The sequence below is a fragment of the Micromonospora sp. LOL_015 genome, from assembly GCF_048060275.1.
Classification (GTDB): Bacteria; Actinomycetota; Actinomycetes; order Mycobacteriales; family Micromonosporaceae; genus Micromonospora_E.
This window is the reverse complement of record NZ_JBHMIO010000020.1, coordinates 1-57671: the sequence shown is the minus strand read 5'-3', so window position 1 is coordinate 57671 and position 57671 is coordinate 1. Positions and strand designations below refer to the sequence as shown.

Annotated in this window: 47 protein-coding genes and 2 pseudogenes (1 of these 49 running past the window's edge); 21 read left to right on the top strand and 28 right to left on the bottom strand. The window is 72.0% G+C overall.

The features are described from left to right. The 5 genes in view from nudC to ACFHWU_RS17350 are tightly spaced (at most 60 nt apart) and all read right to left on the bottom strand, a layout consistent with a single transcriptional unit that may run on beyond the window. Positions 1 to 522 carry the 5' portion of an NAD(+) diphosphatase gene (gene nudC / locus ACFHWU_RS17370; protein WP_416591048.1) on the bottom strand. The gene continues 495 nt to the left of window position 1, outside the view, so the window shows 522 of its 1017 coding nt (coding positions 1-522); the start codon lies at positions 520 to 522; the stop codon falls past the left edge of the window. Further along, entirely contained in the window at positions 509 to 1891 is a 1383-nt protein-coding gene (locus ACFHWU_RS17365; RefSeq protein WP_416591047.1) for a M16 family metallopeptidase, read from the bottom strand. Before ACFHWU_RS17365 ends, nudC begins: the two co-directional genes overlap by 14 nt. Then, positions 1888 to 3195: a M16 family metallopeptidase gene (locus ACFHWU_RS17360; protein ID WP_416552230.1), complete on the bottom strand. Its 1308-nt coding sequence runs from the start codon at positions 3193 to 3195 to the stop codon at positions 1888 to 1890. The genes ACFHWU_RS17365 and ACFHWU_RS17360 overlap by 4 nt, the downstream gene beginning before the upstream one ends. Before the next feature lie 46 nt (positions 3196 to 3241). Next, positions 3242 to 4189, bottom strand: a complete 948-nt coding sequence (locus ACFHWU_RS17355; RefSeq protein WP_416552229.1) for a hypothetical protein — start codon at positions 4187 to 4189, stop codon at positions 3242 to 3244. Between the two features lie 60 nt (positions 4190 to 4249). Beyond that, positions 4250 to 4447, bottom strand: coding sequence for a hypothetical protein (locus tag ACFHWU_RS17350; protein ID WP_416552228.1), 198 nt, complete (start codon positions 4445 to 4447; stop codon positions 4250 to 4252). A gap of 365 nt (positions 4448 to 4812) precedes the next feature. Between ACFHWU_RS17350 and ACFHWU_RS17345 the strand changes: the two genes are divergently transcribed. Together ACFHWU_RS17345 and ACFHWU_RS17340 are read left to right on the top strand one after the other, a co-directional pair. Further along, positions 4813 to 6735, top strand: coding sequence for a glycoside hydrolase family 15 protein (locus ACFHWU_RS17345; protein WP_416591046.1), 1923 nt, complete (start codon positions 4813 to 4815; stop codon positions 6733 to 6735). Continuing rightward, entirely contained in the window at positions 6732 to 8132 is a 1401-nt protein-coding gene (locus ACFHWU_RS17340) for a glucose-6-phosphate dehydrogenase (RefSeq protein ID WP_416552226.1), read from the top strand. Before ACFHWU_RS17345 ends, ACFHWU_RS17340 begins: the two co-directional genes overlap by 4 nt. Before the next feature lie 77 nt (positions 8133 to 8209). On the opposite strand, the gene ACFHWU_RS17335 is transcribed toward ACFHWU_RS17340, so the two are convergent. The 6 genes from ACFHWU_RS17335 to ACFHWU_RS17310 form a co-directional block, all read right to left on the bottom strand. Next, a complete protein-coding gene (locus tag ACFHWU_RS17335) occupies positions 8210 to 9547 on the bottom strand; it encodes a DEAD/DEAH box helicase (RefSeq protein ID WP_416591045.1) in 1338 nt (445 codons plus the stop codon). A 162-nt stretch (positions 9548 to 9709) separates the two neighbouring features. Then, positions 9710 to 9913, bottom strand: a complete 204-nt coding sequence (locus ACFHWU_RS17330) for a cold-shock protein (RefSeq protein WP_123605346.1) — start codon at positions 9911 to 9913, stop codon at positions 9710 to 9712. Positions 9914 to 10155: 242 nt separating this feature from the next. Then, positions 10156 to 13506, bottom strand: coding sequence for a UvrD-helicase domain-containing protein (locus tag ACFHWU_RS17325; RefSeq protein ID WP_416591044.1), 3351 nt, complete (start codon positions 13504 to 13506; stop codon positions 10156 to 10158). Beyond that, a complete protein-coding gene (locus ACFHWU_RS17320; protein ID WP_416591043.1) occupies positions 13503 to 16973 on the bottom strand; it encodes an ATP-dependent helicase in 3471 nt (1156 codons plus the stop codon). Before ACFHWU_RS17320 ends, ACFHWU_RS17325 begins: the two co-directional genes overlap by 4 nt. A gap of 82 nt (positions 16974 to 17055) precedes the next feature. Continuing rightward, positions 17056 to 17601, bottom strand: coding sequence for a TIGR00730 family Rossman fold protein (locus ACFHWU_RS17315; RefSeq protein WP_416552222.1), 546 nt, complete (start codon positions 17599 to 17601; stop codon positions 17056 to 17058). Between the two features lie 5 nt (positions 17602 to 17606). Further along, positions 17607 to 18527, bottom strand: a complete 921-nt coding sequence (locus tag ACFHWU_RS17310) for a TIGR00730 family Rossman fold protein (RefSeq protein WP_416567637.1) — start codon at positions 18525 to 18527, stop codon at positions 17607 to 17609. Positions 18528 to 18760: 233 nt separating this feature from the next. On the opposite strand from ACFHWU_RS17310, the gene ACFHWU_RS17305 reads away from it, so the two are divergent. Further along, a complete protein-coding gene (locus tag ACFHWU_RS17305) occupies positions 18761 to 18913 on the top strand; it encodes a hypothetical protein (protein ID WP_416591042.1) in 153 nt (50 codons plus the stop codon). Positions 18914 to 18920: 7 nt separating this feature from the next. Here the strand turns inward: ACFHWU_RS17305 and dapE are convergent, their stop codons facing one another. Beyond that, the gene (dapE, locus tag ACFHWU_RS17300) at positions 18921 to 19994 is read right to left on the bottom strand and encodes a succinyl-diaminopimelate desuccinylase (protein WP_416591041.1); all 1074 of its coding nucleotides are present in this window, start codon (positions 19992 to 19994) and stop codon (positions 18921 to 18923) included. Positions 19995 to 20102: 108 nt separating this feature from the next. Here dapE and dapD point away from each other — a divergent pair, with 108 nt between their 5' ends. Beyond that, positions 20103 to 21059 carry a 2,3,4,5-tetrahydropyridine-2,6-dicarboxylate N-succinyltransferase gene (gene dapD, locus ACFHWU_RS17295; protein ID WP_416591040.1) on the top strand — a complete coding sequence of 319 codons (957 nt, stop codon included), beginning with the start codon at positions 20103 to 20105 and terminating at the stop codon, positions 21057 to 21059. A 62-nt stretch (positions 21060 to 21121) separates the two neighbouring features. On the opposite strand, the gene ACFHWU_RS17290 is transcribed toward dapD, so the two are convergent. The 5 genes from ACFHWU_RS17290 to fdxA all read right to left on the bottom strand — a co-directional run bounded on the left by ACFHWU_RS17290 (position 21122) and on the right by fdxA (position 30142). Then, the gene (locus tag ACFHWU_RS17290) at positions 21122 to 24532 is read right to left on the bottom strand and encodes a S8 family serine peptidase (protein ID WP_416591039.1); all 3411 of its coding nucleotides are present in this window, start codon (positions 24530 to 24532) and stop codon (positions 21122 to 21124) included. Between the two features lie 154 nt (positions 24533 to 24686). Next, complete coding sequence (locus tag ACFHWU_RS17285; protein ID WP_416591038.1) at positions 24687 to 27809, bottom strand: putative bifunctional diguanylate cyclase/phosphodiesterase; 3123 nt, start codon at positions 27807 to 27809, stop codon at positions 24687 to 24689. 192 nt (positions 27810 to 28001) lie between these two features. Continuing rightward, positions 28002 to 28664, bottom strand: a complete 663-nt coding sequence (locus ACFHWU_RS17280) for an SIMPL domain-containing protein (RefSeq protein ID WP_416552215.1) — start codon at positions 28662 to 28664, stop codon at positions 28002 to 28004. Between the two features lie 9 nt (positions 28665 to 28673). Beyond that, positions 28674 to 29798 (bottom strand): succinyldiaminopimelate transaminase, encoded by a 1125-nt coding sequence (dapC, locus tag ACFHWU_RS17275; protein ID WP_416591037.1) that lies wholly within the window; start codon positions 29796 to 29798, stop codon positions 28674 to 28676. 17 nt (positions 29799 to 29815) lie between these two features. After that, positions 29816 to 30142, bottom strand: coding sequence for a ferredoxin (fdxA, locus tag ACFHWU_RS17270; protein ID WP_233606480.1), 327 nt, complete (start codon positions 30140 to 30142; stop codon positions 29816 to 29818). 80 nt (positions 30143 to 30222) lie between these two features. On the opposite strand from fdxA, the gene ACFHWU_RS17265 reads away from it, so the two are divergent. Continuing rightward, positions 30223 to 31269 (top strand): GNAT family N-acetyltransferase, encoded by a 1047-nt coding sequence (locus ACFHWU_RS17265; RefSeq protein WP_416552213.1) that lies wholly within the window; start codon positions 30223 to 30225, stop codon positions 31267 to 31269. Here the strand turns inward: ACFHWU_RS17265 and ACFHWU_RS17260 are convergent. The 3 genes from ACFHWU_RS17260 to mshB all read right to left on the bottom strand — a co-directional run bounded on the left by ACFHWU_RS17260 (position 31238) and on the right by mshB (position 33184). Further along, positions 31238 to 31702, bottom strand: a complete 465-nt coding sequence (locus ACFHWU_RS17260; protein ID WP_416552370.1) for a hypothetical protein — start codon at positions 31700 to 31702, stop codon at positions 31238 to 31240. The two genes, ACFHWU_RS17265 and ACFHWU_RS17260, sit on opposite strands and share 32 nt — an antisense overlap. 115 nt (positions 31703 to 31817) lie before the next feature. Continuing rightward, positions 31818 to 32294: a hypothetical protein gene (locus ACFHWU_RS17255; RefSeq protein ID WP_416552212.1), complete on the bottom strand. Its 477-nt coding sequence runs from the start codon at positions 32292 to 32294 to the stop codon at positions 31818 to 31820. After that, positions 32291 to 33184 carry an N-acetyl-1-D-myo-inositol-2-amino-2-deoxy-alpha-D-glucopyranoside deacetylase gene (gene mshB, locus ACFHWU_RS17250; protein ID WP_416591036.1) on the bottom strand — a complete coding sequence of 298 codons (894 nt, stop codon included), beginning with the start codon at positions 33182 to 33184 and terminating at the stop codon, positions 32291 to 32293. The genes ACFHWU_RS17255 and mshB overlap by 4 nt, the downstream gene beginning before the upstream one ends. Before the next feature lie 78 nt (positions 33185 to 33262). Between mshB and ACFHWU_RS17245 the strand changes: the two genes are divergently transcribed. The 8 genes and pseudogenes from ACFHWU_RS17245 to ACFHWU_RS17210 all read left to right on the top strand — a co-directional run bounded on the left by ACFHWU_RS17245 (position 33263) and on the right by ACFHWU_RS17210 (position 43492). Next, entirely contained in the window at positions 33263 to 35467 is a 2205-nt protein-coding gene (locus tag ACFHWU_RS17245; RefSeq protein ID WP_416591035.1) for a prolyl oligopeptidase family serine peptidase, read from the top strand. Positions 35468 to 35491: 24 nt separating this feature from the next. Beyond that, positions 35492 to 36928, top strand: coding sequence for a TldD/PmbA family protein (locus ACFHWU_RS17240; protein ID WP_416552209.1), 1437 nt, complete (start codon positions 35492 to 35494; stop codon positions 36926 to 36928). A gap of 14 nt (positions 36929 to 36942) precedes the next feature. After that, the gene (locus tag ACFHWU_RS17235; protein ID WP_416591069.1) at positions 36943 to 38334 is read left to right on the top strand and encodes a TldD/PmbA family protein; all 1392 of its coding nucleotides are present in this window, start codon (positions 36943 to 36945) and stop codon (positions 38332 to 38334) included. 424 nt (positions 38335 to 38758) lie between these two features. Next, positions 38759 to 39565, top strand: a complete 807-nt coding sequence (locus ACFHWU_RS17230) for a hypothetical protein (protein ID WP_416552208.1) — start codon at positions 38759 to 38761, stop codon at positions 39563 to 39565. 13 nt (positions 39566 to 39578) lie between these two features. Beyond that, positions 39579 to 41516 (top strand): fumarate reductase/succinate dehydrogenase flavoprotein subunit, encoded by a 1938-nt coding sequence (locus ACFHWU_RS17225; protein WP_416591034.1) that lies wholly within the window; start codon positions 39579 to 39581, stop codon positions 41514 to 41516. After that, a pseudogene (locus tag ACFHWU_RS17220) lies at positions 41516 to 42268 on the top strand (succinate dehydrogenase/fumarate reductase iron-sulfur subunit); the annotation flags it as partial. The gene ACFHWU_RS17225 and the pseudogene ACFHWU_RS17220, both read left to right, overlap by 1 nt. 93 nt (positions 42269 to 42361) lie before the next feature. After that, positions 42362 to 42568 (top strand): annotated as a pseudogene (locus tag ACFHWU_RS17215) (succinate dehydrogenase/fumarate reductase iron-sulfur subunit); the annotation flags it as partial. 405 nt (positions 42569 to 42973) lie between these two features. Further along, positions 42974 to 43492: a GH12 family glycosyl hydrolase domain-containing protein gene (locus ACFHWU_RS17210; RefSeq protein ID WP_416591033.1), complete on the top strand. Its 519-nt coding sequence runs from the start codon at positions 42974 to 42976 to the stop codon at positions 43490 to 43492. On the opposite strand, the gene ACFHWU_RS17205 is transcribed toward ACFHWU_RS17210, so the two are convergent. Then, on the bottom strand, positions 43444 to 43890 hold the full coding sequence (locus tag ACFHWU_RS17205; protein WP_416552205.1) for a (deoxy)nucleoside triphosphate pyrophosphohydrolase: 447 nt from the start codon (positions 43888 to 43890) through the stop codon (positions 43444 to 43446). The genes ACFHWU_RS17210 and ACFHWU_RS17205 overlap by 49 nt on opposite strands. Before the next feature lie 155 nt (positions 43891 to 44045). On the opposite strand from ACFHWU_RS17205, the gene ACFHWU_RS17200 reads away from it, so the two are divergent. From ACFHWU_RS17200 to ACFHWU_RS17190, 3 genes are all read left to right on the top strand, one after another. After that, positions 44046 to 44357, top strand: coding sequence for a 4a-hydroxytetrahydrobiopterin dehydratase (locus ACFHWU_RS17200; RefSeq protein WP_416591032.1), 312 nt, complete (start codon positions 44046 to 44048; stop codon positions 44355 to 44357). Between the two features lie 87 nt (positions 44358 to 44444). Next, positions 44445 to 44807, top strand: coding sequence for a PH domain-containing protein (locus ACFHWU_RS17195; RefSeq protein ID WP_123605368.1), 363 nt, complete (start codon positions 44445 to 44447; stop codon positions 44805 to 44807). Positions 44808 to 45085: 278 nt separating this feature from the next. Continuing rightward, positions 45086 to 45670, top strand: coding sequence for a Uma2 family endonuclease (locus tag ACFHWU_RS17190; protein ID WP_416552203.1), 585 nt, complete (start codon positions 45086 to 45088; stop codon positions 45668 to 45670). Between the two features lie 54 nt (positions 45671 to 45724). Here ACFHWU_RS17190 and ACFHWU_RS17185 read toward each other — a convergent pair whose 3' ends face one another. From ACFHWU_RS17185 to ACFHWU_RS17165, 5 genes are all read right to left on the bottom strand, one after another. Continuing rightward, complete coding sequence (locus ACFHWU_RS17185) at positions 45725 to 46120, bottom strand: hypothetical protein (RefSeq protein ID WP_416552202.1); 396 nt, start codon at positions 46118 to 46120, stop codon at positions 45725 to 45727. Further along, complete coding sequence (locus tag ACFHWU_RS17180) at positions 46117 to 46356, bottom strand: hypothetical protein (protein ID WP_123605371.1); 240 nt, start codon at positions 46354 to 46356, stop codon at positions 46117 to 46119. Before ACFHWU_RS17180 ends, ACFHWU_RS17185 begins: the two co-directional genes overlap by 4 nt. 111 nt (positions 46357 to 46467) lie before the next feature. Next, positions 46468 to 47553, bottom strand: coding sequence for a redox-regulated ATPase YchF (gene ychF, locus ACFHWU_RS17175; RefSeq protein WP_416552201.1), 1086 nt, complete (start codon positions 47551 to 47553; stop codon positions 46468 to 46470). A gap of 33 nt (positions 47554 to 47586) precedes the next feature. Next, positions 47587 to 48093 carry a hypothetical protein gene (locus tag ACFHWU_RS17170; RefSeq protein ID WP_416591031.1) on the bottom strand — a complete coding sequence of 169 codons (507 nt, stop codon included), beginning with the start codon at positions 48091 to 48093 and terminating at the stop codon, positions 47587 to 47589. An 83-nt stretch (positions 48094 to 48176) separates the two neighbouring features. Beyond that, the gene (locus ACFHWU_RS17165; RefSeq protein WP_416591030.1) at positions 48177 to 48647 is read right to left on the bottom strand and encodes a hypothetical protein; all 471 of its coding nucleotides are present in this window, start codon (positions 48645 to 48647) and stop codon (positions 48177 to 48179) included. A 317-nt stretch (positions 48648 to 48964) separates the two neighbouring features. Here ACFHWU_RS17165 and ACFHWU_RS17160 point away from each other — a divergent pair, with 317 nt between their 5' ends. The 5 genes from ACFHWU_RS17160 to ACFHWU_RS17140 are packed head-to-tail and all read left to right on the top strand — an operon-like array spanning position 48965 to position 56011. Beyond that, complete coding sequence (locus ACFHWU_RS17160; protein ID WP_416591029.1) at positions 48965 to 50179, top strand: MFS transporter; 1215 nt, start codon at positions 48965 to 48967, stop codon at positions 50177 to 50179. A gap of 55 nt (positions 50180 to 50234) precedes the next feature. Further along, positions 50235 to 51695 carry an AlkA N-terminal domain-containing protein gene (locus tag ACFHWU_RS17155; RefSeq protein WP_416552197.1) on the top strand — a complete coding sequence of 487 codons (1461 nt, stop codon included), beginning with the start codon at positions 50235 to 50237 and terminating at the stop codon, positions 51693 to 51695. A 27-nt stretch (positions 51696 to 51722) separates the two neighbouring features. Next, entirely contained in the window at positions 51723 to 52223 is a 501-nt protein-coding gene (locus ACFHWU_RS17150) for a methylated-DNA--[protein]-cysteine S-methyltransferase (protein WP_416591028.1), read from the top strand. A gap of 30 nt (positions 52224 to 52253) precedes the next feature. Then, a complete protein-coding gene (locus ACFHWU_RS17145; RefSeq protein ID WP_416591027.1) occupies positions 52254 to 54038 on the top strand; it encodes an ABC transporter ATP-binding protein in 1785 nt (594 codons plus the stop codon). Beyond that, positions 54035 to 56011 (top strand): ABC transporter ATP-binding protein, encoded by a 1977-nt coding sequence (locus ACFHWU_RS17140; RefSeq protein ID WP_416591026.1) that lies wholly within the window; start codon positions 54035 to 54037, stop codon positions 56009 to 56011. The genes ACFHWU_RS17145 and ACFHWU_RS17140 overlap by 4 nt, the downstream gene beginning before the upstream one ends. Here ACFHWU_RS17140 and ACFHWU_RS17135 read toward each other — a convergent pair. Together ACFHWU_RS17135 and ACFHWU_RS17130 are read right to left on the bottom strand one after the other, a co-directional pair. Beyond that, positions 56004 to 56831, bottom strand: coding sequence for a class I SAM-dependent methyltransferase (locus tag ACFHWU_RS17135; protein ID WP_416591025.1), 828 nt, complete (start codon positions 56829 to 56831; stop codon positions 56004 to 56006). The two genes, ACFHWU_RS17140 and ACFHWU_RS17135, sit on opposite strands and share 8 nt — an antisense overlap. A 143-nt stretch (positions 56832 to 56974) precedes the next feature. Further along, the coding region (locus ACFHWU_RS17130; RefSeq protein ID WP_416591024.1) for an IPT/TIG domain-containing protein at positions 56975 to 57671 on the bottom strand (697 nt) is incomplete at its 5' end.

Here is a 57671-nt window from a genome sequence, read left to right as displayed (position 1 = left end):
ACCGGTGTCGTCCACCCGGGACCAGCCACCGTCGGTCGCCCGGGTCGGCAGACCGGACGCCGCCGAGTAGCGGTGCCGGGCGTGCCAGCCAACCATCGCCGCGGCGGTGGTGAACAGCCCGGCGTCCCGGTCCGACAGCAGATGGCCGACCTCCCGGACGGTCACCGACCGCAGCTCCGGCTCAGCCACGGACGACGGTGGTACGGCGTCGACCGCGAAGACCGGGGTGCCGCCATCGACCGTACCGATGAAAATGCGATCGGTGACTTCGACGGCGGGTGCCTGGTCCGGGCACACCAGCACCAGGGCGGTCCCGTCGGCACCGTCGCGCACCAGCGCCCGGCCACCCGCCGCGCCGTCCACCACCAGCACCAGCGAACGTGGCCAGGCCCGCGTCAACCACTGCGGATCCCGGCGGTACGGCGCCGCCCGGTCCATCGCGGCGCGGGCCAGCGGCGGTTCTGTACCGGCGGTCGGCTGCGTACCGGCGGTCGGTCCGACGGAGGTGTCACCCGGCGGCATCGGGCACTGCCGCACCCGGCCCGACTACGCCGGTGACCGACGCGTCGGGCGTTTCGACCTCGGTCAACGCGGCGACCGGACCGGCGATCCGCGCGACGTCGCCGAGCACCACCCCCGTCGTCAGCGCCGGTGCCAGGTAGCGGGTCGCGGCGGCCGCCACCTCGTCGCGGGTCGCCGAGACAAGCCGCGCGGTGTGCTCGGCGAGAAACTCCAATGGCAGGCCGAACCCGGCGTAGGTGCTGGCCAGCCCGGCCAACCCGGCCTGTGTCGACATGCCCAGTTGCACGCTGCCGACCGCGTACTGCCGGGCCTGTTCGAGCTCGTCGACGTGGGGCGGCAGCACCGCGAGTCGGCCCAGCTCGTGCAGGGTCTCCAGCAACGCGGGCGCGGTCACCTCGGTCGCCACGTCGGCGGCGAGCAGCAGCACCGATCCGGCCACCGAGTGTTCGACCATCGAGTACGGGCCGTAGCTGTAGCCCTTGTCCTCGCGGATGTTCTCCACCCAGCGGGACGAGAAGTAGCCGCCGAACACCATGTTGGCCAGCTGCAGGGCGGCGTGGTCCGGGTGCCGCCGGTCCACCGCCGGCAACGCGATCCGCATCGACGACTGCACCGCCCCGGGCCGGTCGACCAGCAGCAACGGGGCCGGACGCGGCGCGGGTGCCGCCGGCAGCGTCAACTGCCGGCCACCGGCCGGCCAGCCACCGAGCACCTGCTCGGCGGTGTCCAACACCCGGGCCGGTGACACATCGCCGACCAGCACCAGGTGCGCCCCGGTCGGCCGGACCCGGTCGGCGTGCAGAGCGCGCAGCCCGGCCGGCCGGACGGAGCGGACCTGGTCCACCCCGGGCACCGATTCGGCGTACGGGTGTCGGCCGTACATCCGCCGGGACAGCGCGGCGCGGGCCAGGTGCGCCGGCTGGCTCAGCGCCACCTGGATCCGGTCGGCCAGCCGGGCGCGCTCGATTGCCACCTCGCCGGCCGGGTACGTCGCCCCGGTCAGCACCTCACCGAGCAGTTCTAGCATCCGCCGCAGCCCGGTGACCAGCCCGGCACCGGCGACCAGCAGCCGGTCGGCGTCCACCCCGGCGGACAGACCGCCACCGACCGCCTGCAGCTCGGCGGCCAACTCCACGCCGGACCGGTCAACGGTGCCGGAGAACAGGGTCTGCGACAGCACCGTCGCCCTGGCCAGCGGGGCCCGCGCGAACGGCACCCAGAGCCGGACCTCAACCAGCGGCACCGACGGCCGGCGGACGGCGATCACCCGCAGCCCGTTGTCCAAGGTCCGCTCGGCCACCTTGGGCAACGGCGGTCGACGGGTCGGTCCGAGCGGCGGCAACGGCCTCCGGGTGGGGACGGCGGTCACTGAGCTCCTCCGGGGACGACCTCGATCGTGGCGCGGCGGTACGGACGTAGGGTGGCGGCGGCGGCACGGACCTGTGTCTCGGTGACCGTGCCGAGCATCCGCGGTAACTCGTTGAGCAGCTCGGGGGTGCCCCGCTGCTGCTCCAGCACCGCCATCCGCAGCCCTCGGCCGAGCACCGCGTCGGTGTCGCGCAGCAGGTGGGTGGCCATCCGGGCCTGCACCCGGGCCAATTCGCCCCGGGCGAAGCCGTCGACGGCGAGCCGGTCGAGCTCCTCGTCGACCGCGCCGAGCACCTTGTCGACGTCGCCGCCGGGCGGCAGGTGCGCCTGCAGGACCAACGCCGACGGGTCCCGTACGTCGAACGGCTCCCCCTCGAACGACAGGTAGCCGCCGAGGCTGGTGACCGTACGGTCGCCACGCACCAGCCGCTCCACCAGCCGGGCCGCGTCACCGTCGGTGAGCACCTCGGCGAGCACCACGTACGGCAGGTAGCCGGCCAGGTCGTCGACCGGGTCCGGCACCCGCCAGGCGGCGGCCACCGCCGGCAGCGGAGCCAGCGGATCGGGGTACGTGGTGCGCCGCTCGGTGGTCAGGTCCGGCTCGGCGAAGCTGGGACGGGCCGGCGCCGGCCGGGCCGGGACGTCCCCGAAGTGCCGCTCGACCAGGCCGGTCGCGGCGGTGACGTCGAAGTCACCGGCGACGGCGAGCACCGCGTTGCCACTGGCGTAGTAGCGGGTGAAGAACTCGGCCGCCTCCCCGACGGTGGCGCTGTCCAGATCGGCGAAGGAACCGTAGCCGTCGTGCGCGTTGGGGAAGGTGTCGAACAGCACCGGCGGCAGCCGAAGCCAGGGAAATCCGCCGTACGGCCGGTTGAGCACGTTGACCCGGATCTCCTCCTTGACCACATCGACCTGGTTGCGCAGGTTCTCCTCGGTCAACTGCGGGCCGCGCATCCGGTCGGCCTCCAGAAACAGCGCCCGCTCCAACGCGTTGCTCGGCAGCACCTCGTAGTAGTCGGTGTAGTCCAGGTGGGTGCTGCCGTTGAAGGTGCCGCCGGAGCCCTGCACGTGGCGAAAGTGCGCCAGCTTCTCCAGGTTCGCCGAACCTTGGAACATCAGATGCTCGAACAGGTGCGCGAACCCGGTACGCCCCGGTGGTTCGGACCGGATCCCGACGTCGTAGACGACCGCGACGCCGACCACCGGCGCGCTGCGGTCGGGCGCCAGGACCACCCGCAGGCCGTTGGGGAGGGTGAACCGCTCCACCGGGTACGCGGTCGCCGGGATCCGCACTGTACGCGCCACGCACCGACCCTAACCTGTCGTCGACAGTCCTCGGCGTACCGCCGGATCATTCGACGCGCACGGATGCGTACAGGTCGTCGACCACCCAGTCGAGCTGGCGGTGGGTGCCGGGAATGGAGACGAACAGCACCGCGGCGGTCGGCCGTCCGACGTCGATACAGGCGACCGCCACCAGTTCGTCGGTGGCCTGCAGGCCGGGCTGGGTGAAGTGCAGCCGGAACACCGTTAGCCAGGCGGGTCGCCCACCGATCGAGGTCCGCTCGTCGCGGATCAGGTCCATCCGGTTGGGCTGCGGGTAGTACTCGGCACGGACGTCGGCGGCCACCTGCCGGCCGACGCACTCCAGGTCGAGGGAGAGCGCGTCGTTGTCGGCGGCCGGCACGGCGGCGGACAGGATCGAGGCGTGGTAGTCGCTGAACCCGTTGTAGTCCGCCTCGGTCACAAAGTGCTGCCCCACTTTGTACGGCACCTGCAGCGCCCCGGCGTTCCACACCGTCGACCACTGCCGCCACGGTTCGCCGTACTCGGTGTACGAGATGCCGGCGTCCGGGTCGACGGTGCGCGGCCCGGACGGTTCGGGCAGCGCGGGAGCCGGCGTCGGGTCGGCCGGCGAGGGTTGCCCGCCCGGTCCTGCACTGGGGCCGGGGCAGAGCTGGGCCAGCGGCGGCCGGACATCCGGCGGCGGGTCCGGGCTGCCGAACGGGTCCGGGTTGCCGCTGAGCACCAGCACCAGCACGGCGACCAGACCACCGGCGAGCACCACGGCGGCGGCACCGCCGAACCACCACAGTCGTACCCCGTCCCGGCCGCCGCGCCGCGGGTCGGTCGGCGGCGGCCCCGACCCCCCGGCGCCCGGGCCGGTCGGCGGCCCGGTGGGCGGACCCGCACCGGCACCGGCGGCCGGGTACGGGCGGCCGGACCGGGTGACCGGCCCGGCGGACCAGCCCACGGCGGTCCCGGACGTTGACCGGTCAGACGGCAGCGAAGCAGACATCTGTCCTAGTGAAGCACTCGACGGCGGGAAAACCGGCAGCGCCCCGACCGGTCCGGTGGATCAGCGCGGGGCCGCTTCGATGTCGGTGGACCGTACCGGCGGGTCGGGTGCGTGCAGTTCGACGACGACCGGCCCGGCGCCAGCGGTCGGACCGGTGTACCAAGGAGTGACGACAGAAGTCAGGGCCAGCAGCACGCCGAGCATCGCGACGCCGACGACGAGCAGGATCTCCCTCGTCGCGCTGGTCTCGGCTGTCATCTCCACCCGACCTCTCTGCCCGGGGGTCCCGGCGGCGGTGCCTCGTCCGCCACGCAAAGGATCCCGGCGGCGGGCGCGACGTGCAGTCAGCCATCGGACGAAAAGCGTGGATGTCTCGCGGATGCCGCCGCCCGTACGGACGACCCTGCTCATCCGTACGGGCGTCACTGTCCGTCGACACCGGCGGCTCCGCTAGAACGTACGGCCGGCCGCGACGACGAACGGACGGCGGACGGCACGGCCACCGGCTCCGTCGCAGGCGTCAACCGGTCCGGCACCGGGTAGAGGAACCCGCGTACCTGTCTACATCACGGCTCACCGGGGAGAGTGGTGCCGGACGGACCCACCATGTGGAGGAGACACCTGTGACGGACCATCTGGCGGAGATCAAGGCGCTGCCAGTGCCCGAACTCACCGACGGCTACCCGGCCATCGCCGACCACGGCCTGATCGGCGACGGCCAGACCGCCGCGCTGGTCGGCGTGGACGGCACCGTACGGTGGCTCTGCCTGCCGAGATTCGACGGGCCGGCGCTGTTCGCGGCACTGCTCGACGCCGAACGGGGCGGCGCTTGGACGCTGCGGCCGGCCGGCCTGCGCGCCGTCCGGCAGGAGTACCTGCCGGACACCGCTGTACTGCGTACCGAACTACACACCGCCACCGGACGCATGGAGATCCGCGACGCACTGCTGACCACTGCCGCGTCCGGCGAGCCGACGGACGAGCCGGCCGACGGGGGCGGCGGTCGGCCTGACGGGGCCGGACCGGTCAGCGACCGGCCGCTCGGCACCGAACTCGGGGCGGCCTGCGGCGAGCTGGGCCGCCTGGTCACCGTCATCGACGGCACGGTCGACCTGGACATCGGGCTGACCGGCCGGGGTGGGCTGCGGACCACTCCCACCGCCGAGGAGATCGGCATCGAGTTCCTGGCCGGGGACGGCGGCCGGCTGCGGCTGACCGCCAGCCGGCCGGTACCCGGCCTGGACCGGCTGGCCGGCCGGATCCGGTTGACCGCCGGCGACCGGCTCGGCCTGGTGCTGCGCTGGGCGCAGGGTCCGACCAGGCACCGCGACGCCGATCAGCTCGCCGCCGCGCTGGACCGCACCGCTGCGGCCTGGCGGACCTGGAGCCGCCAGATCAACTACACCGGACGGCACGCCGACCTGGTCCGCCGCAGCGCCATCACGCTCAAGCTCTGCGACGACCACGACAGCGGGGCGGTGGTCGCCGCCCCCACGTCGTCGCTGCCGGAGGCGATCGGCGGCCGCCGCAACTGGGACTACCGGTTCACCTGGGTACGCGACGCCGCGTACACCGTCTACGCGCTGCGCCGGGTCGGGATGGCCGCCGAAGCTGAGTCGTTCCTGTCCTGGGTGTTGCAGGCCTGCACCCGCGACGGCCGACCGCACGTGCTCTACACCCTGGACGGCACCCGGCCGGCCCCCGAACGGATCGACCCGGACCTGTCCGGATACCGCGGTTCCCGGCCGGTGCGCTGGGGCAACGCGGCGGCCGATCAGATTCAGCACGACGTGTACGGCGAAATCCTCGACTGCGCCTGGCAGTGGGCCCGGGCCGGCGGTGCGGTCGACGACCGGCGGTGGTCCCGGCTGACCCGGCTGGGCCGCTCGGCGTTGCAGCACTGGCGTACTCCGGACCACGGCATCTGGGAGATTCGCCACGAGGGCCGCCCGTTCACCTACTCGGTGGCGATGTGCCAGGTGGCGGCGGACCGGATGGCCCGGCTGGCGACCGCCACCGGCCGACGCGACGAGGTCGAGCGGTGGCGGCGGGCAGCCGAGGAGATCCGCTCGGCGCTGCTGACCGAGGCATGGGACGACGACAACGGGCATTTCACCGAACACCTCGGCCAGCCCGGCACCGTCGACGCCAGCCTGCTCGCCCTGCCGCTGCGCCGGGTGGTCGACCCCGCCGATCCCCGGATGGTCGCCACCGTCGACGCCGTCCAGCAACGCCTCGGTGCCGGCGGCGACCTGCTCTACCGCTACCTGCCCGAGGAGTCGCCGGACGGGGTCGGCGGCGGCGAGGGAGCCTTCCTGCTCTGCTCCTTCTGGTGGGTGGACAACCTGGCCGGCAGCGGCCAACTGGACCGGGCCCACGAACTGTTCGAACAGCTCTGCGGCCGGGTGAACCACGTCGGGTTGCTCCCCGAGCAGATCGACCCCGCGACCGGCGCCTTCCTGGGAAACTTCCCGCAGGCGTTCAGTCACATCGGGCTGATCAGCAGCGCGGTCAACCTGGCCCGGTACGGAAGGATGCGGACGTGACAGCGAACGTGATCGTGCTCGGCGCCACCGGCGACCTCACCACCCGTTATCTGTTGCCCGGCCTGGCCCAGCTACGTGAGCTCGGCCGGCCGGCCGGCGGGATGCGGCTGATCGGGGTGGCCCGCGACGAGCTCGACGACCGTGGCTTCCGGCACCGGGTGAGCGCCGCGCTGCGCGAACACGCCCCCGAGGTGGCCGCCCGGGCCCGCAGCGAACTCGCCGAGACGGCCAGCTACGTCCACGGTGACGTGACCGACCCGGAGGTGCTGGCGACGGCGCTGGGAATCGCCCGGAACGGCGAGCGGGCCAGTCACGGTGACGACGCCGTGGTGGTCTACCTGGCCCTGCCGCACCGGTTGTTCGAGCCGGTCGTGATCGCGCTGGGTCGCTGCGACCTGCCGGCCGGCATCCGGCTGGTGGTGGAGAAGCCGTTCGGCGAGGACCTGTCCAGCGCCCGGCGGCTGAACACGGTGCTGCACCAGGTGCTGCCGGATGACCGGGTGTTCCGGGTGGACCACTTCCTGGCCAAGCAGACCGTGCTGAACCTGCTCGGGCTGCGGTTCGCCAACCGGGTGCTGGAGCCGCTGTGGAGCAACACGCACATCACCGGGGTCGACATCGTCTTCGACGAGACGGTCGACGCGGAAGGTCGGTCCAGCTACTACGACCACGCCGGCGCGCTGCGCGACATGGTGCAGAACCATTTGCTGCAGCTGCTGACCCTGGTTGCGATGGAGCCGCCGCTGACCGTCGACCCGGCCGACCTGGCGGTGCGCAAACTGGACGTGCTGCGGGCGGTCCGCCCGATCCGGGCCGCCGACGTGGCCGCCTGCACGGTACGCGGTCGGTACACCGCCGGGGTGGTCCAGGGCCGGCGCGGCGAGCAGAGGGTGGCCAGCTACGTCGACGGCGCCGGGGTCGACCCGGCCCGAAACACCGAGACGTACGCCGAACTGACCGTCCACATCGACAACTGGCGGTGGTCGGGAGTGCCGTTCAAGCTGCGTACCGGCAAGGCGTTGGCCGCCGACCGGCGCGAGATCGTGATCCGGTTCGCCGACGTGCCACACGCGATCTTCACCGGCCGGAACAGCCCGTGCAACGAGCTGCGGCTGCAGCTCGACCCGGACCGGATGTCGCTGCGGCTCAACGTCAACGGCATCGGCGACCCGTTCGACCTGGAGCCGGTCGAGATGGTGACCGAACTGGCCCGGCAGGCGCCGAGCCCGTACGGGCAGTTGCTGCTGGCCATCATCGAAGGTGACACCCGGCTCAGCGCCCAGGCGCAGGAGGCCGAGGAGAGCTGGCGGATCATCGAACCGGTGCTCGCCGGCTGGGCGCAGGGCCGGACACCGCTACGCGACTATCCGGCCGGGAGCACCGGACCACGACCCTGACCGGGCGGGCCGCGTACGGCTCCCGGTCGGGCCGGACCGCGTCGCGGTCCGGCCCGGTCCGGTCCCGATTTGGCCGGTCAGCGGGCCGCCGGACGGCGGGCCGGGCGACGCCGGCCGCCCGGTCGGCGCCCGGGGCGCCGACCGGTACCGGTGCCGCCGGCGGTGCCGGTCGGAGTGTTCTTCGCCGCCGCGGCCCGGGTCGGCGTGGGCAGCGTGACCGGCACCCCGGACGGGGTGCGGGCGCCGGTGACCCGGGCCAGCTCCGTGTCCGCCGGGCCGACCGAGCTGCGCTGTGGACGGATCTTCGCGGCGGCCATCAGGCGGTCCATGTCCCGCCGCTGCTCGGGCAGGACCAGGGTGGCCACCACGCCGGTGGCACCCGCCCGGGCGGTACGCCCGCCCCGGTGCAGGTAGTCCTTGTGGTCCGCCGGCGGGTCAACGTTGAGCACCAGGTCGAGGTCGTCGATGTGGATGCCGCGGGCCGCGACGTCGGTGGCGACCAGCGCGGTGACCTGACCGGTCTTGAACTGCTCCAGGATGCGGTTGCGCTGCCCCTGGGACTTGCCGCCGTGCAGGGCTGCCGCCCGTACCCCGCTGGCGAGCAGCTGGCGGGCCAGCCGGTCGGCGCGGTGCTTGGTGCCGATGAACATGATCACCCGGCCGTCCCGGGCGGCGATGGCCGCCGTGGTCGCCGGCTTGTCGGCGGCGCTGACGTGCAACAGGTGGTGGCTCATCGCGCCGACGGTGGCGGTGGACGGGTCGACCTGGTGTGACACCGGGTCGGTGAGGAACTCGCGGACCAGCCGGTCCACCCCACGGTCCAGGGTGGCCGAGAAGAGCATCCGCTGTCCGCCCGGCGCGACCTTACGCAAGATCATGGTGACCTGCGGCAGGAAGCCCATGTCGGCCATCTGGTCGGCCTCGTCGAGCACCGCCACGGTGACGTCGTCGAGCTGGCACGCGCCCCGGTCGACCAGATCGTTGAGCCGGCCCGGGGTGGCGACGACGATTTCCGCGCCGGAGCGCAGCGCGTCAGCCTGGCGTTGGATCGACAGGCCGCCCACGACGGTGACGCAGCGCAGCCGCACCGCCCGGGCGTACGGTTCCACCGCGGCTGTCACCTGCTGGGCCAGCTCACGGGTGGGGACCAGGACCAGGGCCAGTGGCCGGCCGGGGCGGGCGCGCCGCCCGGCGGTACGGGCCACCAGCGGCAGCCCGAAGGCGAGGGTCTTGCCGGAGCCGGTGCGGCCGCGGCCGAGGACGTCGCGGCCGGCCAATGAGTCGGGCAGCGTCGCCGCCTGGATGGGGAACGGCTCGTTGATGCCGTTGGCGGTCAACGCGGCGAGCAGGCTCGCCGGCACACCGAGGTCGGCGAACGAGGGCGTCTGGACGTGAGGAATCGTGGTGGTGCTCATCTGACCGGATCGGCCTTCCGCTAGCTAGGTGGCACGTAGCGAGGAAGGCGCCGGGCGGTGGGGTCGCCAGCAGCGGGTCACAAGCACGAACCAGGGTAGGACTTGCTGCGGTCCGGCTCCCGCCGCTCAGGCGGCGGGAGCCGGACCGTCGTACCGAACAGCTCAGAGCGGGCGGATGTTGGCCGCCTGCGGGCCCTTCTGGCCCTGGGTGATCTCGAACTCGACCCGCTGGTTCTCGTCCAGGCTCCGGTAGCCGGAGGACTGGATCGCGGAGAAGTGGGCGAACACGTCGGCACCGCCCTCATCCGGGGTGATGAAACCAAAACCCTTGTCCGCGTTGAACCACTTGACGGTGCCTACTGCCATGTAACTCTTCTCCTTGATGGAACGATCGGACCCGAGACTGCCTGCGGGCCGATGTGAGATCCGCGCTTACTACGCGGACCGGCGTCGCGGTGCTGATCGCCCCATCCGGAACAGAGCCCGGACACAACAAAGAGCGCCTGGGCCGAGACCCCACAGGCGCTCGCACTGTCTCTGTGACCGGCCGGCCGGCGGGTAGCACCGGGGGCGGCACGGGGAACCAAAACTGCAACAGCGCCAGGCTATCACGAATCCGGCGCGTCACCCAGCAACGGCAGATCACTGATCAGCTTCGCCAGCCCGGCCCGGTCCAGCAGGTCCGCCGGGCGCACGGTGACGCCGTCGCGCACGTAGTGGAACGCCGCCCGGACCTGCTCCACCGGCACCCCGGCCAGGTCCGCCCAGGCCAGCCGGTACGCGGCGAGCTGCACCGCCGCCGCGGCCTCGGCCACCCCGGTCGGTTGCCGGCCGGTTTTCCAGTCGACCACGTCGTAGCGGCCACCCGGGCCGGCGAACACCGCGTCCATCCGGCCACGGACCACCACCCCGGAGATCACCGTGGCGAACGGCACCTCCACCTCGACCGGCACCCGGCCGGCCCACTCACTGGCCAGGAACCGCTCCTGCAGCTCCAGCAGGGCGTCATCGGGTGCGGCGTCGGCGTCGGCGGCACCGGGCAACTCGTCGACGTCCAACAGCCGGTCCGCGCCGAAGCGCTGCTCCAGCCAGATGTGGAACGCCGTCCCCCGTCGGGCGTACGGGTCCGGTCGACCGGGCAGCGGCCGGCGCAGCGTGCGGGCCAGCCCGAACCGGTCCCGACGCAGGGCCACCAACTGCGACACCGACAACTGGTCCGGCAACGGCACGTCCACCGGCCCGACCCCGTGGGCCAGCCGATCCCGCTCGGCGAGCAGGATCCGGGCCTCCGCCCACCACCCCGCCGAGGGCTGATCGTCCGGCGGGTCGACCGGCCGGTCCATCGCCTGACGGACCAGGTTCGCCGCCTCCGCCATCCGGGGCCGCTGCGCGCCCAGCGGATCGGCCGGCCACTCGGCCCGTACCGTCACCTCGTCGATCGGGTTTGCCGCACCCGGCAGCGGCTCCGGCGCCCAGTGGTCCACCACCCCCGCGCCGGCCAGGCAATCGTCGTGGATCTCCTTCAGGAACACCGACGGCCCGCGGTGCCGTTTCACCCCGGCACCCCACCAGTAGCCGGAGCAGAGCAGCAGCCGGCGCGGCCGGGTGACCGCCACGTACGCCAGCCGCCGCTCCTCCCGCTCGTCGTGCTCGCGCCACCGCTTTCCGAACTCGGTCAGCTCCCGCTCCACCGCCTTTTGGTCCTCGGCGTCGTCGAGAGCCAACGCCGGCAGGCCGTCCGCGTCGCCGCGCAACGGGAACGGCAGCACCCCGAGGCCGTACAGGTAGTGGTCCGAGCCACGCACCGCCCCCGGCCAGACGTCGCGGGTCAGCCCGGCCACCGCCACCACGTCCCACTCCAGGCCCTTGGCGGCGTGCGCGGTGAGGATCTGCACCGCGCCGGACACCACGTCGATCTCGCCGGGGCTCAGCCCGCGTTCCTCGTCCTCGGCGGCGTCCAGGAACGCCAGGAACGCCGACAGGGTCGCGGTGTCCGACTCACCGGCGAACCGGGCGGCGACGTCGCCGAGCGCGTCCAGGTGCCCGCGGGCCAGCCCGGCGTCACCGCCGCCGGCCCCGCCGGCCCGGACCGCCACCTCCACGTCCAGGCCAGTGGTCCGCTCGACGTCGGCGATCAGGTCCGGCAACGACTGGTCCAGGCGTTGCCGCAGCAGGGCCAGCTCCCGGCCGTACCCACGCAGCCGGGCGTAGCCCTCCGCCGAGTACAGCTGGGCCGGCCCCGGATCGGCCAACGCCTCGACCAGGCTGGCCTCGTCGAGCCGGTCAACGACGATCTCCGGCTCGGCTGCCCCGGCCCGGGGCAGCTCCCGCCGGGCGTCGGCGATCGCCCGGGCCCGCCGGTGCAGCGCCACCAGGTCCCGGGGACCGATCCGCCACCGGGCCCCGGTCAGCAGCCGCAGCAGCGCCGCACCGTCGGTCGGATCGGCTAGCACGCGCAGCGTACTGACGACGTCGCGGACCTCCGGGGTGTCCAGCAGGCCGCCGAGACCGACCACCTCGACCGGCAGGCCGCGGGCCCGCAGCGCCGCCTCGACCGCCGGGATCTGGCTGCGCACCCGGACCAGCACCGCGCTGGTCGGCCGGGCGTCGACCGGGATCTCGTCACCGCGACCCGGCTCGACGCCGGCCGCCCCCCGCCAGGCCGCCAACATGCCGTCGGCGATCCACTCGGCCTCGTCGAGCACCGTGTCCAGCAGCGCGCAGTGCACCGTCGCGGCCGGCGCGCCCCGGGCCGTGCGGCCCGGAATCGGCGGGGCGACCTTCGCGGCGGCAGCCAGCGCCGCCACCCGGGCCCCGGCGGTCCGCAGCGGGCCGGACAGCTGGTTGGCGACGCTGAGGATCTCCGGCCGGTTACGCCAACTGGTGGTCAGCGTCAGCGACCGGGCCGGGGTGCCGTCGGCGCGGGCGAACTCGCCGGGGAACCGGTCCAGGGTGCCGGCGCTCGCCCCGCGCCAGCCGTAGATCGACTGGCACGGGTCACCGACCGCGGCCACCGGATGCCCGCCGCCGAACAGCGACCGCAGCATCACCACCTGGGCGTGGCTGGTGTCCTGGTACTCATCGAGCAGCACCACCCGGTAGCGGTCCCGCTCCAACTCGCCCACCGCCGGATGGTCCCGGGCCACCTGCGCCGCCCGGGACATCTGGTCGGCGAAGTCCATCGCCTCGAAATCGGCCTTGCGCTGCTGGTACGCCCGGACCAGAGGCAGCAGGCGCAGCCGGATCTGCTGGATGGTCAGCGCCCGCCGCACGTCGGCGTACACCCGGCCGGGCCGGGACTGCACCTCGGCGAAGAACCGGCCGGTCCAGCCGGCCAGCTGGTCCGGGGTGACCAGGTGCTCGGCCAACTCCCCGGCGAGTGCCAGCACCGCGTCGGTGACCGTGCCCGGCGCCCGGTCCACCTCGGACATGTCACCGTCGTAGTTGCGGACCAGGAAGTCGACGATCTGCCAGCGGGACGCCTCGGTGAGCAGCCGGGCCGACGGCTCGTAGCCGGCCCGCAGCCCGTGTTCAGTGACCACCCGGGCGGCGAACGAGTGGTAGGTGGCCACCATCGGCTCGCCGGCCAGCGGATCCTCCTCCGCCCGGCGGCCCTGCCGGCCGAGCTGGCGGACCAGCTGTCCCAGCCGGGTCCGGATCCGGTGGGCCAGCTCACCGGCGGCCTTACGGGTGAAGGTGAGGCCGAGCACCTGCTCCGGGCGTACCTGGTCGTTGGCGACCAGCCAGACCACCCGGGCGGCCATCGTCTCGGTCTTGCCGGACCCGGCCCCGGCGACCACCAGCAGCGGCTCCACCGGGGCGGCGATGATCGCCGCCTGCTCCGGGGTCGGTGGCGGCAGTTTCAGCAGCCGGGACAGCTCCTGCGGGGTGTAGCGCGGCCCGGCGTCGGGGCGGCGACGCGGCGGCGGAGCGGCGGCGAACAACGACTGCTGGGTCATCCGTGCTCCGCCGGTGGTTCGACGACCTGCCGGCCCTTGCCGGAGACCGGGCAGCTGGTCTTCACCGGGCAGACCCGGCAGCTGGAGTTGGCCACCGCGGAGAACGTCGACGCGGCCATCGTCTGGGCGGTACGGCGGACCATCGCGCTCGCCCAACCGGCGTCGTCGGTGTCGGCCAGCGGCTCCTGCTGCTGCTCCTTCGCCTCCTTCACCGGGGTACCGAGCTGGACCAGCGCCGCGCCACCGGCGTCGTCGCCGTACTCGGCGAACGCCCCCGCCTCGACCGCCGCCTGGTAGGCGCCGAGCTGCGGATGCTCGGCCAGCTCGGCGGCGGTCACCGAGGTCGACTTACCGGTCTTGAGGTCGATCACCACCAGCCGGCCGTCGGCGTCGATCTCCAACCGGTCCACTCGGCCGGTCAACTCCACCGGCTGCCGCGGGTCGCCCAGCCGTACGGTGAACTCGTGCTCGATGGCGAGCAGCCGACGCGGGTTGCCGGCCAGCCAGCGCAGCAGCTTGTCGACCATGCCCTCGGCGCGGGCCAGCTCCGGACCGGCCATCCAGCGGGCGGCCAGGTCGATCGCGTCGAACCGGGCGGCGACGTACTCCAGCAGTTTCGCCCGGTCGACGCTGGCGTCCTCGGCGAGCATCGCCGCCGCGTGCACCAGGTTGCCGACGCCGGCAGCCGCGCTCGGCTCGCCCCGACCGCCGTGCCGCTCCAGCAGCCAGCGCAGGCTGCACCGCAGCGCGCTCTCCATGGTCGACGGGGTGACCCGGACCGATTCCCCCTCGTCGACCAGCGGCCGGTCGTCGGACAGCGGCCGCAGCCCCCACCAGTCATCCGGGTGGGCACCGGGCACCCCGGCGACCGCCAGCCGGGCGAGCACCGCCGCCGCCTCCTGCCGGCGCTGCGGCTGCGCCGTCTGGTCGGCGACCACGGTACGCAGCTCGGCGACCAGCGCCGGCAGGGTGAGCGACCGGGGCGGCCGGCCGACCGGCAGGGTCGGCAGCTCCTCGCCGTCGGCGTCCACCGTCGACACGCCCAGCTCGTGCAGGAACCGGCTCGGCTGCTCCTCGTGGTCCAGCCCGCCGACCCCTGCGGAGGCGACCGCGGTGACCAGCAGCCGCCGGCGGGCCCGGGTCACCGCCACATAGAACAGCCGCCGCTCCTCGTCGAGCAGCGCCGACGTCTGCGCGACCAGCGACGCGGTGAGCCCGGCCCCGTCGGACCGGCCGGTCAGCACGTCGACCAGCCGTTCCGAACCGAGCAGGCTGCCACGCAGCCGCAGGTCCGGCCAGACGCCCTCCTGCACCCCGGCGACCGCCACCACGTCCCATTCCAAACCTTTCGCGGCGTGCGCGGTGAGCAGCCGGACCGCCTCGCCTCGGTCGCCGCTCGGCGCCAGGGTGTCGGCCGGCAACTGCTGGCCGAGCACATGGTCGAGGAAGACCTCGGTCCGGGCACCCGGCAGCCGATCGACGAACCGGGCAGCCGCGTCGAACAGCGCCATCACCGCGTCGAGGTCCCGGTCCGCCGCCGCGGCCCGCCACCGCCCCCCGGCGTCGGTCACCCCACCGACCGGTACGGTGCCGGCCGGGCCGGCCGGCGTCCGGCCGCGCAGAATCGCGCCGAACCACCGGTCGGCCAGCCCGCTGGTCTGCCACACCGCCCAGAGCACGTCCTCGGCGGTCGCACCCGGCCGGGCCGCGGTGTCCCGCGCGGTGGCCAGCAGCGCCGCGACCGCCTGCGCCGGTGCCGCCCAGCGGCGCTCGATCGCGGCCAGCTCCGCCGGGTCACGCAACGCGTCGACCAGCAGTTCACCGGAGGGACGGCGGTCACCGGCGGCCAGCGCCAGGGCCCGCAGCCCTTGCCGCAGGCGCCGCTCGGCCAGCGGGTCCGCCCCGCCCAGCGGGGAATGCAGCAGGGCGACCGCCGCCTCTTCGTCCAGCCTGTCCGGCTCCAACGCGCAGCGCAGCAGCAACAGCAGCGGCGCCACCGCCGGCTGCCGGTGCAGCGGCAGGTCCTCGGCGTGCACCACGGTCGGCACACCGGCGACGTGCAGCGCCCGCTGCAGCGGCGGCAGTTGCAGCGTGGTCGAGCGCACGATCACCGCCATCCGGGACCACGGCACCCCGTCGATCAGATGCGCCACCCGCAGCGCATGCGCCAGATAGCTGGCCTCGCTGGTCGACGAGCGGAACACCCGTACCGCTACGGCGTCGCCGCTGTCCGGGTCCGCGCCGACGGCCGGCGGTGGGTCGGCCGACGACCGACCGACCATCCCGCCGGCAGGGGCCGGGCGCAGCTCGCGGTGGCCGGCCGGGCCGCGCAGCCGCCGGGCCACCCGAGCGGTGGCCGCCAGCAGCTCCGGGTCGGTGCGGTAGCAGACCGGCAGCAGGATCTGCCGGGCGGGCGCGCCCGAGGCGGTCCGGAACCGGTGTCCGAACGCCGGCACGATGCCCGGATCGGCGCCCCGGAACGCGTATGTCGAGGAGTCCGGGTCGGCGAACGCGACCAGCGGCCGCCCGCCACCGGCGATCAGACCGAGCAGCTCGACCTGCGCCGGGTCCGTGTCGGCCAGCTCGTCAACGTAGACGTAGGACAGCCGGCCCCGTTCGGCCCCCAGCAGCGGCGGATCGTCGGTGAGTAACCCGGTGGCGGCCCGGACCAGCTCGGCGTGGTCGTAGCCGATCGAACCCCGGTTGCTGACGTCGCGCAGCGCGAGGACCGCGACGTACTGGCGCAGGAAGCGGGCCGCCGCCGGCCAGTCAGCCCGGCCGAGCCGTTCGCCGAGCCGGGCCAGCTCGACCGGCCCGACACCGCGTTCGGTGGCCCGCTGCAGCAGGTCTCGCAGCTGGGTGGCGAACGCCCTGGTGGGTAGGGCGGCGCGCAGCTCCGGCGGCCAGCCGACCGGGTCGCCGATCTGATCACCGGCCGGGCCGGTCGAGCCGGTGGAGGCGGTCGAGCCGGTGGAGGCGGTCGAGCCGGTGGAGGCGGCCGGGCCGGCCGGACCGGCGGTCCCCGGCTGTGGGCCGGCCACGTCCAGCAGCTCGCGGATGATCAGATCCTGCTCGGGGCCGGTGAGCAGCCGCGGCGACGGCTCACCCCGTTCGGCGGCGGCCCGGCGCAACAGGCCGAACGCGTAGCCGGGAAACGTGCGTACCAGGGGTTCGTGCAGCACCCGCCGGGAGCCGGCGGCGATCGTCGCCTCGATCCGCCGGCGCAGTGCGACGGCGGCCCGACGGTTGAAGGTGAGCACCAGGATCCGCTCCGGGTCGGTCCCCTCGGCGACCCGGGTGGCGACCGCGTCGACCAGGGTGCGGGTCTTTCCGGTCCCCGGACCGCCGACGACCAGCAGCGGCCCGTCGGTGTGTGTGACCACCGCCTGCTGCGCGGGGTCGTCGAAGCGCGCCGGCTCGGCCTGCGCCGGCCGGCGGACCAGCCGGTACGCCTGCACGCCGCTCATCTCACCACGACGATGGGACAGCTGTCGGCAGCCGGGTGGCCGGCACGCCGGGAAGTGGGCACACCGGACGGCGCGGACCCGGTCAACCTAACCGGGCCTCGATCTCGTCCAGCGCCGCCGACACCGAATCGACAACGATCAGCATCTCCCGGGCCGACCGCCCCACGAACGCCGTCTCCGCCAACGCCGTCAGCCAGTCCAGCAGCCCCTGGTAGAAGCCATCGGTGTCGACCAGCACCACCGGTTTGCGGTGCAGCCCGAGCACCGCCGTGGTCCACACCTCGAACAGTTCGTCCAGGGTGCCAAGGCCGCCGGGGAGGGTGACGAACGCATCCGACTTTTCGATCATCAGCGTCTTGCGGCTGGCCATCCCGTCGGTGACGACGAGTTCGTCGGAGTGGGTGTCGGCCACTTCCAGGTCGACCAGCGACTGCGGGATCACCCCGAGGGTCCAGCCGCCGCCGGCCCGGGTACCGTCCGCGAGCACACCCATCATGCCGACACAGCCGCCGCCGGAGACCAGGGTGTGCCCACGTCGGGCCAGCTCCCGCCCGGTCTCGGCGGCCAGGTCGAGCCACCGCTGCTCGAGAGTGCGCGACGAGGCGCAGAAGACTCCGATCGCGGCCATCCGTGCTACTCCTCTCCTTCCGCCGGCCGGTGGTACCCGGCCGGTGCCCGTTCACCGGCCTGCCGCTCGGCCTCGATCTGGGCGTGCGCCGTCTGGCGCAGCGCCGCCTGCTCCGCGGCGAGTGCGGCATCCGCGTCGACGATGTGCCGTACCGCCTCGGCGACGTCGTCGGTCAGGCAGAGCAGGTCGAGGTCGGCATCGCCGATCCGACCCTGCGCCTGCATCGTGTCACGCAGCCAGTCGACCAGTCCGGACCAGTACCCGGTGCCCATCAGCACCACCGGGAACCTGGTCACCTTGCCGGTCTGCACCAGGGTGAGCGCCTCGAACAACTCGTCCATGGTGCCGAACCCGCCGGGCAGCACCACGAACGCCTGGGCGTACTTGACGAACATGGTCTTGCGGGCGAAGAAGTAGCGGAAGTTGATGCCTACCTCCACCCATTCGTTGATGCCCTGCTCGAACGGCAATTCGATGCCGAGCCCCACCGACACGCCGCCGGCTTCGGTGGCACCCCGGTTGGCCGCCTCCATCACACCGGGACCGCCGCCGGTGATCACGGCGTAGCCGGCACCGGCGAGCGCACGGCCCAGTTCTTCGGCGAGCCGGCATTCCGGGCTGTCCGGCGCGCTGCGGGCTGACCCGAAAACACTGACCGCCGGCGGCAGATCAGCGAGAGTGTCGAACCCTTCGACGAACTCCGACAGGATTCGCAGCGCCCGCCAGGAATCCTTGGTCTTCCATTCACCACGGGCGCGTGAATCGAGCAGACCCTGATCGGCGGTGCTGCGGCGGACCGCTTCCCGGCGCAGGGTCACCGCGCCCCGGTGCCGCTCCGACCCCGGTTCGTCGGATGTCGGGCCGACCCCGTCCGGTCCCGGTCGGGATTGGTCGTCTGGCAGGCAATAGTTGTTCGACTGGTCCATCTGGACAACCGTAGTGGGCGGCGTGCCGTGCTTGACGGGCCGCCCGCGCGTGTCCAGTGCGGACGCCGAGCCGCCCCGCTGCGACGTTCACCTGGACCATGACGAAAAAGGTGATGTCAATCTTGCGTCAAGCGCAACCAAATCGGCTGCGGCTACGTCTTCTCTAACAGATACTGGGTACGCCGGACGGTGGGGAGGACGCCGTCACGGCACCTTCGGGGGGAGGAGTAGTCATGATGACACGTAGCGAACTCATCCGGGTCCGGCGGCAGATGCACCGCCGGATCCGTGTCGTGGTGGCCGAGCGCCGGGTTGCCGGCGGGCGAGCGCTTCCGGCTGAGCCGGGGGACGAAGCCGTCGAGCAGGAGCCGGCACTGCTGCGGTGATCCCGGTTCACTCCGGCGTCAGCCAACGCCGGAGTGTCTCGGCACCTTGCTGAATCCTCTCGATCTCCACGTGCTCGTCACGGGCGTGCGCCAGGTTGGGGTCGCCGGGGCCGAAGTTGAGCGCCGGGATGCCCAGCGCGGCGAACCGGGCGACGTCGGTCCAGCCCAGCTTCGCGACCGGCGGCGCGCCGACCGCCGCGAGGAACTCCCGCGCCGGTGCCGACGTCAGTCCGGGCAGCGCCCCGCCGGCGCAGTCGACCACCTCGACGTCGAACTCGGCGAAGACCTCGCGGACGTGCTGCTCCGCCTGCTGCCCGTCGCGGTCCGGCGCGAACCGGAAGTTGACCTCGACGTCGCACCGGTCCGGGATCACATTGCCGGCCACCCCGCCGCCGATCCGGACCGCGTTCAGCCCTTCCCGGTACTCGCATTCGTCGATGGTGACGGTCCGCGCCGAATAGGCGCCCAGCCGGCGCAGCACCTCACCGGCGGCGTGGATGGCGTTCACCCCATGCCAGGACCGGGCCGAGTGGGCCCGGCGGCCGGTGGTGCCGACCACCGCCCGCAGGGTGCCCTGGCAACCGGCCTCGACGACGCCGTGGGTCGGCTCGTGCAGCACCGCGAAGTCGGCCGACAGCCACTGCGGGTGGGTCTCGGCCACCAGACGTAGCCCGTTGAACCGTGAGTCGATCTCCTCCGCCTCGTAGAACAGGTAGGTGACGTCGTACCTCGGCTCGGCGACGGTGGCCGCCAGATGCAACGCGTGCGCCACCCCGGACTTCATGTCCGAGGTGCCGCAGCCGTAGATCACGCCGTCGACCACCCGGGACGGGAAGTTGTCGGCCAGCGGCACGGTGTCCAGATGCCCGGCGAGCACCACCCGTCGGGAACGCCCCAGCTCGGTCCGGGCCATCACCGTGTTGCCGTACCGCCCGGTGGTGAGCCAGGGCACGACGGACAGCGCCTGCTCCACGCAGTCGGCGATCCGCTGCTCGTTGCGCGACACCGACTCGATGTCGACCAACGCGCGGGTCAGGGTCACCGGATCGGCCAGGACCTCGGGGGTCAGCGGGTTCACCATGGCTGGCACGGTACCGTCTCGGCAGGATCGACTCGTCCGCTGATCACCCGGATCGCCCGGACGTCGACCCGGTGGTGACTCGTACCCCGATCGGAAGGCGACAGTTCGGTGACGGTTTCGACGCAGCCCGCCTGGGGCATCGGCCTGGCCACCTGCACGGAGCAGGGGCAGGTGCTGGACACCTGGTATCCGATCGGCCAGCTGGGACTCGGCGAGCGTCCGCCAGCCGCGGACGGCAGCATACCCGCCGGGCTGCCCGGCGCAGTGCTCGGCCCCCGGGCACTGCCCGGACTGCGTACCGAGATCGTGGTCGTCGAGATCGGTTCGTTGGCCGACCCGATCGCCGACGCCGCCGACGCGTACCTGCGCCTGCACCTGCTCTCCCACCGGCTGGTCCGGCCGAACGAGCTCAACCTGGACGGCATCTTCGGCCGGCTGGCCAACGTCGCCTGGACCTCCGCCGGTCCGTGCCCGCCGGACCGGGTCGACGAGTTGCGGCTGATCGAGCGGGCCGCCGGGCGGCACCTGGCGGTGTACGGGGTGGACAAGTTCCCCCGGATGACCGACTACGTGGTGCCGTCCGGGGTGCGGATCGCCGACGCCGACCGGGTACGGCTCGGCGCCCACCTGGCATCCGGGACGACCGTCATGCACGAAGGCTTCTGCAACTTCAACGCCGGCACGCTCGGCACCTCGATGGTCGAGGGGCGAATCGTCGCCGGCGTGGTGGTCGGCGACGGCTCCGACGTCGGGGCCGGCGCGTCGATCATGGGTACCCTCTCCGGTGGCGGCACCGAAAAGGTCCGCATCGGCGAGCGCAGCCTGCTCGGCGCGAACGCCGGCATCGGCATCTCGCTGGGCGACGACTGCGTGGTCGAGGCCGGCTGCTACATCACCGCCGGCTCCAAGGTGACCCTGCCGGACGGCCGGGTGGTCAAGGCCCGCGAACTGTCCGGCGTCGACGGGCTGCTGTTCTGGCGCAACTCGGTCACCGGGGCGCTGGAGGCCCGGCCGCGCACCGGCGCCGGCATCCAGCTCAACGAGGCGCTGCACGCCAACAGCTGACCGCGGACCGGTCGGTGCCCCACCCGCCGCTACGGGGCGGACAGGGCACCGACCGGCGCGGGTCAGCGCCGCGCGATCCGGTACGCCTGGATGATCGTCTGCCGTGCCGTGTTGCCGGCCCGGTCGGTGACCGACGCCCGCAGCGACACGAAACCGTCCCGGTCCGGATGGTGGACCATGGCGGTCCAGCCGGCCTTGGCGGACCGTACGTCGGCCGGCAGCCAGGTCCGCCCACCGTCGTAGGACACCTCGACGGTCGGCCGACGGATCCCGATCCCGACCACGCCCGGCTGGTGGGTGGCGGTGAACGGGATCTCCATCGCCCGCCCGGCGACGGCGGTGTTGCCGGCGTCCACCGACGGGGTGAACCGCACCGCCATCACCGGCAGGGCCGCCACCTGGTCACGGTTCACCGGACCGGACGGAAAGGTCCACGCCCCGCTGACCGACGTGGAAAAGTCCCCGACGTCGTGCGTCGCCGACACCTCAAGCCGGTAGTCGGCCTGGGCCCGTGGCACCGGGAACCGGCCGTAGCCCGGCTCCGGGCTATCCCCGATCAGCTTGCCGCTGCGGTACAGCGCGGTCCGCGCGGTCCGCGACACCACCCCGCCGGGGTGGCCCTGCGCGTCGCCGAACATCGGCACCTGAACGTCGACGACGTTGCCCCGCCGGCTGACCCAGGCACCGTCGCCCGAGACGGCCGGGAACACCGGCCCGTACGGCGCCAGGTTCCAGGTGTCCAGGGTGCGTTTGCCGGGCTGGTGGCGGCTCGGCGGCGAGACCAGCACGGCGGTGTACTCCGGCCAGAGCTGACCCTCCACCGCCCGGCCGAACTCCAGGGAACTCTCCCAGGTCGACGTGCTCGACACGCTGTAGTGCTCCACCCGCACGCTGGGTAGTTCGACCGGGGTCACCAGCGCCCATCCCCCGATGTCCCGCTCGCCGTGGCCGGGGAAGACCAGCCGGTCGGTGAGGTCGCCGTGGCTCACCCCACGGAACCGGTGCCGGACGGTGGCCAGGTCCCGGGGACGGTAGTGCCTGGTGAACCCGTTGGGCAGCCGGTCGGCGAAAAGCTCGCTCAACCCGTAGAAGTACGGGCTGGCCGTGAACCCGTCCGCGCCGTCCGGTCGCAGCCACTGGCTGGCGATGCTGGCGGTGAACTCGCCCGCGCCCGACGGCCCGCCCTCGTGGGCGGCGGCGAGCCCGTCGAAGGTGTCAGCCAGCACTCCGATCCCAGCACCCGCGTCCGGGGTGCGGTACTGGAAGCTGATGTCGACCAGCGCCGGACGCGCGGTCGACTCGGGCACGGTCATCCGGACCGGGCGGGCGGTACGCGCGTCGAACAGTACGGTGCGGTCACCGTCCAGCCGCAGGTTCGACCGGACCAGGACGGCGAGCTCGTACTCCTGTTCGCCGGTCTGGCGTTGGATCACGCTGGACAGTCCGTACCGGCCGGCGGGCAGCCGGGCGGTGACCCGGCCGGAGCCGTCCGAGGTCCACGGCATCGCGTCCGCGGGCTGGTCCAGGCCGACCGCGACGGTCCAGTAGTCGTCGGTCGCCACGCCGGCCTGGTCGACGTGGACAAAGGTCAAATCGTAGCTTTCCACCTCTCGGTGGACGCCGAACGGGGTGACGACGCGCTGGCCGGCGCCGGTGGCGACCAGATGGCCGGAGTAGTAGCCGTTCGGGCCACCGACGCTGGTGTCCGCGGTCAGGGTGGCAGCGGCGGTGCCGCCGGCCGGTACGGTCACCGTGTCGGCACCGGCCCGGAACATCTCCGCCGGCGCGCTGCGGCCGGTCGGGCCGACGGCTTCGACGGAGAGGGTCAGGGTCTGCGGCTCGCTGCCGGTGTTGCGGTAGGTGACCTTCTCGACGATCGCCGGGTCGTCGTGGTGCGGCCAGTCGGCGCGGCCGAACGATACGCTGGCCGGTCGGCTGATCAGCTCCTGGGTGACGGCGCGGGCGACGTCCACCCGGCCGGCACCCTGCGGGTACGCTCCGGTGCCGGACCGTGGCGCGGCCGACGCCATCAGGCCGGCCTTCAACCGCACGGCGGTCCAGTTCGGCCGCCGCTGGGCGAGCAGCGCGGCGGCTCCGGCCACGTGCGGCGCGGCCATCGAGGTGCCGGAGGCGGCGACGTAGTGCTCGTCGACCGGATCGGCGAGGGTGGTGCCGGCGGCGCGGGCCGCGACGATCCCGACGCCCGGGGCGGTGAGATCCGGCTTGACCGCGTCGTCACCGGTGCGCGGGCCACGGCTGGAGAAGTCGGCGAGCGTGTCGTCGCGGTCCACCGCGCCCACGGTCAGCGCCGCGTCGGCGCTGCCCGGCGAGCCGACGGTGCGGTCCGCGCCGGAGTTGCCGGCTGAGATCACGAAGAGCGCGCCGGTCTGCGCGGTGAGCGTGTCGACCGCCTTTTCCAGCGGATCGGTCTGCGCAGTGTCCGGGCCACCGAGACTGAGGTTGACGACGGTGGCCCGCTGGTCGGTCGCGGCCCACTGCATCCCGGCCAGAATCGCCGACTCGGTGCACCAGGACGACTCGCACACCTTGCCGGAGATCAGGGTGGCGTCGGGGGCCACACCACGGTTCGCCCCGCCCGAGGCGGCACCGCTGCCGGCGATGATCGAGGCGACCTGGGTGCCGTGGCCGACCCGGTCGGCCGGGTCCGGATCGTCGGTGAAGTTTTCCGACCGGGCCACCTTGCCGGTCAGGTCGGGGTGGTCTGCGTCGACTCCGCTGTCCAGCACCGCGACGGTCACCCCGGCACCGGTGAATCCGGCGTCGTGAGCGGCCGGCGCACCGATCTGCCCGACGCTGCGGTCGAGCAGCAGTCGCCGTCGGCCGTCCAGCCAGACCCGGGCCAGGCCGGAGGCGGTGGCCAGGGTTCCGGCGCGGCCGGTGGCCTCGCCGGGCGGTACCGGGGCGGTGCCGGTGACCGCCGCCCAGAAGTCGGTCGCCGCGTGCTTGTCGGCGGTCAGCGCGGCGCCGCCGATCGCCGGCAGGTCCCGGGTGATCCGCGCGCCGGCAAGGCCACCGGCGTCCCGGCGGGCGGCGTCGGCCGGGGCGGCGTACTCGACGAGCAGCGGCAGCCGAGCGGTGGCGGCGTCGTGGTAGCCGTACGAGATCAGGTCGGTGACGTTGAACAGTCGCCGGTCCAGCACGCCGGCGCGGATCAGCGGCTGCGCGTCGGCTGGTACGACGTACCGGCCGTCGGAGCTCTGGTAGGTGTGGAACCGCAGGTGGTTGCGGCCTGGGGCGGGTTGGACAGCGGTGCCGGCGCTGGTGACGACGACCCGGTCCCCGGTGACCAGGGTGACCGCGGTCGCGGGGTCGGTACGGACCCGGCTGACCGGGTCGTCGAGGGTCGGTGCCGGGCGGGCGGCGGCCGGTCCCGGCCGTCCGACACCGACCAGCGTCGCGGCCAGTACGGCGACGAGAGCGGCGGCTTGGACTCTCCTGGATGGATTGGACATCGTGAACCTCCCCGGTAGACGCCGCAGCGGCGTCAGGGTCGTGATTCCGAAGCCCCAGGATTGCATACCTGGTATGCACCGACCCGGCCCGAAACTCGGGGCAATATGGACATGATTTGCACTCTGAGTCGCCAAGCTACTACTTGTAGATGATCTATGGGTGGGTCAACCCGACCGGCCGGCCACCGGCCAGCCAGGCCGCCGCGTCCGCCTCGGCGAGCGGCCGGGAAAACAGATAACCCTGCCCGAAGCCGCAGCCCAGATTACCGAGCAGGTTCCGGTCGACAACCGTCTCAATGCCCTCTGCCACCACCTGCAGACCGAGCGAGTGCGCCAACCGGATGATCCCGTCCACCAACGACCGCTGCCGTTGCGAGAAGGCCATCTCCGCGGTGAACGAACGGTCGATCTTGAGCACGTCGATAGGCAGCTGACGCAGGTAGCTGAGCGAAGAGAACCCCGTACCGAAATCGTCGATGGCCAGCCGGACGCCGAGCTCGCGCAGCTGCGCCAGGTCCGCCCAGACCTGGTCGTCGTTCTGCAGCAGCAGACTCTCGGTCAGCTCCAGCATCACCGAGTCCGCCGGCAACCCGGCGGCGATCAACTCGCGACGGACCTTGCCGGTGAAGCCGGCCACCCGGAACTGCCGGGCGGAGACGTTGATGCTGACATACGGAGCCTCGCCCACCGGCAGAGCGGCCCGCCACTGGGTGACAGCGGCGAGCGCCCGGCCCAGCACCCAGTCGCCGATCGGCTCGATCAGCCCGGTCTCCTCGGCCACGTCGATGAACTGGTCCGGCCGCAGCAGCCCCAGGCTCGGGTGCCGCCACCGCAGCAACGCCTCCAGCCCGACGGCGTTGCCGCTGGACAGCTCGACGACCGGCTGGTACACGACGGCGAAGTCGGACTCCGGCGCCGACCGTTCCAACGCGGTACGCAGCTCCATCCGCCGGATCAAACTCACGTGCAACGCCGGCTGGTACCGCCGCCAGCGTCCCTTGCCCGCACCCTTGGCGACGTAGAGGGCGAGATCCGCGTGCCGCAGCAGCTCGTCGGTGCCCTCGGCGTCCGAGGTGGTGGCGACCCCGACGCTGACCGCGCCACCGACCATCCGGCCGGCGAGCCGGAACGGCTCGGTGAAGGCCGCCACCACCCGCTGCGCCGTCTGCTCCACCTCGGCCGGGTCGGTTGCGTCGTCGACCAGCGCGGCGAACTCGTCACCGCCGAGCCGGGCGGCCGCGTCGGCCGATCCCAGCGTGGCCGCCAACCGGTTCGCCACCGCGACCAGCAACTCGTCGCCGGCCTGATGGCCCATCGTGTCGTTGACCACCTTGAAATCGTCAAGATCGATGAACAGTACGCCGACCGCGTACCCGCCGCGCTGGGCGCGGGCCACTGCCTGCTGCACCCGGTCGTGGAACAGCACCCGGTTCGCCAGACCGGTCAACGAGTCGTGGAACGCCCGGTGAGTCAACTCCTGCTCCAGCCGACGCCGCTCGGTGACGTCCCGCAGGGTGAGCACCAGACCGCGAACCGCCCGGTCCGACCGCAGGTCACGGCAGCTCACCTCGACCTGCACGGTGCTACCGTCGGCGTGCCGCAGCCGCCAGTCCGGCCAGTCGTGCGGCTCACCGGAGGAGCGGACCAGGGCCAGCCCTTCGAGCACCCGGCCGTGGTCGGGCGGATCGACCAGGTCGGTCAGCGGGCCGCCGTCCGGTGCCGGCCGACCGAGCACCGTCTGCACCGCCGGGCTGGCGTACCGGACCGCGTCGCCGTCATCGACGATCAGAATGATGTCCACGCTGTTCTGCACCAGGGCCCGGAAGTACACCTCCGCGTCCCGCCGGTTGATCTCGTCACCCAGCCGGATCCGTTCCAACGCCATGGTGGCGTGACTGGCCAGCACCTCGATGGCGTCGCGCAACGCGTTGAGGACGCCGGTCTCGGCCGAGACCAGCAGAACCCCGGCTCGCGGACCGGTCACGTCGGGCCGCGGCTGCGCCGGCACCGGACCGGGTAGCCGCTGCTCCGGCAGCACCAACGGGCAGAGCAACGCGAACGGAAACGACCCGAGCTGGTGGGCCAGCATCGGGGTCAGGGTCGGCCGACGCAGCAGCCGGGTGCGTCGCACCGCAGCGGTCGACGGCAGCAACGTGCCGGTCGCCGTCGCCGGCACCGACGGCCCCCAGACGCTGCTGGCCAGCGCCGGTACCCCGCCGGTGCGGTTGAGCACCAGCACCAGGCGGTGGTCTACGCCCTCCGGCACGATCCGGGCGATCCCGGACCGCACCGCGCGATCCACCTGCGCCGCGTCGGCCGCCGAGACCAGGGCGGCGCACGCGTCCCGCAGCCCCTGCTCCCGACGGACCGTCTGACGGTGTGCCGCGAGCACGTCACCGAACCGGCTGAGCACCAACGCGAAGACCACCGCCGAGGTGATGGCCAGCATCGCCCCGTCGCGGATCCGCCCGGTCATCGCCTCGATCAGCAGAATCGACGGCGAGATCATGGTTGCCAGGACCAGCAGCACCGCCCACGGCCGGCTGATCTTGCCCGGCTCGATCTCCGCCGGCTCGGAGAGCTGCGCCATCGACGGATGCAGCCCGGCCGCTCCCCAGGTCAGATACGTCAACAGCCAGCCGAGTTCGATCGGCCCGCCGGGCTGCCACGGCTCACCGAGCGTCGTCAGTCCGTACAGGATGTCGCCGGTGAGCATGCCGGCACCCCCGACGAGCAGCAAAACCAGGGCCGGGGTCCGTGGATTCGTCGCCAGCAGGCGAATCATCACGGCCAGAATCAACAGATCACCGAGGGCGTACGCGGCGAGGATCGATCGTTCGAACGGCTCCATCCCGGGAGCGGTGATGTACGGACCGATGATGAAGATCCAGGCCAGAAGCGCGGCGGTGCACAGAAATGTGAGGACGTCGAGCAGCCGCGACCGGTCGCCAAGCATCTGGTTGCCCCGGGTCAGCATGAACAGGCCGACGGCGGTGAGGGCGAATACCGTCAGATAGCACAGCTCGGTGACGATTGAGCCGGGAAGAATCGCGTAGGTCGTGTCGCCGGCGGCGAGCATCACCACTGCGGCGGCGAGACTCCACCACGCCGCGGCCCGTTTCGGCCGGTAGCGCCGGATACCGAAGAAGATTCCACCGGCGCTCATCACCCCGAGCGCCGGCCACAGCACCGGATGCCAGCCGGGGGCGAGAAGGATCCCGGCGGACAGCAGGATCATCACCGTGGCATATCCACTGGTGAGCTTCCGGACCGACACGGGCCTCCCCTCAGGCCGGACGTCAACACGTGGCAACGCCTACAACTGACCCATTGACGCCCGGGCGATCCATTCACCGCCGGGCAACACATCCACCGCTCGGTTTACCAGTCCGACAACGCGTTGGCCATACTTCTGCCGGGCAATGGTCGGCAACGATGAGACGTCGATCCGGATCGGGAAGTTCGCCGGTCACGTTGGACGCAGTACCGCCGGAGCAGAGATGGTGAATCGGGCCTCCACGACTGCCTGCACCGTCTGCACCTGCGGGTCGAGGTCGAGCTGCGGCGCGGCATCCGCCATCTCGGTCGCGGCGAACGCCCGGGGGGCGCCGCGCAACACCACCGGCTGCGGCGCGGACATCCCGTGGTCGGCCAATTCCACCAGGCCGGTCACCTCCGCCCCGAGCGCGTCGGCGTAGTCGCGTGCCCGGGTGATCGCTTCGGCGATCGCCGCCCGACGGGCCTGGCCCAGCTCAGGACTGGTCGGCCGCAGCGACCACCACGGACCACTGACCTGGACCTGGTCCTGGCCGGCCAGCCGCATCATCAGCTCACCGAGCACAGTGAAGTCAACAACCGTGACGGTGGTGGTGACGCTGGCATGGTAGGCGACAACCCGTTCCCCGGAGCGTCGCCACTCAGGCCGCACCAGCAGCGCACCGGACTCCCGGCGCTCGATCGCCGGCCCGTACCCGTCGATCAAGGTACGGACCGCGTCGCCCCGCTCGGCGAGCCGGGCGAGGGTGCCGGAGCGGTCCTTGCCCCGGGCGACGGCGGTCACCCCGAACCGGGCCAACTCGGGTGGGACCTCCCGGGTCACCTCACCGCGCACCGACACCATCGGAGCATCCATCCGGCCAGCCTAGTCGAGCCGGGCGACCGCCGTCGCCACCCGCTCGTCGGTGGCGGTCAATGCGACCCGCACATGGCGCTGCCCGGCCGGGCCGTAGAAGGCACCCGGCGCGACCAGGATGCCGCGGGCGGCGAACCAGTCGGCGGTCGACCAGCTGTCCTCGTCCCGGCTGGCCCACAGGTAAAGACCGGCGGTCGAGTGGGAGATGGTGAAGCCGGCCGCGGTGAGCGCCCCTCGGAGCCGGTCCCGGCGGGCAGCGTACCGCCGACGCTGGTCGGCCACGTGCCGCTCGTCGGTGAGCGCGGCGACCATCGCCGCCTGCACCGGAGCCGGCACGATCATGCCAGCGTGCTTGCGCACCGCGAGCAGGTCGTCGACGAGCCGCGGCTCACCGGCGACAAACCCGGCCCGGTAGCCGGCCAGGTTGCTCCGCTTGGACAACGAGTGCACGGCGAGCAGACCGGTCGGATCACCGCCGCAGACGTCGCCGCTGAGCACCGAGACCGGCTGCGCCTCGAAGCCGAGGGTCTGGTAGCACTCGTCGCTGGCCACCACCGCCCCGCGCTCGCGCGCCCAGTCGACAACCTTGCGCAGATGCCCGCTCGGCAGCACCTGGCCGGTCGGGTTGCCCGGCGAGTTGACCCAGACCAGCCGGACCCGGCTGGACGGCCCGAGCGCGGTCAGCGAATCGGTCCGTACCACCTCGGCCCCGGCGAGCCGGGCGCCCACCTCGTAGGTCGGGTAGCAGACGGACGGCACCACCACCACGTCGCCGGGACCGACCCCGAGCAGGGTGGGTAGCCAGGCGACCAGTTCTTTGGAACCGACCGTCGGGAGCACACCGATCCGGTCGCCGACGGCACCGCACTCGCGTACGCACCAGTCCCGGATGGCCTCGCGCAGTCGCGGGCTGCCGGCCGTCATCGGATAACCCGGGGTGTCCGTGGTGGCAGCCAGCGCCTGCTGGACCACGGCCGGCACCGGGTCGACCGGCGTACCGACCGAGAGGTCCACGATGCCGTCGGGGTGCCGGGCGGCACGCTCCTTGACCGGGGCCAGCCGATCCCACGGAAAGTCCGGCAGGCCGGCGGCCGGTGACCCGCCGCCGGCCGGCGCGGACCGCCCGGCGGCCAAGCCCGCCCGTGCCCCGGTCAGTGCGCGTCCCCGCGCGCCGGCTGGGCCGCGACGAACGGCGTATCCTTCTCGATCTTGCCGACCTTGGAAGCACCGCCCGGCGAGCCGAGATCCTCGAAGAACTCGTAGTTCGCGGTGGTGTACTCCTTCCACTGCTCCGGCACGTCGTCCTCGTAGAAGATCGCCTCCACCGGGCAGACCGGCTCGCATGCACCGCAGTCGACACACTCATCGGGGTGGATGTACAGCATCCGATTGCCCTCGTAGATGCAGTCGACCGGGCATTCCTCGATGCACGCCTTGTCGAGCACATCGACGCACGGCTCGGCGATGATGTAGGTCACTGGCCTTCCTTCCCGCACGACATGCCGCGATCGCCCGCGGCACTGACGAGCCTAGTATCTCGCCGGGGAGGGGGTCGATCGTGCTCCGGCCACAAGATGTGGGACACCGCGTGGTAGTCCGAAAAATCATAGGTGTTGGCGGAGATCGTCCGCTCTATACCGACCTACTCGGCCTGCTGGCCGAGCTGACCGAGACCGAACTCACGGTGCTGACCCGCAACGGGCCACGCCGGGTCGCACTCGCCGACGTGCACCGCAGCAAGCTGGTGCCGCCGACCGCCAGTCCGGCGGCCCGTCGCGCGGCGGACCGCGAATCCGCCGCCGTCACCGAGCTGGAACGGGCCGCGAACCAGACCTGGGCGGCGCCGGTACAGCAGCGGCTCGGCGACTGGCTGCTGCGCGCCGCCGACGGCTGGACCGGCCGGGCGAACTCGGCGCTGCCACTCGGCGACCCCGGCTGCCCACTGCCGGACGCGGTGGACGCGGTCACCGCCTGGTACGCCGAGCGTGGCCTGCCGGCACAGGTCAACGTGCCGCTGCCAGCTGCCGCCGAGGTCGCTGGCGAACTTGCCCGCCGAGGTTGGCGCAGCGGACCGTTGGTGCTGGTGCAGACCGTGCCGCTGGCCGACCTGCTGGCCCGTACCGCCGGGCTGGGCGAGGACGCGGCAGGCGGTTCACCCGGCGGCGGGCCGCCGGTACGGCTGGACCACGCGCCGTCGCAGGAGTGGCTCGCCCTGGTAGCGGCCCGCAAATCGGCCGGCGACCCGCTGCCGGCCGCCGCCCGCCGGCTGCTCACCGACGCACCGCAGGTGCGCTTCGCCCATCTGTACGCCGACGGCCGGCTCGTCGCCATCGCCCGGGGCGCTGTCGACGCCGACCACCGGTGGTGTCAGATCGCGCTGCTGGAGGTGCAGCCGGCGGCCCGGCGGCGGGGGCACGCCACCCGGATGCTGCGGGCCGTCGGCCGGTGGGCCGCCGACGAACTGGCCACGCCGACCGCGTTCCTCCAGGTCGAACAGCACAACCCGGCGACCGCCCTGTACGCCCGGCTCGGCTTCACCACCCACCACGTCTATCTGCCGTGGCAGCCGGCGGTCAGCGACGAACCACGCGACGGGGCTTGTTGAGCTTGGTCTCGGCGTACCGTTCCAGCGACTTGGACCGGTGGTCCCAGCCGAGTGTGATCAGCACCAGATAGCCGAGCAGCACCCCGCCGGTGGAGAAGCCGGCGTACAGCCATACCTGGGAGAAGAACGCGCCCGCCCCGGCCGAGAACGGATGGTCGCCGCTGACGAACGGCCCGACGAAAATGGTCAGCACCAACGCCGCCAGGATCGCCGCCGCGGCGTCACCGCTCCACCGCTCGACCGGGCGGTCCCGCCCCCAGACGAAGGCCACCGAGCCGAGCACGACACCGATCACCACGAACATCGCGAACGAGAGCCGGTCCTGCGTCTGCGGATCGGTGTCGATCCCGAAGCGGACCACCAGCCGGGCCACCACATTGACCGCGAACAGCACCCCGGCGAGTACGCCGACCGGCAGCCAGCGCTGCCTCATCTCCACCTCCCGCACCCAGACCCGCACCGCGTCCACGGCACGCCGGACCGCGCGGGTGTGTTCTCCGGACCCCTATATTCGTACCGAGGATTGTAGGAGCCGACACCCGGTCGCGTCAGCCTCCGTCGCTGCGGCGGGCCGGCTGGGCCAGGATCATCCGGAACGCGAGGACGGCGAAGGCGATCGCCCCGGTGAAGATCACCGCGAAGCCCACCCAGTTGTCGCCGGCCAGCAGAATGTCCCCCTCGGTGGTGCCGCCAGCGGCCAGCACCATCACCGCGAACCAGGCCGCCGCCGGCAACGTCATCGCCCACCGGGCACCCACCGCGCGGATCGCGAACCAGCTCACCAGCACGTTGCCGGCGATCGCCAGCAGCACCGACACTCCGACCAGGTGCCCGCCGACCCGTACCGTGGCCAGCAGCAGCTCCAGGACCGCGGACAGCACCGCCGCGACCGCCGCGACCACCCCGCCGACCGTCCGCAGCCCCAGGTCCACCAGCTCACGCAGGCGGGTAGGGGCCGGAGCCGTCGCCACCGGCGGTGACGGCTCCACCGCCGACACCTGGCCGGAGACACCGGGCGAGGTCACGGCAGCGGCACCTCGCCAGCCGGCAGCCCAGCGAACAGGTCGGTCTCCCAGCCGTACGGGCTGTCGCCCGGACCCTGCCGGCCGGCACCGAGGACGAAGTACTCGTAGCCCATGAACTCGCCGCCGACATTGCCGGCCAGCGCGTAGAGCCACGAATCGGCCGGGATCTGGCTGGCATGCGCCCGCATGGCGGCCTGCTTCGCCTGGTAGTGGGCGGTGCCGTCGATCCGCGCCGCGATCTGCGGATCGGGGGTGCCGAACGGCAGGTCGTCGACGTGTTCGACGCCGGCGAACGGGTTGTTCGACGCGCCCCGGAACGCGTCGATGCCGGCGGCGAGCACGCTCTTCGGCATCGCGGTGAAGTAGATCTTGTCGGGGGCGACCCCCTCGGCGGCGGCCAGTTCGGCGGCGCGCATCGTCACCCGGTGGGCCTGGATGTGGTCGGGGTGACCGTAGAAGCCGTTGTCGTCGTAGGTGACCACCACCTGCGGCCGGGTCTCCCGCAGCACCTCGAGCAGCAACCCGGCGGCCTCGTCCAGGTCGGCCTGCCAGAACGCCCGTGGGTGGTCGTTGGTGGGCAGGCCCATCATCCCGGAATCCCGGTACCGGCCCGCACCGCCGAGGAACCGGTGATCGCTCACTCCGAGCGCCGCACAGGCGGCGTCGAGCTCGGCGATCCGGTACCCGCCAAGCTGGTCGGCCTGATCAGGGGCCAGCCCGGCGAGGCGCGGCAGGTGGATCTCGCCTTCCTCGCCGAGAGTGCAGGTGACCAGGGTGACCTGCACTCCGGCGGCGGCGTACCGGGCCATCAGGGCACCGGTGCCGATCGTCTCGTCGTCCGGATGGGCATGAACCAGGAGAAGCCGTCGCGCGGCGGCAGGGTCGGTCACTCCGGCAACTTTACGCCGGATGGGCACCGGAGTGGATTAACGGTCTCATCGCTGATCAGCCGGTTCTACGATCCGGGAGTGGAATCACCGGAGCCTGCCGCCCGTACCCGCAGACCTGTCCGGGGCGCCCCGCACGCGGTGACCGTGGGCGCCGACGGCGCCCGCGTGGTGTTCCTGCGCTCCACCGGCCCGCACGACCCGGCCGCCGGTCTCTGGTCGTTCGAGGTCGACAGCGGCGAGCAGCGTCGGATCGCCGACCCGACGATCCTGCTCGGCACCGGGAACACCGCCGGTGCGAGGAACACCGCCGATGCGGGGATCACCCGGTACGCCACCGACCCGGCCGTCCGGGTCGCCGTGTTCGTCCTTTCCGGCCGGCTGTTCCGGGCCGACCTGGTGACCGGCGACGTGATCGAGGTACCGGTGGTCGGCTCGGTCACCGACGCCCGACCGGACCCGACCGGCAGCCGGATCGCGTACGTGTCGGACAACGACGCGGACCCGGTCGGACCGGCCGGCGCGACCGGCGGATCCGGCCGCGATGAACCGGCCCACGACGGATTCAGCGGCAACGGGCGGGCCGGCGACCCGCACCGCGACGGTGCCGGCAAGCTCCGGGTCGTCCACCCGGACGGCCGCGACGTGCTGCTCGCCGGCGAGGACGGCGACATCACCTGGGCACTGCCCGACCCGGCGGCGGTCGACTTCGGCCGGGACCGCGGCTACTGGTGGTCACCGGACGGCCAAAGCATCCTCGCCGCCCGGGCCGACCGTACCCGGCTGCCCCGCTGGCAGTACGCCGACCCGGCGCAGCCGCAGCTGCCGGCCCGCAGCCGGCCGTACCCGATGTGCGGTGGCCCGAACGCCGAGGTGACCCTGCACCTGCTCGACCTCGACGGCGGCTGGGTCGACGTGCACTGGGACCGGGAGACCTACCCGTACCTGGTGTCGGTCGACTGGTCCGACGGCGGCCCGCTGATCACCGTGCTGCGCCGGCTGCAGCAGCACGGTCTGGTGCTGTCCATCGACCCACGCACCGGGGAGACCCAGGTGCACGCCGAGCTCGCCGACCCCCGGTGGGTGGAGCCGATCCCCGGTACCCCGTGCCACCTCTCCGACGGTCGGGTGCTGGTCGGCGGGGAACTCGCCCACGACGGGTACGACGCTCGCTGCCTGTTCGCCGACGGCACCCTGCTCACCCCGGCGGCGCTGTACGTACGCCGGGTGGTCGGCCGGCTGCCCGGTCGGCACACCAGCCCGGACCTGCTGATCGAGGCGAGTGACGGGGAACCCAGCGAACAGCACCTCTACCGGGTCCGCACCGCGGCCTCCTCGGGTGGTCTGGACGCGGTCCGGCTCACCAGCAGCCCCGGCTGGCACGTCGCCGCGGTCGGCGGTGCCGTACTGGCCGTCGGTTCGGCCACCCTGGACCAGCCCGGGGTGCGTTGGACGATCTGCCGGGACGACACCGAACTCGGCGTGCTGCGGAGCCTGGCGGCCACCCCGGCGGTGACGCCCCGGCCCACGCTGCAACGGGTGACCGACCGCCGGCTGCCGTCCGGTGTGCTGTACCCGCACTCGCATGTCGCCGGCCGGCGGCTGCCGGTGCTGCTGGAGGTGCACGGCGGACCGGGCCACCAGCAGGTCCGGGCCGAGCGGGCGGGCTGGCTGGCCCGGCAGTGGTGGGCCGACGCCGGCTTCGCCGTGGTCACCGTCGACAACCGGGGTACGCCGGGCGTCGCGCCGAGTTTCGAAAAGGTGGTGCACCGGCGGCTGGCCGACGTGCTGCTCGCCGACCAGGTGGACGCGCTGACCGCGATCGCGGAGAAACATCCCGACCTCGACCTGGACCGGGTGGCGGTGCGGGGCACCGGGTTCGGCGGCTGGCTGGCCGCGCTGGCCGCGCTGCGCCGCCCGGACGTGTTCCGGGCCGCCGTGGCGCGCGACCCGGTCGCCGACTGGGCGTTGCTGCGCAGCGGGTACGCCGAACGGTTCCTCGGACTGCCCGAGGAGGGCGGCGAGATCTATCCGCACCACAACCTGGTGGAGGTCGCCGCCGAACCGGTGACCGGAAGCGACGAACTCCGCCCGCTGCTGCTGGTGCACGGGCTGGCCGACGGCGCCGTGCCGGTGGCGCACACCCTGCGGTTGTCCGCCGCGTTGCTGGCCGCCGGCCGACCGCACGCGGTGCTGCCGTTGGTCGCCGGCACCGACCCGGACGCGGCCACCGTGCTGCGCGCCGAACTCGCGTTCGTCCGACAAGCGTTGGGACCGCTCGGCTGAGCCGATGTCGCATAAGGTCACAGGGTGACCCAGTTCGAGGTGGCGACGGCCGCCGTGCAGGCGGCACTCGACGCCGGTGCCCGGTACGCCGACGCGCGGGTGATGCACCGCCGTTACGAGTCGATGACCGCACGCAACGGTGATATCGAGGCGCTGGTCCAGCACAGTGACGCCGGTCTCGGCGTCCGCGCACTGGTCGGTTCCAGTTGGGGCTTCTACGCCGTACCGGATCCGTCGCCGGCGGCGGCGCGGGCTGCCGGTGGTCGGGCGGCGAAGATCGCCGCGGCCAGCGCTCAGGTGCCAGGGCCGCCGATCGACCTGGTGCCGGCCGGGTCCGGCACCGCGAGCTGGGCCAGCCCGTGCCGGATCGACCCGTTGTCGGTGCCGCTGCCGGACAAGGGCGATCTGCTGGTGTCGGCAACCCGCACGATGCTCGACCACGGCGCCGACCTGGCCGAAGGGCTGTACCAGATCTGGGACACCGAGAAGTGGTTCGTCTCCAGCGAGGGGCACCGGATCGACCAGCGGATCCGCGAGTGCGGGGCGGGGTTGTCCGCGACGGTGATCGGTGACGGGGAGACCCAGCGCCGTTCCTATCCGAGCCACCGCGGCCAGTACGGCACCAGCGGCTGGGAGCTGGTCGACGACCTGGACCTGCCGGCGCACGCCGCGCGGATCGCCGAGGAGGCACGGGCGCTGCTCACCGCGCCGGCCTGCCCGGCCGGGGAGACCACGTTGATCCTCGGCGGGGAGCAGATGGCGTTGCAGATCCACGAGTCGGTCGGGCACGCCATCGAGCTGGACCGGATCCTCGGCTGGGAGGCCGCCTTCGCCGGCACGTCCTGGCTGGACCTGGCCCAACTGGGCAGCCTGCGGTACGGATCCGAGCTGATGAACGTGACGATCGACCCGACCATCCCGGGTGCGCTGGGCAGTTTCGGGTTCGACGACGAGGGCAGCCCGGCGGTCAAGCGGGATGCGGTCCGGCAGGGCCGGTGGGTCGGCGTACTGGCCGGTCGGGACTCGGCCGCCGGCGCCGGCCTGGACCACGGCGGCAGCGTGCGGGCGGATGGCTGGTCACGGCTGCCGATGGTCCGGATGACCAACGTCGGGCTGGAGCCGGGGCCGCACACGTTGGACGAGATGATCGCGGCGACCGACCACGGGGTGCTGATGGACATCAACCGGTCCTGGTCGATCGACGACAAGCGGCTCAACTTCCAGTTCGGCTGCGAGATCGGCTGGGAGATCCGCAATGGCAAGTTGGGGCGGATACTGCGCAACCCGACGTACACCGGGATTGGCCCGGTGTTCTGGCGGTCGATGGACATGCTGTCGTCGGAGAGCGTCGCCTGGGGGACGCCGAACTGTGGCAAGGGCCAGCCCGGCCAGGTCGGGCACACCGGGCACCCAGCGGCGCCGGCCCGGTTCACCAATGTCCGGGTGGGGGTACGCGGGTGAGTCTGGACGCGGGGCTGACCGGCGCGGCGACGTCGCCCGCCGAGACCGATCTGGCCCTCCGGGTGGTGGCGGCGGTCCGGCGGGCCGCCGGGCCGGGAGCGCAGGCCGAGGCGTACGTCAGCCACCGGACGCTGGCGCTGACCCGGTTCGCCAACTCGTTCATCCACCAGAACGTCGCGGAGACGGTCACCACGGTGTGGCTGCGGCTACACGTCGACGGCCGGACCGCGATCGGTTCGACCACGCTGACCGGCCCGGACGGGTTGGCCGACCTGGTCGAGCGAACTCTGGCGGCGGCCCGGCTCTGCCCGCCGGATCCGGCCTGGCCGGGGCTGGCCGGGCCGGCGCCGCTGCACGCGGCCGCGACGTGGGACGAGGCGACCGCGCAGGCCGGCCCGGCGGAGCGGGCGGCCCGGGTGCGGGACTTCGTCGCGGCCGCCGGCGGTCTGGAATGCGCCGGGTTCTGCCGTACCGTGCACCGGTCGACGGGGTTCGCCAACAGCGCCGGGCAGACCGCCGGCGGCCGGGCGGCGGAGGCCGCGATGGACGGGATCGCCCGGACCGACGGCGCCGACGGGGTGGCCCGGCAGGCGGCCGACCGGCTGGCCGAGATCGACGGCGCGGCGTTGGGTGCCCGGGCGGCGGTGAAGGCCCGGGCCGGCCGGCACCCGGTCGAACTGCCGCCGGGGCGTTACCCGGTGGTGCTCGAACCGACCGCGGTGCTGGATCTGTTGCAGATGCTGGCCCGGCACGGCTTCGCCGGCAAGGCGCACCACGAGCGGCGATCGTTCGTCCGGCTCGGCGAGGCCCAGTTCGACCCGGCCATCACGCTGGTCGACGACCCGGCCACCGGCGGCGGGCTACCGTTCGACGCGGAGGGCACCCCGACCGGCCGTACGGTGCTGGTGGACGCTGGCCGGGCGACGGCGCTCACCCACGACCGGCGGACCGCGGCGGCGGCCGGCACCGCTTCGACCGGGCACGCGGCACCGGGCAGCGTTCCGTTAGGGCCGGTGGGTCAGCATCTGCGGCTGCTTCCGGGCGATAGCCGGCGCTCTGCCAGCGGTGCCGGACCGGCCGCTGGGGGCAGTGCGGCACTGCTCGGCGGTGTGGAGCGGGGTCTGCTGGTCACCGACCTGTGGTACACCCGCATTCTCGATCCCCGCAGCCTGGTGGTGACCGGGCTGACCCGTAACGGTGCGTGGCTGGTCGAGTCCGGCGAGATCGTGGCGGCGGTCCGCAGTCTGCGGTTCACCCAGTCGTATCCGCAGGCACTCGCGCCCGGCTCGGTGCTGGGTCTGGGCTCGGAGTTGAGCCGGCTGCCGGACAGTTGGGACGACACCTCGTGGCGCGCGCCGGCCTTGCACCTGGCGGACTGGCAGATCACCGGCGGTGCCGCCGGTTGACCCGGCGAAATTGCGAGATTGACGACGCTACGCGGATTGCTTAGGTTAGCCATACCTCACTCCTGGTGGGTCCGCGATGGGCGGTGCGGGCTGGTCGACCGCACCGCCCATCACCCCGGACGATGCGTCCGCTGTCAATCTGTGACCGACGCCGCTCGGGATCCAGTGAGCTTCTGCACATCCAACCGCCTAGCGGCGGGCCGGGCTTTCGTAACCGGCGCGATACCGGCAAGACTCCCTTGCGCATACGGCCGCCGGTACTGGGCGTAACGTGTGCACCGGACCAGCGCCCGCCGATGCGTGTGGTGCGGGTTCCGGAGCACGCGGTCGCACGGCAATCTGGGCTCTGCCCTGCTTCGCCACAGACCGGCCGAAGATATCCGGGTCCGCCCTTGCACGGGCCGGGCCCCGTCAGGGAGACAGGATGACGACTACGGCAACGATGCCGGGGCAGGCGCGGGCGCGCGCCGCCATCGCGGCGAAGACGTTGCGCACCGACCGGTGGTGGCTACCCCCGCTGATCACCGTGATCGGACTCGGTGCCTGGGTCACCTACGCCACTGTCCGTGTTTTCATGCACGACTTCTACTGGGTCCAGGAGCACCACTACCTCACCCCGTTCTACTCACCGTGCGTCACCGAACGCTGTGTACCGGAGGCGGCGCACTTCGGCCGGTTCCTGCCCGGCTGGTGGATCGTCCCGGACGCGGCGTTGACTCTGCCGTTCCTGCTGCTGTTCCGGCTGACCTGCTACTACTACCGCAAGGCCTACTACCGGGCGTTCTGGCTCTCCCCGCCGGCCTGCGCGGTGCCGGACGGGCACCAGCGCTACACCGGCGAGACCCGCTTCCCGCTGATCTTCCAGAACGCGCACCGCTACGCCTTCTACGCGGCCGCCATCATCTCGCTGATCAACACCTGGGACGCGGTACTCGCCTTCGACGGCGAGAACGGCTTCGGCGTCGGCCTGGGCAACGTCGTCCTGCTCGGCAACGTGATCATGCTCTGGGCGTACACCCTGTCCTGCCACTCCTGCCGGCACATCGCCGGTGGCCGGCTGAAGCACTTCTCCAAGCACCCGGTGCGCTACCGGATCTGGACGTTCATCTCCAAGCTCAACGTCCGGCACATGCAGCTGGCCTGGATCACCCTCGGCACCCTGGCGCTGACCGACTTCTACGTGATGGCGCTGTCCGCCGGCTGGTTCAGCGACCTGCGGTTCTTCAACTAGGGGCTTGGACGATATGACTACCCGAATCGAACGACACCACTACGACGTCGTGGTCATCGGTGCCGGCGGCGCCGGACTGCGGGCGGCGATCGAGGCCCGGCTGGCCGGAAAGCGCACCGCGATCATCTCCAAGTCGCTGTTCGGCAAGGCACACACGGTGATGGCCGAGGGCGGCGCCGCCGCCGCGATGGGCAACGTGAACAGCCGGGACAGCTGGCAGGTGCACTTCCGCGACACCATGCGCGGCGGCAAGTTCCTGAACAACTTCCGGATGGCCGAGCTGCACGCCAAGGAGTCACCGCAGCGGATCTGGGAACTGGAGACGTACGGCGCGCTGTTCGACCGTACGAAGGACGGCAAGATCTCGCAGCGCAACTTCGGTGGCCACGAGTACCCGCGACTGGCTCACGTCGGTGACCGCACCGGCCTGGAGCTGATCCGCACCCTGCAGCAGAAGATCGTCTCGCTGCAGCAGGAGGACAAGCGGGAGTACGGCGTCCACGACGCCCGGATCAAGGTCTTCGCCGAAACCACCATCACCGAGTTGATGCTGGAAGACGGGCCGGACGGGTCCCGGGTCGCCGGCGCCATCGGCTACTACCGGGAGAGCGGCGAGTTCGTCCTGTTCGAGGCGCCGGCCGTGGTGCTGGCCACCGGCGGGGTCGGCAAGTCGTACAAGGTCACCTCGAACTCCTGGGAGTACACCGGCGACGGGCACGCGCTCGCCCTGCGGGCCGGCGCCACCCTGATCAACATGGAGTTCCTGCAGTTCCACCCGACCGGCATGGTCTGGCCACCCTCGGTGAAGGGCATCCTGGTCACCGAGTCGGTCCGGGGCGACGGCGGGGTGCTGCGCAACACCGACGGCAAGCGGTTCATGTTCGACTACGTCCCCGACGTGTTCCGCAAGCAGTACGCGGAGACCGAGGAGGAGGCGGACCGCTGGTACACCGACCCGGACAACAACCGGCGTCCGCCGGAGCTGCTGCCCCGTGACGAGGTCGCCCGGGCGATCAACAGCGAGGTCAAAGCCGGTCGCGGTACGGAGTCCGGCGGCGTGCTGCTGGACATCGCCAGCCGGCTGCCGGCCGAGGAGATCCGCCGCCGGCTGCCGTCGATGTACCACCAGTTCAAGGAGCTGGCCGACGTCGACATCACCAAGCAGCCGATGGAGGTCGGGCCGACCTGCCACTACGTGATGGGTGGCGTCGAGGTCGACCCGGACACCGCTGCGGCGGCCGGCCGGATCAGCGGCCTGTTCGCCGCTGGCGAGGTCTCCGGCGGTATGCACGGCTCCAACCGACTCGGCGGCAACTCCCTGTCCGATCTGCTGGTCTTCGGCAAGCGAGCCGGTGAACACGCGGCCGCGTACGTCGGTGGGCTGGACCGGCGGCCGAAGGTCTCGGCCGACGAGGTCGAGCAGGCGGTGGACCAGGCCCTGGCGCCACTGTCGCGCGACACCGGGGAGAACCCGTACACCCTGCAGCAGGATCTGCAGGCGGTGATGGGCGACCTGGTCGGCATCATCCGGCGCGAAGGTGAGCTGGCGGATTCGCTGGTCAGGCTGACCGAGCTGCGCGAGCGGGTGGCCAAGGTCAGCGCCGCCGGCGGCCGGCGCTACAACCCGGGCTGGCACCTGGCGCTGGACCTGCGCAACATGCTGGTGGTGTCGGAGTGCACCGCCAAGGCCGCGCTGGAGCGCACCGAGTCCCGGGGCGGGCACACCCGCGAGGACCACCCGACCATGGCCCCGACGTGGCGCACGGTCAACCTGGTCTGCTCGCTGGACGGCGACACGGTCAAGCTGGAGCACCAGCCGCTGCCGAAGATGCGCCCGGAGCTGATCAAGCTCTTCGACCGGGCGGAGCTGGCCAAGTATCTGACCGACGAGGAGTTGGCGGAGTTCGACGCGCTGGCGCAGGACGCGCTCGCTGAGGAGGCGGACAACTGATGGGCACCAAGCGCCACTTCAGGGTGTGGCGGGGCGACGAGACCGGCGGCGACCTGCAGGACTACCAGGTGGAGGTGAACGAGGGCGAGGTCGTCCTCGACGTCATCCACCGGCTGCAGGCCACCGAGGCTCCGGATCTGGCCTGCCGGTGGAACTGCAAGGCCGGCAAGTGCGGCTCCTGCTCCATGGAGATCAACGGCATGCCGAAGCTGGGCTGCATGACGCGGATGTCGACGTTCGAAGAGAACGAGACGATCAGCGTCAGCCCGCTGCGGACCTTCCCGGTGATCCGCGACCTGGTCACCGACGTCTCGTTCAACTACCAGAAGTCGTTGGAGACGCCGGCGTTCAGCCCGCCGGAGGACCTGGCCCCCGGCGAGTACCGGATGCAGCAGGTCGACGTGGAACGCTCGCAGGAGTTCCGCAAGTGCATCGAATGCTTCCTCTGCCAGAACACCTGCCACGTGGTGCGTGACCACGAGGACAACAAGACCGCTTTCTCCGGTCCCCGGGTGTTCATCCGCGCCGCCGAGCTGGACATGCACCCGCTGGACACCAGGACCGACCGCAAGCAGTACGCGCAGGCGCAGCAGGGGCTGGGCTACTGCAACATCACCAAGTGCTGTACCGAGGTCTGCCCCGAGCACATCAAGATCACCGACAACGCGATCATCCCGATGAAGGAGCGCGTCGTCGACCGGCGGTACGATCCCCTCGTGTGGCTCGGCAGCAAGATCTTCCGGCGGGGGCAGAACGGCGCGGCGGCGAGTGGACCGGCGCTCGGTGAGTCCGGCCTGGACCAGCCGGCCGCCACGACCGCCGGGCTGCCGGCGGACGGCGACCACAGCGCGGCGGCCGACGCCGAGCGCGGGGTCAACTGGCACCGCCAGGTGCCTCGCCCACAGGCGGCGGCAGTGGACGAAAAGGGCCACCTGCCAATCAGTGAGCTGGCGTTCGACAAGCCGGCCGCGCCGTCGCCGTTCGGTGAGGACGTCACCTTCCCGCTGCCGGACAAGTCGCTCAACTACCACCACCCGGACCAGGACCGCTGAGCCGGTCTCACCGACCAGAGCCAGCTGACCGCCCCTCCCGGTGCTTCGTGCGCCGGGAGGGGCGGTTTTTTTCGGATTGCCGGCTGCGCCACCGGGGTTGCCGGCCAGCCATCGACGATCGTAACATCCTCGGCGGAGCCGGGAACGGACCTTGTCCACCGTTTCCGTCGTGGGGCGGCGTCGGGCCGCCGGGCCCACGGCACCAGCCCGTGCTGCGGGCTGCTCGCCGAAGGACTCCCCCACCATGATCCCGCTCCGGCTCCGGCGCCACCGCCTGCCCGCACTCGTCGTCGCCGCCCTCGTCGTCGCCGGCGTGACCGTCGTCTGCTGGCACCGGACGCCGACGCCAGCGAACTCTGCGGGCGGGCCGACACGATCGACATCACCGACAAGCGGTACGTGGTGATGAACAACGTCTGGGGTGCGGACACCCCGCAGTGTCTGACCGTCGACGCGGCCGGCCGGTTCGAGGTGACCCACCCCGAGCACGACAAGCGGGACGGCTCCGCCGCCGCCGCCTACCCGACCATCTACCAGGGCTGCCACTGGGGCAACTGCACCGTCGGCAGCGGCCTGCCGATCAAGGTTGGGCAGTTGCGCTCCGCCCGGTCCGACTGGACGATCGATACCCGGGGCGCAACCGGCCGCTGGAACGCCACGTACGACCTGTGGTTCCACACCGACGCCAACGCCCACCGCTCCCCCGACGGCGCCGAACTGATGGTCTGGCTGGATCGGGCCGGCGGGGCCGAGCCGGCCGGGACGCTGGTGGCGCGGGGAGGCACGGCGGCGCCGGGCTCACCTCCCGGTCGTTCCAGGTCGCGATCAACCTCTGAGCCGGCTCAGCCGCCACCGGCCCGCCAGGCGTATCCGGTTCACCGAGCGGCGTGCAGCAACGGACGGAGCTCGGCGACGATCGGCTGATCTGCGGGCAGCCAGGTGACCTGGTCGAGTTCGTCGGCCGCCAACCAGCGCAGAGCGGAGTGCTCCAGCGCGGTAGGCTGCGCCGGCCCGAGCAGCCCGGCGAGGTAGACCCGCAGCACCGAGCGGCCGTGGCCGAGCGGCTGATCGGGGCCGACCCGGTCACCCACCGTGATCGAGACTCCGAGTTCCTCGCGGCACTCCCGGATCAGGGCGTCGGTCTCGGTCTCGCCGCTCTCCACCTTGCCGCCGGGAAATTCCCACTTGCCGGCCGCCCCCGGTGGATGGGTCCGGGCACATGCCAGCACCCGACCGTCGAGGACGATTGCCGCCCCGACCACCACCTGACGCCTCACCCGCCCGCTCCGCACAGCAGATGAGCCTGCCAGATCAATCAGCATTTCGGGTAACCCTGCTGACTGCTAGGACAGCAGATGACGGAAGGGTGGACGTGGACACACCAACCAGTTAGCGGCCAGACTGGGGACCACCGACCAAGACACAGGATGGCGACGATTTGGCCACAAGCCGGCAACGACGCCTGGGAGGTGTGGCTTTGCGAGCACTCTGGTCCAGCCGGACCGGCCGCGACTACCTTAGCGATGCGCTCACGCAACTGGACGGGTGGACGCAGGACGGCCAGCAACTCCGGCGAACCCTGCTGCTCGACGACAGCCAGCACGCCGAGCTCACCGAGCGGATCAAGGTAGCGGCCGACGCCCTGCACCTGCGGCCCGACGTACGCCGGGCCGAGGGGCAGACCCAGATCCGGCTCGGCTCCCCCGACGGCGACAAGATCACTGAGGGTGACGTCGCACTCGCGGCCCGCATCGAGGACGCCTACCGTACGGTCGTCGACCTGCGCTGATCCCACGTCCCGCGCCCGGACAACCGCTGACCGCAGCGACCTCGCTCATCGCTGGCGTGGTTGTGCCCGCCGCCTACTCTCGGGCACATGGCGAACGTGGCGTACGACCGGCGGGAGCAACTTCGGCAGATCGAGAGCGGGCTACTCGACGGGGAGCAGGTGATCGCGGTCTACGACGCGATCGGCACCGGCACCGGCTTCATCGGGCTGACCAACCGCCGCGTGATAATCCAGGACAAGTCGTTCGTCGGCAAGAAGGTCGCCATCACCAGCATCCCGTACTCGAAGATCACCAGCGTGAGCGTGGTGAGCAACAAGTCCTGGGGCGGCTCGTACTTCTCCTCCGGCGCCATCGCGATCAACGTCGGCACCCACACCTACGAGGTCGAGTTCCGTGGCGACCAGAAGTCCCACCACGTGCACAACGTGATCCTGCACTACATCTCGTGACCGGCTGCGGGACAGACAGCCAGCAGGGCTGACCGCTCGACGCAGGTCAGGGCTGCGGATCCGGCGTGACGAATGTGCCGCGACCGGCGAAGGCGTCATGGCCCTATACCGACTGGAACCGTCCCACCACCAAGGCTGACCCCTCCGTTCAGCGTCGAGGTGAGGCTCACGCACCTCAAAACCGCCTCGTAAGGTGTCTGAGCCTCACCTCGATGCGGCGCAGACATCGAGATTGAACGACGGTAGGTCAACAGAAGCCGGATGTTACGGTGAGGAACATGACCGCAGTGCCCGAGTGGATGCGGCCGCCCCGCCCTGAAGGGTGGTACGCCGACGACCTCGACCAGCTCCCGCAGGCGCCGCGTCACACCGAGCTGATCGACGGAGCGCTCGTCTTCATGATGTCCCCCCAGCGGGCTTGGCACGGCCGAGCTGTCTCCGCTTTGCTCTTCGCTCTCATGGAGCAGGCGCCAGCAGGCGTCGAGATCGAGCGGGAGATGACGATTCGGCTCGACGAACGGAACCGCCCCGAGCCCGATCTCCTCGCCACGCGGGCTCCCTACTACGACCCGGACTGCACCTTCTACACACCCGACCAGGTGCTGTTGGTCGTCGAGGTGGTGTCGCCGGAGTCGGCCCACCGCGACCGGACAGTCAAGCTGCGCAAGTACGCGGAAGCCGGCATCCCGCACTACTGGCGCGTCGACGACGAGGGTGGATCACCGGTGGTCCACGCATACGAGCTCGACGAGCCCACCCGGTCATACGTCGCGACCGGGATCCACCGCCACGAGCTGCACACCACGACGCCGTTCGAACTCAAGCTGAATCTGGACGGGCTTGTGCCCGGTCGCAAGAGCTGAGCCAGGCAGCCGCTCAACTGCCTGACACGTCCCTGCCCTGACCGCAGGGCCGGCCTACAGCCTGATGACCCGAACCCGATGCCCGCACAACCTGGTCATGTCGTCGACATCCGACGTCAGGACCGCGACCGGCGCAGGTAGTCGTAGCGCCATCTCGGCGACCATGGCATCGATGGCGTACTTGTGCCCGTGCAGCCCCGCCGCCTTCAACAGCCCCGCACTGCGACGGGCGCTTTCCTTCGTCACCGCCTCCACACGAATGCGGGACAACAGCCAGGTCAGCCGAGCGGTGTCCACGCCGGTGTGGGAAACCTCGATGATCGTGGCAGCCGACATGGCCAGATCAGCCCCGTCACGCTCCGCCTGCTCCAGCAGTCGCATCACCATGCGATCCCGGCCGATCCATCCCGAGAAGCCTTGCGAGTCGAGCACAAGCGATTCGAGGCTCACGCCGCCCGGTCCGTCTCCCTGGTCCCGTACAGAAGCGCCTGGGCCTCGGCCATCTCCTGATCGGTGAACGCCCCGGACTCAGCTTGATAGCGGTCCAACTCCTCCCGGAGAAGCCTTCGCCGCTCAGCCCGCTCGGCCAGCTCGGTGAGGTAGCCGGAGACGTTGTCGGTGTGCGACTTCATGCTCTCCAGCAGCTCCACCGGCAGCGTGATCGTAACCTTCCTCGTCCTCGCCATCCGGCAACCATACCACGGTATTACCGCGAGCTGGGCACAGCTGCCACCCCCTGGCAGACACCGCGAACCTTGGGACGCGCCACACGCCGGCTCGTGCCCAGCATGCCGGAATCAGACGTTGAAGCGGAACTCGACGACGTCGCCGTCCTGCATGACGTACTCCTTGCCTTCCATCCGGACCTTGCCGGCCGCCTTGGCCGCCGCCATCGTGCCGGCCGCGACCAGATCGTCGTAGGAGACGATCTCGGCCTTGATGAAGCCGCGCTGGAAGTCGGAGTGGATCACCCCGGCGGCCTCCGGCGCGGTCGCCCCGACCGGGATGGTCCAGGCCCGCGCCTCCTTCGGCCCGGCGGTGAGGTACGTCTGCAGCCCGAGGGTGCGGAAGCCGACCCGAATCAGCTGGTTGAGCCCCGGCTCGCTCTGCCCGGTCGACTCCAGCAGCTCCATCGCCTCGTCGTCCGGCAGATCGATCAACTCGGACTCGATCTTGGCGTCCATGAAGACCGCCTCGGCCGGGGCGACCAGCGCGCGCAGCTCGGCGAGCAGCTCGGCGTTGCCCAGCTCGTCCTCGTCGACGTTGAAGACGTACAGGAACGGCTTGGTGGTGAGCAGGTGCAGCTCGCGCAGCTCGGCAACGTCGATGCCGGCGGCGGACGCACCCGCGTACAGCGTGGTGCCGCCGTCGAGCAGCGCGGCGGCGGCCTTCGCGGCGGCGTGGATCGCCGCCCGGTCCTTGCGCAGCCGGGCTTCCTTCTCCAGCCGGGGCAGCGCCTTCTCCAAGGTCTGCAGGTCGGCCAGGATCAGCTCGGTGTTGATCGTGGCGATGTCGTCGCCCGGCGAGACCTTGCCGTCGACGTGTACCACGTTCGGGTCGGAGAAGACCCGCACGACCTGGCAGATCGCGGCGGCGTCGCGGATGTTGGCCAGGAAGGCGTTGCCTCGGCCCTGCCCCTTGGACGCGCCCCGCACCAGACCGGCGATGTCGACGAACGACACCGCCGCCGGGATGGTTTTCTCCGAGCCGAAGATTTCCGCCAGCCTGCCCAGCCGCCCGTCCGGCAGCCCCACCACCCCGACGTTCGGCTCGATAGTGGCGAACGGGTAGTTCGCCGCGAGAACGTCGTTCTTGGTGAGCGCATTGAACAGGGTGCTCTTGCCGACGTTGGGCAGGCCGACGATGCCGATGGTGAGACTCACGTCGGTCGAGTCTACGCAGCGTCCGGTGGCGGGTCAGGCGCAGGCGGTCTTCAGCTTGCCGGTCGCCTCGGCCAGCAGGTCGGCCACCTGACCCATCGGGGTGTTGTCGTCCGGGTCGTTGATCTGGGCGACGACGTCGGCGGCCTCGGTCAGCGCCTGCTGCACGTCGGCGTCCACCGGGTCGACGGCGAGCGACTGCAGCATCCCGGACCAGCCGGCGAGCTTGCTCCGGAACTCGGACTCGGCGGTCTCCGCCGCCGACCCGCCCTCGACCGCAGCGGCAATCAGCTTGCCGAAGTCGTCCTCGATGTTCGCGGTGTTCTCCTCGCTGACCGGCACCGCCATGTCACATGCCTCCTTCGTGGCCGCAGCGGCCCCGTCCTCGGCGGAGCCGGCCGACTCCGCGTCGGCCGACGCGGTCGCCGCCGGCGGTGACGTCTGACCGGCGGTGGGGTCGACATCGCTGTCGCCACCGCCGCAGCCGGCCAGGGTGAACGCGAGCGCCGTCGCGGCGGTGGCGGTGATCAGGGTACGTCGCATTGAAAATCCGTCCATTGAGAGGCGAGCAAACTGGAGCAGGCTAACGGACGCCTGCCCCCGCCCCGCCCGGCCCCTCGCGGACGTCACTCGCAGACGGCGCGGAAGTTCCCCGGGATCGCCACCACGGCGGCCACCTGCTCATCGCTGAGTGGAGTCTCACCGATCTCGGTGGCGGCCTCGATCGCGGCCGTACTCTCGGTCAGCACCGTCCGCAGCTCGTCCGACACCGGGCCGGTGGCCAGCGAGGTGAGCGTCGCCGACCAGCCACGCATCTGCGCCTCGAAGTTGTCCTTCGCGTCCGCCGGCGCCTCCGCGCTGGCCGTCGGGTCGGCGAACTGGTTGACGTCACGCTGGAAACCGGCAGCGAAGTCGCTACTCATCGATACTGCCTGATTGCAGGCGGCATTGGTGGCGGCGAGGATGTCGGCCTCGCTGGCGGTGGTGCTGCCGCCGGTCGGCGACGGCGCGCCCGTCGGCGGCGGCTCGGTGCCGCAGCCGGTGAATCCGAGGATCAGGGCCGAGCCGAGGACGGCGCTGGCCAGTAGGCGACGCATGATATCTACCGACTCCTTTATCGAGGTACACCAAACTGTGCCACTCTATCGATCCAGGAGCCAGGTCGCCGAACGGAGCCAATCGACCAACGCAGATGATGAGAGCGCCGCTGCCAGCAGTTGATGGTGAGCATCGTCATGCTACCTACCGGTGTCGGGTGCTCTACCGTCTGCGCAGGGCGACGGCGCCGGGTGCCCAGCGCGGCCAGACCCCGTCAGCACCGGGCGGTAGCCGCTGCGGGCGGCGTACCGTTGCCGCCCGGACGGACAGACGTCCGGGCGGGCGGGAAGGTCCGGGCGAGCGGGGAGCGGGTGGCGTGGTGGCGAACGGGGCGGCGACGCTGGCGCGGCCGGTGGTGGAACGGGCGCGGATCGCGGTCGCAATCGCGTTCGGGGTCAGCGGTCTGGCGTTCGCGTCGTGGATCTCCCGTACGCCGGCGATCCGCGACGCCCTCGATCTGACCAATGCCCAGTTCGGGCTGCTGCTGTTGTGCACGTCGGTGGGCGCGGTCAGTGCGCTGCCGCTGTCCGGTCCGCTGGTGCACGCGATCGGATCCCACCGGACGGTGCTGCTGGGCGCATCGGCCGTGACCGTCGGGATGCTCGCCGTCGCGGTCGGCGTGGCGGTCGTCTCACCGCCCCTGGCCGGTGCCGGGCTGCTGCTGACCGGCACCGGGTTGAGCAGCTGGGACGTGGCGATGAACGTCGAGGGTGCCGACGTCGAGCGCCGGCTCGACCGCCCGCTGATGCCCCGTTTCCACGCCGGCTTCAGCCTGGGTACGGTGACCGGCGCGCTCCTCGGGGCCGGGTGTGCCTGGCTCGCGGTGCCGGTCGACTGGCAACTCGCCGTCACCGCGCTGCTGGTGATCGCCTCGATCGCCGCAGCCGTACGGATGTTCCTGCCGGTCCCGGCCCGGGTACCCGGCGCAACGACGCCCCGGTCCGGGGTGCTGCGTGCCTGGCGGGAGCCGCGCACCCTGCTGATCGGTCTGCTGGTGCTGGCCTTCGCGTTCGTCGAAGGGGTGGCGAACGACTGGCTCACCCTGGCCGTGGTCGACGGCTACCACGTCGGTGACGCGGTCGGCGCGGTGGCGTTCGGGGTGTTCGTCGCGGCGATGACCGCCGCCCGGATGGTCGGCGGCACGGCGTTGCAACGCTGGGGCCGGGTGACGGTGCTGCGGGCGACGGCGGTGCTGGCCCTGGTCGGCCTGGCCCTGGTGGTGTTCGGGCCGACGCTGCCGCTGGCGCTGCTCGGGGCGCTGCTGTGGGGCGCGGGGGCGTCGCTCGGCTTCCCGGTCGGGATGAGCGCGGCCGCCGACGAGGCCGACCGGGCGGCGGTACGGGTGTCGGTGGTCAGTTCGATCGGCTACACCTCGTTCCTGGCCGGTCCGCCGCTGATCGGTTTCCTGGCCGAGCAGGTCGGCATCCTGCGATCGCTGCTGGTGGTGGTCGGGGCGTTGGCGATCGGCCTGCTGGCCGCCGGCGCGACCCGGCCGGCCGGCCCGGCCGGTGCGGCCCGCCCGGGCTCGTGACTGCAGGTCCGATTCCCGCCAGCCGACCGGGCCCGCAAGCGGGCAGGATCGACCCATGGAGCTCGACTTCGAGCGGTGCTACCGGGTGCTGGACAGCCGCGACCAGCGCTTCGACGGCTGGTTCTACACCGGCGTGACGTCGACCGGCATCTACTGCCGGCCGTCCTGCCCGGCGGTCACCCCGAAGCGGGACAACGTCCGGTTCTTTGCGTCGGCGGCCGCCGCGCAACAGGCCGGGCTGCGCGCCTGCCGACGCTGCCACCCCGACGCCACCCCTGGCTCGCCCGACTGGGACCGCCGCGCCGACCTGGTCGGCCGGGCGATGCGGTTGATCAGCGACGGGGTGGTGGACCGCGACGGCGTGCCAGGGCTGGCCCGCCGCCTCGGCTACACCGAACGGCATCTCACCCGGGTGCTGACCGAGCAGGTGGGGGCCGGCCCGCTGGCGTTGGCCAGAGCGCAGCGTGCGCAGACGGCCCGCATCCTGGTGGAGCGGACCGCCCTGACCGTCGCCGAGATCGCGTTCGCGGCCGGTTTCGGCAGCGTCCGGCAGTTCAATGACACGTTCCGGACGGTGTACGGCGGTCCGCCGTCGACGCTGCGCGGCCGGGTACGGCCCGGTGCGCCCGACCGGGCCGGGGTGATCACCGTACGGCTGGCCTTCCGTCAGCCGATGGCGGTCGATGCCGTACTCGGATTCCTGGCCGACCGGGCGGTGCCCGGCGTGGAGTCCGCCGACGGCGGCGGATACCGGCGTGCGCTGCGGCTGCCGTACGGTGCCGGCACGGTTGCGCTCACCCCGCACGACGGCTTCCTTGCCGCCGCGTTGCACCTCGGCGACCTGCGCGATCTGGCACCGGCGGTGTCCCGCTGCCGCCGACTGTTCGACCTGGACGCCGATCCGGCGGCGGTGGACGCCGTGCTGGGCGCCGATCCGGCGTTGGCCGCTGCCGTCGCCGCCGAGCCCGGGGTCCGGGTGCCGGGCGCGGTGGACGGCTTCGAGCTGGCGGTACGGGCCGTGGTCGGGCAGCAGATCTCGGTGTCCGCCGCCCGCCGGGTGCTGGCCCGCCTCTGCACGGCGACCGGGTCGCGAACAGCCCCGCCTGCGGACGGCCTGGCGCCGTTCCCGGGCCCGGCTGACCTGCTCGCCCTGCCCGACGACGCCTTCGCGATGCCGGCCGCCCGGCGCGGCACGCTGCGCGCGCTGGCCGCCGGCGTCACCGACGGCGGCATCGGACTCGACCCGGGCAGCGACCGGGTCGAGCTGTCGCACCGGCTCACCGCACTGCCCGGCATCGGCCCGTGGACCGCCGGGTACGTGGCGATGCGGGCGCTCGGCGACCCGGACGTGCTGCTCGGCACCGACCTGGGAGTACGGCGCGGCGCGGCGGCGCTGGGCCTGCCCGCCGCCCCCACCGACCTGACCGCCCACGCGGACCGCTGGCGGCCCTGGCGGTCGTACGCCAACCTGCGGCTGTGGCGGTCCGCCACGCCATCGAAATCGACACCGGAGTGACACATGACAAAACGTTCGACATTGGACATGAGTACCGTCGCCACGGCGGTCGGGCCGCTGACGCTGATCACCGACCCGGACGGGGCGCTACGGGCCGCCGGGTTCACCGCCGACCCGGACGACCTGCTCGACCTGGTCCACCCCGACCTGCGCGGGCCGGTGCGCCGCCGGGCCGGCCTCGGCGACGTCACCCGCGCCGTACGGTCCTACCTGTCCGGTGAGCTGACCGCGATCGACCAGCTCACGGTCTGCCAGCACGGCGGCCCGTTCCAGCGCACCGCCTGGTCGGCGCTGCGTGAGGTGAAGCCCGGCGAGCCGGTCAGCTATACGGCGATCGCCCTGCGCTCCGGCCGTCCAGCAGCGGTCCGGGCGGCGGCCGGCGCCTGCGCCCGCAACGCGGTCGCGCTGGTGGTCCCCTGTCACCGGGTGCTGCGCGGCGACGGCACGCTGGGCGGCTACCGGTGGGGTCTGCCGATCAAGAAGTGGCTGCTCCACCATGAATCGCAGGTGACATTCGCGGGGCAGTGAACCGGTGCCGGCACCGGCTACCGTCGTGGTGTGGACGCCGTACCCGACCGATCCCCGCCGCGGCGGCGCGCCGTCCACAATCTCTGGCGGCTGCGCCGCTATCTGCGCCCGTACCTCGGTCAACTCGGTTGGCTGCTGGCGGCCGCCGCGGCGGCGACCGGGGCCGGCATCGCCATCCCGCTGGTCATCGCCGAGGTGGTGGACGGCCCGGTGGCCGCCGGTGATCCCGCCGGTCTGCTGTTCCTCGGTGGACTCGCTCTGCTGCTCGGCGTCGTCGAGGCGGTGCTCATCTTCGTCCGGCGGTGGACACAGAGTGCCTCGTCGATCGGGATGGAAGGCACCATCCGCGACGACATCTACACCCACCTGCAGCGGCTCCCGGTCACCTTCCACGACCAGTGGCAGTCCGGGCAGTTGTTGTCCCGGGCGATCAGCGATCTGTCGGTTATCCGACGCTTCCTCTCCTTCGGTCTGCTGTTCCTGATCCTCAACTCGGCGACCTACCTGACCGTGGTGGCGTTGCTGCTGCACCTGCACTGGCCGTTGGGGCTGGTGGTGGCGGCCAGCGCCGTGCCGCTCTACTTGTTCAGCCGCCAGTTCACCCGCGCCTACCTGCGGGTGTCCCGACGAATGCAGGACCAGCAGGGTGACCTGGCCACCCTGGTCGAGGAGTCCGCGCAAGGGCTGCGGACCATCATCTCGTTCGGGCGCGGGCCGTACCTCACCGCACGCTTCACCGACCTGGCCCGAGAGCTGCACGACACCGCGGTCGGCAAGGGCCGGCTGCTCGCCCACGCGTCGGCCCGCTACGACCTGGTGCCGAACGCGAGCCTCGCGGTCGTGCTGGTCGCCGGGGCCGGCGCCGTCGCCGACCAGCAGCTCACCATCGGTCAGCTGGTCGCCTTCGTCACCCTGCAACTGATGCTGATCTGGCCGATCAAGTCGCTGGGCTGGATCATCTCGCACGCCCAGGAGGCGATGACCGCCGCCGACCGGATTCAGGAGGTGCTGGACACCTCGCCGTCGATCGTCGACCGGCCGGACGACGTCCGGGTCCGGGTCGGTGAGGTCCGCGGTGAGTTGCGTTTCGACAACGTCACCTTCGGCTACCCGGGGACGCCTGAGCCGGTGCTGCGCGGCGTCAACCTCACCGTACGGCCGGGTGAGACGCTGGCCATCGCCGGCCTGACCGGCAGCGGCAAGACCAGCCTGGTGTCGCTGGTGCCGCGACTGTACGACGTCACCGGCGGACGGATCACCCTGGACGGTCATGACCTGCGCGACCTGCGCCTCGACGAGCTGCGCCGGTGCGTCGGCGTGGCGTTCGAAGATCCCACGTTGTTCTCGATGTCGGTTCGGGAAAATCTGACCCTCGGCCGGCCGGACGCCACCGACGCCGAGGTGCACGCCGCCGTCCGGTTGGCGCAGGCCGACTTCGTCCACGACCTGCCCTGGGGGTTGCATACCCGGATCGGCGAGCAGGGGCTGTCGCTGTCCGGCGGGCAGCGGCAGCGGCTGGCGCTGGCCCGGGCGGTGCTGGTCCGGCCCCGGGTGCTGGTGCTCGACGACCCGCTGTCCGCCCTGGACGTGCACACCGAGGCGCTGGTGGAGCAGGCGCTGCGCCGGGTGCTGGTCGGCACCACCGCGCTACTGGTGGTGCACCGGCCGTCCACGGTCGCGCTGGCCGACCGGGTGGCGCTGCTGGACGCGGGCCGGATCGCGGCCGTCGGCACCCACACCGAACTGCTCGCCACCGTGCCCGCCTACCGGGCCGTACTCTCCGCCGACGGACCCGGCCTGGTCAGGTCGCGGTGAGCCGGACCGACGATGCCGGCAGCACCGCGGACCGTGACGCGAGCAGGTCCGACTACGCTCAGCCGGACTGGCGCGGGGTCTCCGACCGGGCGGCGGACGAGGCCAGCAGCGGAGCCGACGGCGACCCGGTCGACAACGCCCGGGTCCGGGCCCGCAGCCGGGCGCTGCTCGGCTCGCTGACCCGGCCGCACCGGCGGATGATCGCGGTGGCGGTCGGCCTGCTGCTACTGCAGAACGCCGCCGCGATGGCCGGTCCGTACCTCGTGATGCTGGGTATCGACCGGGCCATCCCGCCGCTGACCGACGACGGTGACGCGGGGCCGCTGACCGCGATCGCCGTCGCCTTCGCGGTCGCCACCGTCGCCGAGTACGTCGGCAAGCGCAGCTTCCTGATCCTGTCTGCCCGGGTCGGTCAGGCGATCCTGCTCGACCTGCGTCAGCGGGTGTACCGGCACTTCCTCAACCTGTCGGTCAGTTTCCACGAGCGTTACACCTCCGGCCGGGTGGTGGCCCGGCTGACCAGTGACATGGACTCGATCTCCGAGCTGGTCAACGGCGGCATCGACGACCTGGTGCTCGCCGGGCTGTCGGTGATCTCGGTGGCGGCGATCCTGCTCTGGCTGGACCTGCCGCTGGCCCTGGTGACCCTGTCGGCGTTCCCGTTCCTGCTGTGGATGTCGATCTGGTTCGCCCGCGCCTCCACCGTCGCCTACCGGCGTACCCGGGAGACCGTGGCGCTGCTGATCGTCCACTTCGTGGAGTCGCTCGGCGGGGTCCGGGCCGTGCACGCGTTCCGGCGCGAGCCCCGCAACCAGGAGATCTTCGCCGAGGTCAACACCAGCTTCCAGCGAGCCAGCCTGCACGCGTTCCGGCTGATCGCGATCTACTCACCGAGCCTCAAAGGCATCGGCAACGTGGCAGTCGCGATGGTGCTCACCTTTGGCGGTTGGCAGGTGCTGCAGGGCCGCACCGAGATCGGCGTGCTCGCCGCGTTCCTGCTGTACCTGCGCCGGTTCTTCGAGCCGATGCAGGAGCTGAGCCAGTTCTACAACTCGCTGCAGTCGGCGACCGCGGCGCTGGAGAAGCTCTCCGGCGTGCTCGGCGAGCGGCCGGACGTCGCCGAGCCGGTGCGGCCGCGGCCGCTGCCGCAGCCGGTACGCGGCGCGGTGCGACTGCATGCCGTCTCGTTCGGCTACCGGCCGGACCGTCTGGTGCTGCCCGAGCTGACCCTGCGGATCCCGGCCGGGCAGACGGTCGCGCTGGTCGGGGCCACCGGGGCCGGCAAGTCGACGATCGCCAAGCTGGTGGCCCGGCTCTACGACCCGGTCAGCGGATCGGTCACCCTCGACGGGATCGACCTGCGTGAGATCGCCGGCCGCGACCTGCGGCGGAACGTGATCATGGTTACGCAGGAGAACCACCTCTTCGCCGGCAGCGTCGCGGACAACATCCGGTTCGGCCGCCCGGACGCCACCGACGCCGAGGTCGAGGCCGCGGCGCGGGCGATCGGCGCGCACGAGTTCATCTCCGGACTTCCCGACGGGTACGCCACCGACGTGCACCGACGCGGCGGGCGGCTGTCCGCCGGGCAGCGGCAGCTGGTCGCTTTCGCCCGGGCGGTGCTGGCCGACCCGGCGGTGCTGATCCTCGACGAGGCGACCTCGTCGCTGGACGTACCCACTGAGCGCCTGGTGCAGCGGGCGTTGCAGACCATGCTCAACGGCGGCCAGAACGACGGTAGCCAGAACTGCGGCGGCCGCAACGGCGACGGGCCGGGGGCCAACGGCTGGCCGACCGGCCACGGACGCACAGCGCTGGTCATCGCGCATCGGCTGTCGACGGTGCAGATCGCCGACCGGGTGCTGGTCCTCGACGACGGCCGGATCGTCGAGGACGGCCGGCCCGCCGACCTGATCGCCGACGGCGGTCGGTACGCCGTACTGCACCACCAGTGGCGCGACAGCCTCAGCTGACCCGGACCGCCTGCAGGGTGTAGCTGAGTGGGAACCGCTCCGGTCGTTCGGTCAACCGCCACTCGCCGTCATCGCCCTTGACCATCCGGCCGGGCAACGCGTTCCACGGCACGCTGTCGTGCTCGACCAACATCGTCACCTGCATTCCGACGCCGGTGAGCGCGGTGAAGATCTCCCCGATGCCGTGGTTCCAGGAGTGGGTCAGGTTGCAGGTGAAGCTGACGGCCGTGTCGACGTACGTGCCGTCCTCGTTCGACACCAGCGGTCGGTCCGTCTCGAAGTACGGCAGGTCGAGCACGAGCAGGCCATCTGGGCGGGTCTCGTCGACCGCCCACAGCGCCGGGTGCCCCTCCCGCAGGAACAGCCGGCCACCCGGACGCAGCAGCCCGGCCACCGTCTCCGCCCATCGGGTCACGCTCGGCAACCAACAGAGCGCGCCGATCCCGGTGAAGACGAGGTCGAACCCGCCCGTGCCGAGCACCTCCACGGCGCGGTAGACGTCGGCTTCGACGTACTCGATCGGGGTCTGCGCGGCCCCGGCGATCCGCCGGGCCTCGGCCAACGACGCGCCGGAAAGGTCCAGGCCGGTCATGGTCGCGCCGAGCCGGGCCAGTGACAGCGTGTCGGTGCCGATGTGACACTGCAGATGCACCCCGCGTACGCCGGTCAGGTCGCCGAGCCTCGGCAGATCGAACCGCACCACCTCGCTGAGCAGCGCCGGGTCGGCGATCAACTGCGCCACCCGATAGTCCGGTGAGACGGCGTGCGCCGGCGCGCGCTCGTCCCAGCTGGCCCGGTTGAGCGCCAGATAGTCGGTCATGCCGCCGACGATCGCATGATCTGACGCCGCTGGCACCCCGTTATCGTCCGGTTTCGGGCTCCGGCCCGGTGGGCCCGGTAACGGCGGGTGACCCCGGTCGCTCATGCGCTCCCGGGGCCACCCGCCTCCTCAGTTGTTACGTGTCACGCCCTGTTCGCCCGACGGCGGGTGAGCAGGAGCAACGAGATTCCCAGCGCCACGAGCGCACCACCGCTGGTGATCAGATTCGTGGTCGCGCTGCCGGTGACCGGCAGCCCCACGTACCGGAAGGCGATCTCGTTCGAAGTGCCGTTCGGTGTGGTCACCGTGATGGTTGTGTGCTTGACGTCGCACGGCGGAGTGACGAAGGTAACCGAGGTCCCGGAACTGTTCACCGTGACCTTGTTTGCTGGAATCGTCTTGCCGCAGATCGTCACGGTCGTCTGGCCCGGGATGAAGCCGCTGCCTCCGACGACCACTGTGGTCCCGCCGTTGGCCGGTCCCTGTCCAGGGTCGACCAAGTCGATCGCCGGTGCCGGCCCACCCGAGTAGGTGAAGCCGTCCGGAGCGACCGCGTCGTCACCCGGCAACACCACCACCACATCAACCGGACCCACCGGCCCCGGCGGCGTCACCACCGTCAACGACGTACCCGACGGATCCACCACCACATCGGTCCCCGACACACCACCGAACGTCACATCAGTGGCCCCAGTAAACCCGGAACCCGTCACCGTCACCGTGGTACCACCCGTGTTCGGACCCGAATCCGGCACCACCGAATCAATCGTCGGCGGCACATAGGTGAAGATCCCCGCGTCCGCAGTACCAGCCGGGAACGTGATCACCACATCAGCCGGA

Excerpts from the sequence above, each read along its gene's own strand:
- ACFHWU_RS17355 (WP_416552229.1), bottom strand. The coding sequence starts at position 4,189 with ATGTCTGCTTCGCTGCCGTCTGACCGGTCAACGTCCGGGACCGCCGTG.
- ACFHWU_RS17350 (WP_416552228.1), bottom strand. The coding sequence starts at position 4,447 with ATGACAGCCGAGACCAGCGCGACGAGGGAGATCCTGCTCGTCGTCGGC.
- ACFHWU_RS17335 (WP_416591045.1), bottom strand. The coding sequence starts at position 9,547 with ATGAGCACCACCACGATTCCTCACGTCCAGACGCCCTCGTTCGCCGAC.
- ACFHWU_RS17330 (WP_123605346.1), bottom strand. The coding sequence starts at position 9,913 with ATGGCAGTAGGCACCGTCAAGTGGTTCAACGCGGACAAGGGTTTTGGT.
- ACFHWU_RS17325 (WP_416591044.1), bottom strand. The coding sequence starts at position 13,506 with ATGACCCAGCAGTCGTTGTTCGCCGCCGCTCCGCCGCCGCGTCGCCGC.
- ACFHWU_RS17320 (WP_416591043.1), bottom strand. The coding sequence starts at position 16,973 with ATGAGCGGCGTGCAGGCGTACCGGCTGGTCCGCCGGCCGGCGCAGGCC.
- ACFHWU_RS17315 (WP_416552222.1), bottom strand. The coding sequence starts at position 17,601 with ATGGCCGCGATCGGAGTCTTCTGCGCCTCGTCGCGCACTCTCGAGCAG.
- ACFHWU_RS17310 (WP_416567637.1), bottom strand. The coding sequence starts at position 18,527 with ATGGACCAGTCGAACAACTATTGCCTGCCAGACGACCAATCCCGACCG.
- ACFHWU_RS17305 (WP_416591042.1), top strand. The coding sequence starts at position 18,761 with ATGATGACACGTAGCGAACTCATCCGGGTCCGGCGGCAGATGCACCGC.
- dapE (WP_416591041.1), bottom strand. The coding sequence starts at position 19,994 with ATGGTGAACCCGCTGACCCCCGAGGTCCTGGCCGATCCGGTGACCCTG.
- ACFHWU_RS17290 (WP_416591039.1), bottom strand. The coding sequence starts at position 24,532 with ATGTCCAATCCATCCAGGAGAGTCCAAGCCGCCGCTCTCGTCGCCGTA.
- ACFHWU_RS17280 (WP_416552215.1), bottom strand. The coding sequence starts at position 28,664 with ATGGATGCTCCGATGGTGTCGGTGCGCGGTGAGGTGACCCGGGAGGTC.
- ACFHWU_RS17260 (WP_416552370.1), bottom strand. The coding sequence starts at position 31,702 with ATGAGGCAGCGCTGGCTGCCGGTCGGCGTACTCGCCGGGGTGCTGTTC.
- ACFHWU_RS17230 (WP_416552208.1), top strand. The coding sequence starts at position 38,759 with ATGACGACTACGGCAACGATGCCGGGGCAGGCGCGGGCGCGCGCCGCC.
- ACFHWU_RS17225 (WP_416591034.1), top strand. The coding sequence starts at position 39,579 with ATGACTACCCGAATCGAACGACACCACTACGACGTCGTGGTCATCGGT.
- ACFHWU_RS17210 (WP_416591033.1), top strand. The coding sequence starts at position 42,974 with ATGAACAACGTCTGGGGTGCGGACACCCCGCAGTGTCTGACCGTCGAC.
- ACFHWU_RS17205 (WP_416552205.1), bottom strand. The coding sequence starts at position 43,890 with ATGCTGATTGATCTGGCAGGCTCATCTGCTGTGCGGAGCGGGCGGGTG.
- ACFHWU_RS17195 (WP_123605368.1), top strand. The coding sequence starts at position 44,445 with ATGGCGAACGTGGCGTACGACCGGCGGGAGCAACTTCGGCAGATCGAG.
- ACFHWU_RS17190 (WP_416552203.1), top strand. The coding sequence starts at position 45,086 with ATGACCGCAGTGCCCGAGTGGATGCGGCCGCCCCGCCCTGAAGGGTGG.
- ACFHWU_RS17180 (WP_123605371.1), bottom strand. The coding sequence starts at position 46,356 with ATGGCGAGGACGAGGAAGGTTACGATCACGCTGCCGGTGGAGCTGCTG.
- ACFHWU_RS17170 (WP_416591031.1), bottom strand. The coding sequence starts at position 48,093 with ATGCGACGTACCCTGATCACCGCCACCGCCGCGACGGCGCTCGCGTTC.
- ACFHWU_RS17165 (WP_416591030.1), bottom strand. The coding sequence starts at position 48,647 with ATGCGTCGCCTACTGGCCAGCGCCGTCCTCGGCTCGGCCCTGATCCTC.
- ACFHWU_RS17155 (WP_416552197.1), top strand. The coding sequence starts at position 50,235 with ATGGAGCTCGACTTCGAGCGGTGCTACCGGGTGCTGGACAGCCGCGAC.
- ACFHWU_RS17150 (WP_416591028.1), top strand. The coding sequence starts at position 51,723 with ATGAGTACCGTCGCCACGGCGGTCGGGCCGCTGACGCTGATCACCGAC.
- ACFHWU_RS17135 (WP_416591025.1), bottom strand. The coding sequence starts at position 56,831 with ATGACCGACTATCTGGCGCTCAACCGGGCCAGCTGGGACGAGCGCGCG.